The sequence below is a fragment of the Pantoea sp. R13S299 genome, assembly GCF_048515925.1.
Taxonomy (GTDB): Bacteria; Pseudomonadota; Gammaproteobacteria; order Enterobacterales; family Enterobacteriaceae; genus Pantoea.
The window spans coordinates 2230831-2288081 of the sequence record NZ_JBLYEF010000001.1; the positions used below are offsets into that span (position 1 = coordinate 2230831).

General features: G+C 53.8%; 50 protein-coding genes, 1 other RNA gene and 3 pseudogenes (1 of these 54 running past the window's edge). 39 read left to right on the forward strand and 15 right to left on the reverse strand.

All coding sequences use genetic code 11. From position 1 onward, the window contains the following. The first annotated feature begins 392 nt into the window (after window positions 1-392). Window positions 393-2012, forward strand: a complete 1620-nt coding sequence (nadB, locus tag ACN1CO_RS10685) for an L-aspartate oxidase (protein ID WP_419139016.1) — start codon at window positions 393-395, stop codon at window positions 2010-2012. On the opposite strand, the gene trmN is transcribed toward nadB, so the two are convergent. Continuing rightward, window positions 1997-2746, reverse strand: a complete 750-nt coding sequence (gene trmN / locus ACN1CO_RS10690; protein WP_419138905.1) for a tRNA(1)(Val) (adenine(37)-N(6))-methyltransferase TrmN — start codon at window positions 2744-2746, stop codon at window positions 1997-1999. The genes nadB and trmN overlap by 16 nt on opposite strands. A gap of 165 nt (window positions 2747-2911) precedes the next feature. Here trmN and srmB point away from each other — a divergent pair, with 165 nt between their 5' ends. Next, complete coding sequence (gene srmB / locus ACN1CO_RS10695; RefSeq protein WP_419138906.1) at window positions 2912-4240, forward strand: ATP-dependent RNA helicase SrmB; 1329 nt, start codon at window positions 2912-2914, stop codon at window positions 4238-4240. Between the two features lie 217 nt (window positions 4241-4457). Here the strand turns inward: srmB and grcA are convergent, their stop codons facing one another. Then, entirely contained in the window at window positions 4458-4841 is a 384-nt protein-coding gene (grcA, locus tag ACN1CO_RS10700) for an autonomous glycyl radical cofactor GrcA (protein WP_010672180.1), read from the reverse strand. 243 nt (window positions 4842-5084) lie between these two features. Between grcA and ung the strand changes: the two genes are divergently transcribed. Beyond that, the gene (gene ung / locus ACN1CO_RS10705; protein ID WP_090958557.1) at window positions 5085-5765 is read left to right on the forward strand and encodes a uracil-DNA glycosylase; all 681 of its coding nucleotides are present in this window, start codon (window positions 5085-5087) and stop codon (window positions 5763-5765) included. Between the two features lie 59 nt (window positions 5766-5824). On the opposite strand, the gene grpE is transcribed toward ung, so the two are convergent. Beyond that, the gene (gene grpE / locus ACN1CO_RS10710; protein WP_010257683.1) at window positions 5825-6406 is read right to left on the reverse strand and encodes a nucleotide exchange factor GrpE; all 582 of its coding nucleotides are present in this window, start codon (window positions 6404-6406) and stop codon (window positions 5825-5827) included. Between the two features lie 122 nt (window positions 6407-6528). Between grpE and nadK the strand changes: the two genes are divergently transcribed. From nadK to bamE, 3 genes are all read left to right on the forward strand, one after another. After that, window positions 6529-7407, forward strand: coding sequence for an NAD(+) kinase (gene nadK, locus ACN1CO_RS10715; protein WP_003848582.1), 879 nt, complete (start codon window positions 6529-6531; stop codon window positions 7405-7407). 84 nt (window positions 7408-7491) lie between these two features. Continuing rightward, a complete protein-coding gene (gene recN / locus ACN1CO_RS10720) occupies window positions 7492-9153 on the forward strand; it encodes a DNA repair protein RecN (RefSeq protein ID WP_419138907.1) in 1662 nt (553 codons plus the stop codon). Window positions 9154-9339: 186 nt separating this feature from the next. After that, window positions 9340-9687 carry an outer membrane protein assembly factor BamE gene (gene bamE / locus ACN1CO_RS10725; protein WP_090958551.1) on the forward strand — a complete coding sequence of 116 codons (348 nt, stop codon included), beginning with the start codon at window positions 9340-9342 and terminating at the stop codon, window positions 9685-9687. Window positions 9688-9783: 96 nt separating this feature from the next. Here the strand turns inward: bamE and ACN1CO_RS10730 are convergent, their stop codons facing one another. Beyond that, complete coding sequence (locus ACN1CO_RS10730) at window positions 9784-10077, reverse strand: RnfH family protein (protein WP_419138908.1); 294 nt, start codon at window positions 10075-10077, stop codon at window positions 9784-9786. After that, window positions 10070-10504: a type II toxin-antitoxin system RatA family toxin gene (locus tag ACN1CO_RS10735; RefSeq protein WP_419138909.1), complete on the reverse strand. Its 435-nt coding sequence runs from the start codon at window positions 10502-10504 to the stop codon at window positions 10070-10072. Before ACN1CO_RS10735 ends, ACN1CO_RS10730 begins: the two co-directional genes overlap by 8 nt. A gap of 158 nt (window positions 10505-10662) precedes the next feature. Between ACN1CO_RS10735 and smpB the strand changes: the two genes are divergently transcribed. The 4 genes and pseudogenes from smpB (at window position 10663) to ACN1CO_RS10755 (ending at window position 14936) form a co-directional block, all read left to right on the forward strand. Then, window positions 10663-11145, forward strand: coding sequence for an SsrA-binding protein SmpB (gene smpB / locus ACN1CO_RS10740; protein WP_010257694.1), 483 nt, complete (start codon window positions 10663-10665; stop codon window positions 11143-11145). A gap of 43 nt (window positions 11146-11188) precedes the next feature. Beyond that, window positions 11189-11550, forward strand: a transfer-messenger RNA (tmRNA) gene (gene ssrA, locus ACN1CO_RS10745). 179 nt (window positions 11551-11729) lie between these two features. Further along, window positions 11730-12922, forward strand: a pseudogene (locus ACN1CO_RS10750) (integrase domain-containing protein). Window positions 12923-12971: 49 nt separating this feature from the next. Then, window positions 12972-14936 carry an ATP-dependent nuclease gene (locus tag ACN1CO_RS10755; RefSeq protein ID WP_419138910.1) on the forward strand — a complete coding sequence of 655 codons (1965 nt, stop codon included), beginning with the start codon at window positions 12972-12974 and terminating at the stop codon, window positions 14934-14936. A gap of 643 nt (window positions 14937-15579) precedes the next feature. On the opposite strand, the gene ACN1CO_RS10760 is transcribed toward ACN1CO_RS10755, so the two are convergent. Further along, on the reverse strand, window positions 15580-15948 hold the full coding sequence (locus ACN1CO_RS10760; protein WP_419138911.1) for a hypothetical protein: 369 nt from the start codon (window positions 15946-15948) through the stop codon (window positions 15580-15582). 43 nt (window positions 15949-15991) lie between these two features. Here ACN1CO_RS10760 and ACN1CO_RS10765 point away from each other — a divergent pair. The 8 genes and pseudogenes from ACN1CO_RS10765 to ACN1CO_RS10800 form a co-directional block, all read left to right on the forward strand. Beyond that, a pseudogene (locus ACN1CO_RS10765) lies at window positions 15992-16213 on the forward strand (host cell division inhibitor Icd-like protein); the annotation flags it as partial. Beyond that, window positions 16210-16434: a hypothetical protein gene (locus tag ACN1CO_RS10770; RefSeq protein ID WP_419138912.1), complete on the forward strand. Its 225-nt coding sequence runs from the start codon at window positions 16210-16212 to the stop codon at window positions 16432-16434. The pseudogene ACN1CO_RS10765 and the gene ACN1CO_RS10770, both read left to right, overlap by 4 nt. Then, window positions 16431-16754 carry a DUF5375 domain-containing protein gene (locus ACN1CO_RS10775; RefSeq protein ID WP_419138913.1) on the forward strand — a complete coding sequence of 108 codons (324 nt, stop codon included), beginning with the start codon at window positions 16431-16433 and terminating at the stop codon, window positions 16752-16754. The genes ACN1CO_RS10770 and ACN1CO_RS10775 overlap by 4 nt, the downstream gene beginning before the upstream one ends. Window positions 16755-16768: 14 nt before the next feature. Beyond that, window positions 16769-19099 (forward strand): phage/plasmid primase, P4 family, encoded by a 2331-nt coding sequence (locus ACN1CO_RS10780; RefSeq protein ID WP_419138914.1) that lies wholly within the window; start codon window positions 16769-16771, stop codon window positions 19097-19099. Between the two features lie 421 nt (window positions 19100-19520). Then, window positions 19521-20939 carry a hypothetical protein gene (locus ACN1CO_RS10785; RefSeq protein ID WP_419138915.1) on the forward strand — a complete coding sequence of 473 codons (1419 nt, stop codon included), beginning with the start codon at window positions 19521-19523 and terminating at the stop codon, window positions 20937-20939. Between the two features lie 1057 nt (window positions 20940-21996). Beyond that, window positions 21997-22470 carry a hypothetical protein gene (locus tag ACN1CO_RS10790; RefSeq protein WP_419138916.1) on the forward strand — a complete coding sequence of 158 codons (474 nt, stop codon included), beginning with the start codon at window positions 21997-21999 and terminating at the stop codon, window positions 22468-22470. A 487-nt stretch (window positions 22471-22957) separates the two neighbouring features. Continuing rightward, on the forward strand, window positions 22958-23779 hold the full coding sequence (locus ACN1CO_RS10795) for an RNase A-like domain-containing protein (RefSeq protein WP_419138917.1): 822 nt from the start codon (window positions 22958-22960) through the stop codon (window positions 23777-23779). A 7-nt stretch (window positions 23780-23786) separates the two neighbouring features. After that, a complete protein-coding gene (locus ACN1CO_RS10800) occupies window positions 23787-24083 on the forward strand; it encodes a contact-dependent growth inhibition system immunity protein (protein ID WP_419138918.1) in 297 nt (98 codons plus the stop codon). Window positions 24084-24244: 161 nt separating this feature from the next. Here the strand turns inward: ACN1CO_RS10800 and cirA are convergent, their stop codons facing one another. Together cirA and ACN1CO_RS10810 are read right to left on the reverse strand one after the other, a co-directional pair. Then, window positions 24245-26218: a catecholate siderophore receptor CirA gene (gene cirA, locus ACN1CO_RS10805; RefSeq protein ID WP_419138919.1), complete on the reverse strand. Its 1974-nt coding sequence runs from the start codon at window positions 26216-26218 to the stop codon at window positions 24245-24247. Window positions 26219-26268: 50 nt separating this feature from the next. Continuing rightward, on the reverse strand, window positions 26269-27411 hold the full coding sequence (locus tag ACN1CO_RS10810; protein ID WP_419138920.1) for an ABC transporter substrate-binding protein: 1143 nt from the start codon (window positions 27409-27411) through the stop codon (window positions 26269-26271). Window positions 27412-27664: 253 nt separating this feature from the next. Here ACN1CO_RS10810 and ACN1CO_RS10815 point away from each other — a divergent pair, with 253 nt between their 5' ends. The 6 genes from ACN1CO_RS10815 to ACN1CO_RS10840 all read left to right on the forward strand — a co-directional run bounded on the left by ACN1CO_RS10815 (window position 27665) and on the right by ACN1CO_RS10840 (window position 32583). Then, window positions 27665-29101 (forward strand): circularly permuted type 2 ATP-grasp protein, encoded by a 1437-nt coding sequence (locus ACN1CO_RS10815; protein WP_419139018.1) that lies wholly within the window; start codon window positions 27665-27667, stop codon window positions 29099-29101. Continuing rightward, window positions 29095-30021 carry an alpha-E domain-containing protein gene (locus ACN1CO_RS10820; protein WP_419138921.1) on the forward strand — a complete coding sequence of 309 codons (927 nt, stop codon included), beginning with the start codon at window positions 29095-29097 and terminating at the stop codon, window positions 30019-30021. The genes ACN1CO_RS10815 and ACN1CO_RS10820 overlap by 7 nt, the downstream gene beginning before the upstream one ends. Further along, window positions 30018-30800 (forward strand): transglutaminase family protein, encoded by a 783-nt coding sequence (locus ACN1CO_RS10825; protein WP_419138922.1) that lies wholly within the window; start codon window positions 30018-30020, stop codon window positions 30798-30800. Before ACN1CO_RS10820 ends, ACN1CO_RS10825 begins: the two co-directional genes overlap by 4 nt. 81 nt (window positions 30801-30881) lie before the next feature. Further along, a complete protein-coding gene (locus ACN1CO_RS10830; RefSeq protein WP_419138923.1) occupies window positions 30882-31610 on the forward strand; it encodes a peptidase in 729 nt (242 codons plus the stop codon). Between the two features lie 121 nt (window positions 31611-31731). Further along, window positions 31732-31977, forward strand: a complete 246-nt coding sequence (locus tag ACN1CO_RS10835) for a DUF2543 family protein (RefSeq protein WP_419138924.1) — start codon at window positions 31732-31734, stop codon at window positions 31975-31977. Window positions 31978-32094: 117 nt separating this feature from the next. Beyond that, a complete protein-coding gene (locus ACN1CO_RS10840) occupies window positions 32095-32583 on the forward strand; it encodes a cold-shock protein (RefSeq protein ID WP_135907825.1) in 489 nt (162 codons plus the stop codon). Between the two features lie 304 nt (window positions 32584-32887). Here ACN1CO_RS10840 and ACN1CO_RS10845 read toward each other — a convergent pair. Continuing rightward, a pseudogene (locus ACN1CO_RS10845) lies at window positions 32888-36664 on the reverse strand (beta strand repeat-containing protein). A gap of 529 nt (window positions 36665-37193) precedes the next feature. Here ACN1CO_RS10845 and ACN1CO_RS10850 point away from each other — a divergent pair. Next, a complete protein-coding gene (locus ACN1CO_RS10850) occupies window positions 37194-38048 on the forward strand; it encodes a PA4780 family RIO1-like protein kinase (protein ID WP_283547256.1) in 855 nt (284 codons plus the stop codon). 58 nt (window positions 38049-38106) lie between these two features. On the opposite strand, the gene mgtU is transcribed toward ACN1CO_RS10850, so the two are convergent. Together mgtU and mgtA are read right to left on the reverse strand one after the other, a co-directional pair. Beyond that, a complete protein-coding gene (gene mgtU / locus ACN1CO_RS10855) occupies window positions 38107-38193 on the reverse strand; it encodes a magnesium transporter protection protein MgtU (protein WP_369690077.1) in 87 nt (28 codons plus the stop codon). Window positions 38194-38203: 10 nt separating this feature from the next. Beyond that, on the reverse strand, window positions 38204-40906 hold the full coding sequence (gene mgtA / locus ACN1CO_RS10860) for a magnesium-translocating P-type ATPase (protein WP_419138925.1): 2703 nt from the start codon (window positions 40904-40906) through the stop codon (window positions 38204-38206). Window positions 40907-41564: 658 nt separating this feature from the next. Between mgtA and ACN1CO_RS10865 the strand changes: the two genes are divergently transcribed. The 6 genes from ACN1CO_RS10865 to speG all read left to right on the forward strand — a co-directional run bounded on the left by ACN1CO_RS10865 (window position 41565) and on the right by speG (window position 47286). Further along, complete coding sequence (locus ACN1CO_RS10865) at window positions 41565-43133, forward strand: ABC transporter substrate-binding protein (RefSeq protein ID WP_419138926.1); 1569 nt, start codon at window positions 41565-41567, stop codon at window positions 43131-43133. After that, complete coding sequence (locus ACN1CO_RS10870) at window positions 43133-44185, forward strand: ABC transporter permease (RefSeq protein ID WP_283547253.1); 1053 nt, start codon at window positions 43133-43135, stop codon at window positions 44183-44185. Before ACN1CO_RS10865 ends, ACN1CO_RS10870 begins: the two co-directional genes overlap by 1 nt. After that, window positions 44182-45039 carry an ABC transporter permease gene (locus ACN1CO_RS10875; protein WP_010257750.1) on the forward strand — a complete coding sequence of 286 codons (858 nt, stop codon included), beginning with the start codon at window positions 44182-44184 and terminating at the stop codon, window positions 45037-45039. The genes ACN1CO_RS10870 and ACN1CO_RS10875 overlap by 4 nt, the downstream gene beginning before the upstream one ends. Continuing rightward, window positions 45029-45859, forward strand: coding sequence for an ABC transporter ATP-binding protein (locus tag ACN1CO_RS10880; RefSeq protein WP_419138927.1), 831 nt, complete (start codon window positions 45029-45031; stop codon window positions 45857-45859). The genes ACN1CO_RS10875 and ACN1CO_RS10880 overlap by 11 nt, the downstream gene beginning before the upstream one ends. Beyond that, complete coding sequence (locus ACN1CO_RS10885) at window positions 45852-46529, forward strand: ABC transporter ATP-binding protein (protein WP_419138928.1); 678 nt, start codon at window positions 45852-45854, stop codon at window positions 46527-46529. The genes ACN1CO_RS10880 and ACN1CO_RS10885 overlap by 8 nt, the downstream gene beginning before the upstream one ends. A gap of 211 nt (window positions 46530-46740) precedes the next feature. Next, entirely contained in the window at window positions 46741-47286 is a 546-nt protein-coding gene (gene speG, locus ACN1CO_RS10890; RefSeq protein WP_419138929.1) for a spermidine N1-acetyltransferase, read from the forward strand. Here the strand turns inward: speG and ACN1CO_RS10895 are convergent, their stop codons facing one another. The 4 genes from ACN1CO_RS10895 to ACN1CO_RS10910 all read right to left on the reverse strand — a co-directional run bounded on the left by ACN1CO_RS10895 (window position 47287) and on the right by ACN1CO_RS10910 (window position 50597). Further along, window positions 47287-47706: a hypothetical protein gene (locus ACN1CO_RS10895; protein WP_003850357.1), complete on the reverse strand. Its 420-nt coding sequence runs from the start codon at window positions 47704-47706 to the stop codon at window positions 47287-47289. An 85-nt stretch (window positions 47707-47791) separates the two neighbouring features. Continuing rightward, window positions 47792-48727 (reverse strand): homocysteine S-methyltransferase, encoded by a 936-nt coding sequence (mmuM, locus tag ACN1CO_RS10900; RefSeq protein ID WP_419139019.1) that lies wholly within the window; start codon window positions 48725-48727, stop codon window positions 47792-47794. Continuing rightward, entirely contained in the window at window positions 48717-50126 is a 1410-nt protein-coding gene (gene mmuP / locus ACN1CO_RS10905) for an S-methylmethionine permease (RefSeq protein ID WP_419138930.1), read from the reverse strand. Before mmuP ends, mmuM begins: the two co-directional genes overlap by 11 nt. Before the next feature lie 135 nt (window positions 50127-50261). Further along, a complete protein-coding gene (locus ACN1CO_RS10910; RefSeq protein WP_003850360.1) occupies window positions 50262-50597 on the reverse strand; it encodes a DUF2002 family protein in 336 nt (111 codons plus the stop codon). Window positions 50598-50750: 153 nt separating this feature from the next. On the opposite strand from ACN1CO_RS10910, the gene ACN1CO_RS10915 reads away from it, so the two are divergent. From ACN1CO_RS10915 to ACN1CO_RS10950, 8 genes are all read left to right on the forward strand, one after another. Then, window positions 50751-51068: a DUF883 family protein gene (locus ACN1CO_RS10915; RefSeq protein ID WP_136197493.1), complete on the forward strand. Its 318-nt coding sequence runs from the start codon at window positions 50751-50753 to the stop codon at window positions 51066-51068. A gap of 251 nt (window positions 51069-51319) precedes the next feature. Further along, complete coding sequence (locus tag ACN1CO_RS10920; protein WP_419138931.1) at window positions 51320-51709, forward strand: type II toxin-antitoxin system RelE/ParE family toxin; 390 nt, start codon at window positions 51320-51322, stop codon at window positions 51707-51709. Next, window positions 51702-52019, forward strand: a complete 318-nt coding sequence (locus ACN1CO_RS10925) for a helix-turn-helix domain-containing protein (RefSeq protein ID WP_419138932.1) — start codon at window positions 51702-51704, stop codon at window positions 52017-52019. Before ACN1CO_RS10920 ends, ACN1CO_RS10925 begins: the two co-directional genes overlap by 8 nt. A gap of 296 nt (window positions 52020-52315) precedes the next feature. Continuing rightward, window positions 52316-52558 (forward strand): glutaredoxin-like protein NrdH, encoded by a 243-nt coding sequence (nrdH, locus tag ACN1CO_RS10930; RefSeq protein WP_419138933.1) that lies wholly within the window; start codon window positions 52316-52318, stop codon window positions 52556-52558. Between the two features lie 4 nt (window positions 52559-52562). After that, window positions 52563-52976: a class Ib ribonucleoside-diphosphate reductase assembly flavoprotein NrdI gene (gene nrdI, locus ACN1CO_RS10935; protein ID WP_419138934.1), complete on the forward strand. Its 414-nt coding sequence runs from the start codon at window positions 52563-52565 to the stop codon at window positions 52974-52976. Continuing rightward, window positions 52946-55084: a class 1b ribonucleoside-diphosphate reductase subunit alpha gene (gene nrdE, locus ACN1CO_RS10940; RefSeq protein ID WP_419138935.1), complete on the forward strand. Its 2139-nt coding sequence runs from the start codon at window positions 52946-52948 to the stop codon at window positions 55082-55084. The genes nrdI and nrdE overlap by 31 nt, the downstream gene beginning before the upstream one ends. 8 nt (window positions 55085-55092) lie before the next feature. Next, window positions 55093-56052, forward strand: a complete 960-nt coding sequence (gene nrdF / locus ACN1CO_RS10945; RefSeq protein WP_419139020.1) for a class 1b ribonucleoside-diphosphate reductase subunit beta — start codon at window positions 55093-55095, stop codon at window positions 56050-56052. 362 nt (window positions 56053-56414) lie between these two features. Continuing rightward, on the forward strand, window positions 56415-57251 hold the 5' portion of the coding sequence (locus tag ACN1CO_RS10950; RefSeq protein WP_419138936.1) for an MFS transporter. The gene runs 351 nt beyond the window's last position; the window shows 837 of its 1188 coding nt (coding positions 1-837); it begins with the start codon at window positions 56415-56417; the stop codon falls past the right edge of the window.

Below are 57251 nucleotides of genomic sequence, written 5' to 3' on the forward strand. Positions count from 1 at the left end.
ATTTTTCATATGCAAAAGTAACTGCCAGCACATCTCATGTTCTGAGCAAGCATGCGCTTAGAGTTGTGATGTGGTGCGAAGTTCACTTCTCGCCCTGATATTTACCGCTCCGATGGACATTACACAGGTTGTTCGTTTTCGTTCAGTGTAAGGAGCGTAAATCGCAGGCAGAGTAACCTATGACAACAGCTTTTTCATCATTAAATCCTTTAGGTTTAATAAGTTTGCTATAAAAAACCACACCTAAAGCAGGCGGATTTTAACTCACTGATTATAGGTAACTTTGAGAAATTACCTGACGAATAGTGGCGGCTGGTGTTTAAAATACTTCACAGAACCCCCCATTGCGCTTATGCTCAGACCCATTCTTGTTTAGTAAATTAAACATTATGATGAATGTGACCCCGGATTATGAGTGTGATGTCTTAATCGTTGGCAGCGGTGCCGCCGGTCTGTCGCTGGCGTTACGGCTGGCAAAACAGTATCAGGTGACCGTTCTCAGTAAAGCGCAGGTCAATGAGGGTTCAACCCTGTATGCGCAGGGCGGTATTGCAGCGGTTTTTGATGAGACGGACAGCATTGAGTCGCACATCGAAGATACGCTGATTGCCGGGGCAGGATTATGCGACCGTGAAGCGGTCTCGTTTATTGCCAGCAATGCCCGGCATTGCGTGCAGTGGCTGATCGACAACGGCGTCGCCTTTGATCTCGATCCGCAGGCGTCAGGCGATATGCGCTACCACCTGACCCGCGAAGGCGGTCACAGTCATCGTCGTATCCTGCACAGCGCTGACGCTACCGGCCACGCGGTGGAAACCACGCTGGTGAGTCAGGCATTGAGTCATCCCAACATCCGGATTCTGGAACGCACCAACGCGGTCGATCTGATTCTTTCAGATAAAATCGGCCTGCCTGGCGCTCGCCGGGTGGTGGGTGCGTGGATCTGGAACCGTAATCGCGAGCAGGTTGAAACCTGCCGGGCACGGGCCGTAGTGGTCGCAACGGGCGGTGCCGCTAAAGTCTATCAATATACTACCAACCCTGATATCGCCTCCGGTGACGGCATCGCGATGGCGTGGCGCGCGGGCTGCCGGGTCGCCAATCTCGAATTTAATCAGTTCCATCCGACCTGCCTGTTTCATCCGCAGGCGCAGAATTTCCTGTTAACCGAAGCGTTACGCGGAGAAGGTGCCTGGCTGTTGCGTCCTGATGGCAGCCGTTTCATGCCCGATTTCGATGAGCGCGCCGAACTGGCCCCGCGCGATATCGTCGCCCGGGCCATCGATCATGAGATGAAGCGGCTGGGTGTGGACTGTATGTATCTGGATATCAGCCACCAGCCTGAAGTGTTTGTTCGCGCGCACTTCCCGATGATCTATGAGAAGTTGCTGACCTTTGGCTTTGACCTCACTAAAGAGCCGATTCCGATTGTGCCTGCTGCGCATTACACCTGTGGTGGCGTGGTGGTCGATCAGCATGGACAGACCGACGTCAGTGGCCTCTATGCCATTGGTGAGGTGAGTTACACCGGTCTGCACGGCGCTAACCGCATGGCATCCAACTCGCTGCTGGAGTGTCTGGTCTATGGCTGGTCAGCAGCAGAAGAGCTGATCCGCACCCTGCCCGCCATCGAAGCTGTCACTGCGTTGCCTGCATGGGATGAAAGTCAGGTCGATGACGCCGATGAGCGCGTGGTGATCCAGCATAACTGGCACGAGCTGCGGTTATTCATGTGGGATTACATGGGAATCGTGCGCACCACCCGGCGGCTGGAAAGAGCGTTGCGCCGCATCAACCTGCTTCAGCAGGAGATCGATGAGTATTATCACCACTTCCGCCTCTCCAATAATCTGCTGGAGCTGCGAAATCTGGTGCAGGTCGCTGACCTGATGGTGCGCTGTGCGCTGGAGCGGAAAGAGAGTCGCGGCCTGCACTATATCCGCGACTATCCGGATTTACTGCCAGAGGCGCTGCCGACCATTCTGACGCCGCCGGGCTACATGAAGAGGTAGAAATCTCGCGTCAGGCTACACCACTCATCGGAATAGCGGGTGTCCGGCGCGCGGATAGCGAGACGCTCAAGCAGCGTCTCACCGGCCTGCGGCGACAGGCCAAGCACGACGCGATGCGGCGGACGATGGGCATATTCTGCCACGTCCAGCCGGAAACGCAGATGCCAGCCATCCGCCTGCGCCAGCCCGATAAACTCCTGACAGGTGGCGGTGGGCAGCACCACACAGAACATCCCCTCTTCTTCGATCAGCAACGCGGCACTGCGTAACAGCGTCTGATGATCGAGCGAGGCCGTTGCGCGTGCGCTGTCCCGAGCCGCAGTAGAACAGGCCACGCCCGGCGCGAAATAAGGGGGATTACTGACAATCAGCGAGTAACGTTTATCGCACTGCTCAGCCCAGTCGGCGATATCCTGCTGATGAACCCGAATACGTTCAGGCCATGGCGACTGTTGTACATTCTCCTGCGCCTGCCCTGCGGCTTCCGGTTCTAACTCAACCGCATCGATTTCGACCGGCGACGGCGTGCGCTGCGCCAGCATCAGCGCGATCAGCCCGCTGCCACTGCCAATATCCAGAATGCGTCTTACCCCGGCAACCGGTGCAAAGGCCCCCAGCAGGATGGCATCGGTGCCGACTTTCATCGCACAGCGATCGTGCGCGACAAAAAATTGTTTAAAGGTAAATCCGTTCTTGTTTAACTGTGGCCGTTCACGCGGCTTATCCTGCATCATTCGTCACTACCATCGTTTTTTTCCTGCCGTACGGCAGCGCATGAGTGTAACGTGACGACAGAGGGAATTCACGCGGCAGACAACCCCAGGCGCAGCCGAAACGGATTAACAGATGAAGATTCAGTCTGATCTGTCTATAATCAGCGCCCCAAACTGAGGTAGACCATGACAGTAACCACATTTTCCGAACTCGAACTTGACGAAAGCCTGCTACAAGCGTTGCAGGAAAAAGGCTTTACGCGCCCAACAGTGATCCAGGCCGCTGCAATTCCGCCCGCGCTGGAGGGCCGTGACGTTCTGGGTTCGGCACCTACAGGGACCGGGAAAACCGCCGCGTATCTGTTACCGGCGTTGCAGCACCTGCTTGATTTTCCGCGCAAGAAATCCGGGCCACCGCGCATCCTGATTGTGACCCCAACCCGCGAACTGGCGATGCAGGTTGCCGACCATGCGCGTGAGCTGGCGAAACACACCCATCTGGATATCGCCACTATCACCGGCGGCGTGGCTTATATGAACCATGCCGAAGTGTTCAGCGAAAACCAGGACATCGTGGTCGCGACCACTGGCCGTCTGCTGCAGTACATCAAAGAAGAGAACTTTGACTGCCGCGCCGTAGAAACCCTGGTGCTGGATGAAGCGGACCGTATGCTCGATATGGGCTTTGCCCAGGATATCGAAACCATCGCGGCTGAAACGCGCTGGCGCAAGCAAACCATGCTGTTCTCCGCCACGCTGGAAGGCGACAACATCCGTGACTTCGCCGAGCGTCTGCTGAACGATCCGGTTGAGCTGGAAGCGGACCCAAGCCGTCGTGAGCGCAAAAAGATCCAGCAGTGGTACTACCGCGCTGATGATCTGCAGCACAAGACCAAATTACTGATCCATCTGCTGAAACAGCCGGATGTGACGCGCAGCATCGTCTTCGTGCGTAAGCGTGAACGTCTGCATGAGCTGGTGAGCTGGTTGCACGAAGCGGGGATTCGGAGCAGCTATCTTGAAGGCGAAATGGTGCAGGCCAAGCGTAACGAAGCGATTAAGCGTCTGAGTGAAGGCCGCGTTAACGTGCTGGTGGCGACAGATATCGCCGCGCGCGGCATCGATGTTGAGGATGTCAGTCATGTCTTCAACTATGACATGACACGCACCGCCGATACCTATCTGCACCGCATCGGTCGTACCGGTCGTGCGGGCCGTAAAGGCATCGCTATCTCATTGGTTGAAGCGCACGATTTCGTGCTGCTGGGCAAAATCACCCGCTACGTGAACGAGCCAATCAAAGCGCGTGTGATCGATGAGCTGCGTCCTGAGACGCGTGCGCCAAGTGCCAAAACCACGGGTAAACCGTCGAAAAAGGTTCTGGCGAAGCGTGCAGAGCAGAAAGCCAGCGAAACTGAAAAACCACGGGTGAAAAAACGCCATCGTGATGCCAAAAATGTCGGCAAACGCCGCAAGGCAAGCGGCAGTACGCCAGCTAACGAGAATGCGGAATAAATCATCGCAAGCATAAAAAAATCGCCTCACAGGAGGCGATTTTTTTTATCTGATAATCAGTAACAGCCCTTTCACAATATTTTTACTGCCAGAACGCTTTCTTCGCGACACTGACCTGTCAAAACAGGACTGTTAACTGCTTATCTCATTCATACTATTGATAAAAATTGCTGTGTGCGCTTTGCACTTATTTTCATCACCTGTTAACTCAGGCTGATTAAAGACTTTCTGTAAAGGTACGGGTGATGACGTCGCGCTGCTGCTCAGGCGTCAGTGAGTTAAAACGCACGGCATAGCCTGAAACGCGAATGGTCAGCTGCGGGTAGTTTTCTGGATGCTTAACCGCATCTTCCAGCGTTTCGCGACGCAGCACGTTGACGTTCAGATGCTGACCACCTTCGACACGCACCTGCGGTTTGATTTCAACCGGTACTTCACGGTAAGCGAATTCGCCCAGTTCGCTGATGGCGACAACCTGATCTTCTTCGTAGCCCGCTTTTGCACACAGGCAACGCGCTTCGGCTTTCTCTTCGTCCAGCAGCCAGAAGGAGTTCAGTAGTTGTGAATTGTTTGATTGAGTGATCTGGATACCAGTAATCATGATTTCGTCTCCCGGATAATACGTGAATAAATCAAATTTGAGGCCCCCGGTATACCACTCTTCCTTCCGGCCAGCTTTGACCTGTATCAATATTAATCAGGCGTTAAGGCGGCTTTTCCGCTAAGCCGTTGATCTCAAAACGCCCGTTAACTCAAATTAATTTGTATTATTCAAATTATTTTTGCCTTCAGGTCGGCGGCTGGAACGGCTAAGCTTACGGCACTAACGTTAAGGGAGTTAAACATGGCTGAAAAGCTGACCTGGCACGACGTGCTGGCCGAAGAGAAAGAGAAACCCTATTTTATTGAGACGCTGAAGCAGGTCGCCGATCGGCGCGCTGAGGGCGTTACGGTCTATCCGCCGCAGAAAGATGTGTTCAACGCTTTTCGCTTGACGGAGCTGGGTGACGTTAACGTTGTCATCCTGGGTCAGGATCCCTATCACGGGCCGAATCAGGCGCACGGACTGGCCTTCTCAGTGCTGCCCGGCGTTCAGGTGCCGCCCTCATTGCAGAATATCTACAAAGAGCTGGTGCAGGATATTCCGGGCTTTCAGAAGCCTGACCACGGCTTTCTTGAGAGCTGGGCGAAACAGGGCGTGATGTTGCTGAACACGGTGTTGACAGTTGAAGCGGGCAAAGCCCATTCCCATGCGCGATTTGGCTGGGAGACCTTTACGGATAATGTGATTGCGGCGATTAACCAGCACTGTGAAGGGGTGATTTTTCTGCTGTGGGGTTCACATGCGCAGAAGAAAGGCAGCATTATCGATCGTCAGCGCCATCATGTGTTGCAGGCGCCGCATCCCTCGCCGCTTTCCGCGCACCGCGGCTTTTTCGGCAGCAAACACTTTTCAACGACCAATGAACTGCTGAGCGCGGCCGGTAAAAAGCCGGTGGACTGGACGCCGGTGTTACCGGCTTAACGCCAGAAAGCACACGGCCGCGTCAGTGCGCGGCCGTGTAACGGGAGTCAGGCGTTGGATCAGCTTTTAGCTTTAGACACCGCAACCATCGCCGGGCGCAGCAGGCGTCCATTCAGCGTATAGCCACGCTGCATCACCAGCATGACATGGTTAGGTTCAAACTCTTCAGACTCCATCATCGACATCGCCTGATGCACTTCCGGGTTAAATGGCACGCCGGTTTCGCCGACCACTTCAACACCGAATTTACGCACAGCGCCCAGCAGGCCTTTCAGGGTCAGTTCAATCCCTTCAATCATAGATGCCAGCTGTGGATCTTCTTTGTTCGCCACTTCCAGCGCACGTTCCAGGCTATCGATCACCGGCAGCAGTTCGTTGGCAAACTTTTCCAGCGCAAACTTGTGCGCCTTCTCAACGTCCATCTCGGCACGACGACGAATGTTCTCAATCTCTGCCTGAGCACGCAGCTGTGCATCGCGCACGCCGGTCTGCGACTGCGCTAATTCAGCTTCGAGCTGAGCGATACGCTCATCACGCGGATCCACCTCTGCCGCTGTCTCCGCTTCCTGAGGTTGCTGCTGATCCTGCTGAATTTCGTCTGAGACTTGCTCGTTTGGGGTGTTCTGTTCTTTACTACTCATGAATTTCTCCGCGTTTTGCACATTCATTTCGCTGGTTGGCTTATTATGGGGATTGGTATGACGGATTCAAGGGAACCTATCACATTGCCTTGCCGTTTTGGCTTATAAGGAACACCGACCAGATGAATAAACACTTTAACTGCATTGGTATTGTGGGTCATCCGCGCCATCCCACCGCGTTAACCACGCATGAGATGCTCTGGCGCTGGCTGACTGCCAAAGGTTATCAAGTGATCGTTGAGAAGCAGATTGCGCAGGAGCTGTCGCTTCACGACGTACAGACAGGCACGCTGGCGGAGATTGGTCAGCAGGCTGATTTAGCGGTCGTGGTGGGCGGTGACGGCAATATGCTGGGCGCAGCGCGGGTGCTGGCCCGTTATGACATCAAAGTGATTGGCATTAACCGCGGAAATCTCGGTTTTCTCACCGACCTCGATCCGGACAATGCGCAGCAACAGCTGGATGAGGTGCTGCAGGGTAACTATTTCGTCGAGAGCCGCTTTTTGCTGGAAGCGCAGGTGTGCAAATCTGACTGCTCGCCGCGTATTGGCTCCGCCATCAACGAAGTGGTGCTGCATCCCGGCAAAGTCGCCCACATGATCGAATTCGAAGTCTACATCGATGAAGTGTTCGCCTTTTCCCAGCGCTCTGATGGGCTGATTATCTCGACGCCCACCGGCTCTACCGCCTACTCACTCTCTGCAGGCGGCCCGATTCTGACGCCATCACTCGAAGCAATCGTGCTGGTGCCGATGTTCCCGCATACGCTGTCGGCACGACCACTGGTGATCAACAGCAGCAGTACCATCCGGCTGCGGTTTTCTTCACGTCGCAGCGACCTGGAAATCAGCTGTGACAGCCAGATTGCGCTGCCCATCCAGGAAGGCGAGGATGTGCTGATTCGACGCAGTGCCGGTCATCTTGATTTGATCCATCCTAAAAACTATAGCTATTTCAATACGCTGAGTTCCAAACTGGGCTGGTCAAAAAAATTGTTCTGAAAACCCGCCGCGCCTCTTTACTGGATAAAAAACCAGTTTATACTGTATGAAAAACCATATGTGTTTATTCATACAGGTGAACCTATGCTGGCCCAACTGACCATCAGTAATTTCGCTATCGTTCGTGAGCTCGACATTGATTTCCAACGCGGCATGACAGCAATCACTGGTGAGACCGGTGCCGGCAAGTCTATCGCAATTGATGCGCTGGGATTATGTCTGGGCGGTCGTGCTGATGCTGACATGGTGCGTCAGGGTGCCAGCCGGGCAGACCTCTGCGCCCGCTTCCAGCTTAAGTCCTCCCCTTCTGCCCAGCGCTGGCTGACGGATAATCATCTGGATGATGGCAACGAATGTCTGCTGCGCCGGGTGATCAGCGCTGATGGTCGTTCACGCGGCTTTATCAATGGCACAGCAGTGCCGCTCTCTCAGCTGCGCGATCTTGGCCAGTTGCTGATTCAGATCCACGGTCAGCATGCCCATCAGCTTCTGCTCAAACCCGACCACCAGAAGCATCTGCTGGATGCCTATGCCGGTCACGACGACCTGCTGCAGCAAATGCGCGCCAGCTATCAGACCTGGCATCAGAGCTGCCGCACCCTGGCGCTGCACCAGCAGCAGGCGCAGGAGCGCGAATCCCGCCGCGAGCTGTTGCAGTATCAGCTCAAAGAGCTTAACGACTTCGCACCGCAGCAGGGCGAATATGAGCAGATCGACGAAGAGTACAAGCGTCTGGCTAACAGCGGACAGCTGCTGTCGACCAGTCAGCAGGCGTTGCAGCTGTTAGCAGACAGTGATGACAATAATCTCAACAGCCTGCTCTATACCGCGCGTGAGATGATTTCTGAACTGACCTCGCTGGATGAAAAGCTGAACGGCGTTCACAACCTGCTGGAAGAGGCGGCGATTCAACTGACTGAAGCCAGCGACGAGCTGCGCCATTACTGCGACAGCCTCGATATGGATCCGAACCGCCTGTATGAACTGGAAAAGCGCATTTCACGCCAGATTGCTCTGGCGCGTAAGCATCACGTCACGCCAGAAGCACTGCCTGAGCTGCATCAGCAACTGCTGGCGGAATCGGAGCTGCTGTCCCAGCATGAGAGCGATCAGGAGAGCCTGCAATCACTGGTGGGTGAACACTATCAGGCCGCGCTTAAAAGCGCTGAGCAGCTGCATCAGCAGCGCAGCCACTTCGCTGATGAGCTGCAGCAGCTGATTACCCAGAGTATGCATCTGCTCTCCATGCCGCACGGCCAGTTTAAAATCGCGCTGACCTTTAATCCGGATCAGCTGACGGCAGACGGCGCGAGTCGCGTCGATTTCCAGGTAACAACCAACCCAGGTCAGCCACTGCAGCCGCTGGGCAAAGTCGCTTCGGGCGGTGAACTGTCACGTATCGCGCTGGCGATTCAGGTGATCACCGCGAAGAAAATGGAAACGCCGGCGATGATTTTCGATGAAGTGGATGTCGGAATCAGCGGCCCGACCGCCGCTGTTGTCGGTAAACTGCTGCGTCAGCTGGGCGAATCGACTCAGGTGATGTGCGTCACCCACCTGCCGCAGGTTGCCGGTTGCGGTCATCAGCACTTCTATGTCAGCAAAGAGACCGATGGCGCGATGACTGAAACCCACATGCAGCCGCTGGACAAGCGGGCGCGTCTGCAGGAACTGGCCCGACTGCTGGGCGGCAGCGAGGTCACACGCAACACACTGGCCAACGCAAAAGAACTTTTAGCCGCATAGCAGCGCACTTTTTTAACCCACCGTGGTCATATGCTTGCTCTGTAGAGGTTTCCAACAGCGAAAAGGTTTATTATCATCGGCACTTATGTCGCCAGAGTAATAAAGCCTGCCGCAGGCAGAGTTCAGATTTTGATGGCAAGAAAGCCGCCTGTAAAAGGCGTTTGGCCCCGGAAAAGGAATGTATAGATGCGCTGTAAAACGCTGACTGCCGCGGCAGTAGTAATGTTGATGATGACCGCCGGATGTTCCACCTTAGAGCGCGTGGTCTATCGTCCTGATATCAACCAGGGTAACTATCTGGTTGCCAACGATGTGGCCAAGATCCATACCGGTATGACACAGCAGCAGGTGGCTTACACCCTCGGTACGCCGATGATGAAAGACCCGTTTGGCAGCAACGTCTGGTATTACGTTTTCCGTCAGGAGCCAGGTCATGAGCGCGTGAAGCAGCAGACGCTGACGCTGAACTTCGATGGCAACGGTGTTCTGACTAACATCGACAACAAGCAGAATCTGTCACCGAACAACGACTGATTGAACGACAGACCGTTTGAAACGGCAGACAGCAAAAAGGCGCACTGAGCGCCTTTTTTTATGCCTGCTATCCGCTGAATCTGGCGGGATAACGACTTATTTTTTGCTTTCTGCCGCCCGCTCTGCGCGTTGACGACGCAGCTCTTTCGGATCGGCAATCAGCGGACGATAGATCTCAATACGATCGCCCTCATGAACCTCATCATCCAGTTTCACTGGCCGACTGTAGATGCCGACCTTGTTGCTGGCGAGGTCAATCTCCCGACGCAGTTCCAGCAATCCTGATTTCAGGATGGCCATTTCAACCGTGCTGCCCTGCTCCACTTTCACGTAAAGCTGATACTGCTTTTCAGGCAAGGCGTAGACCACCTCGACGGAGATATCAGGCACGGTAGACCTCTTTGGCGCGCTGAGTGAAGGCCTGTACCATGCTGTTGGCCAGCTCTTTGAAGATACGTCCAAAGGCCATCTCTACCAGCATGTTGGTGAATTCGAACTCCAGGCTTAACTCAACCTTGCAGGCGTCGTCACCCAGCGAGACGAACGTCCAGCCGCCGGTCAGCTTACGGAACGGTCCATCTACCAGTTGCATATGAATGCTCTGGTTATCCGTGAGGGTGTTGCGGGTGGTAAACGTTTTGCTGATGCCCGCTTTCGATACATCCACCGACGCCGTCATCTGATTATCAGATGCATCCAGCACGCGGCTTCCGGTGCAACCCGGCAGGAATTGCGGATAGGCATCCACATCATTTACAAGTGTGTACATCTGCCCGGCACTAAACGGGACCAGCGCCGAACGACTAATCTGAGCCATAATGGTTCCTGTTCATCACAAAACCGCTGAATAATAGCATTTTCAGCGATTAAACAAAAATGTCCCCGTGTGAGGGTGTGCTAGAATATCCCGTTTCCTGCCGCCCCGCTGGACTGGGGATGCGATAACCGACTAAGTGATGTAAAATACGCCGCACTATGACAAAGAAAAAAGCACACAAACCCGGTTCTGCCACTGTTGCCATGAACAAACGCGCCCGCCACGAGTACTTCATCGAAGAGGAGTATGAAGCGGGATTGTCGTTACAAGGATGGGAAGTTAAGTCACTTCGTGCCGGTAAAGCCAACATCAGCGACAGCTATATTCTGCTGCGCGATGGCGAAGCCTTTCTGTTCGGTTCAACCTTTCAACCCTTAGCCGTTGCCTCCAGTCACGTGGTCTGTGACCCGACGCGCAGCCGTAAGCTGCTGCTGAAGCAACGTGAACTCGACTCCCTGTATGGCCGCGTTAACCGCGAAGGTTACACCATCGTGGCACTGTCGCTGTACTGGAAGAATGCCTGGTGCAAACTGAAGATTGGTGTTGCACGCGGTAAGAAAGAGCACGACAAGCGCGACGATATCAAAGACCGCGAATGGCAGTTAGACAAAGCACGTATCATGAAGAATTCAAAGCGTTAAGCACTGGATTTTTATTTGTTTTGTTGCTAGTATTTGAAGTTCTGGGGCTGATTCTGGACTCGACGGGATTGTGAAGCCTTAGGAGCATGCCGAGGGGCGGTTTGCCTCGTAAAAAGCCGCAAAAAAATAGTCGCAAACGACGAAAACTACGCACTAGCAGCTTAATAACCTGCTTAGAGCCTTCTCTCCCTAGCTTCCGCTCTTAAGACGGGGATCAAGAGAAGTCAAACCCAAAAGAGATCGCGTGAATACCCTGCCTGGGGTTGAAGCGTTAAATCCAATCAGGCTAGTCTGTTAGTGGCGTGTCTGTTCGCAGCTAACCGGCGAATGTAAAAACTGACTAAGCATGTAGTGCCGACGGTGTAGTAATTTCGGACGCGGGTTCAACTCCCGCCAGCTCCACCAAATTCTTGGTTGATGGTTACCAGAACCATCATCGAAGTCCTGAGAGCCCGCAAGGTGAAAACCTTGCGGGCTTTTTTGTGTCTGTAATCTTCCGAGACGATCCGCCTGAATCCAGAGATAATTGGTACACGCAATAATCTGGGCCAGAAACGTGTACCAATTATGGACGGAAATCAGTCATGGCGCGGATTACACGCCCCCTCACCAATAACGAAGTCCTCAAAGCTAAGCCTCAAGAGAAAGACTTTACGCTGCATGATGGCGATGGGCTTTTCCTGCTCATCAAAACGTCCGGTAATAAGCTGTGGCGTTTTCGCTACCAAAGGCCAGCGACAAAGCAGCGCACAATGATGGGCCTCGGTGGCTTCCCTGCCCTATCGCTGGCAGATGCCAGACGCCTGCGCGCTGATTACCTCTCCTTACTCGCTAACGCATTGACCCACAGATGCAGGCCTAGCAGGTCACAGAACTGCAGCAGACAGCGTTGGACAGTATTTTCTCAACCGTGGCAGCTAATTGGTTTGCTTTGAAACAAGCCAGCGTTACGCCGGATTACGCTAAGGATATCTGGCGTTCTCTCGAGAAAGATGTTTTTCCTGCCATTGACGAAATTCCAGTGCAGGAAATCAAAGCGCGTAAGCTTGTAGAAGCACTTGAGCCAATCAAGGCCCGAGGTGCTCTTGAAACAGTGCGCCGCTTGATACAGCGTATTAACGAGATTATGATTTATGCTGTTAACACGGGTTTGATTGATGCTAATCCTGCTTCTGGAATCGGTATGGCTTTTGAAAAGCCCAAAAAGCAAAATATACCAACACTGCGACCGGAACAATTACCGAAGCTTATGCGTTCTTTGGTAATGTCTAACCTATCTGTATCAACTCGTTGCTTAATTGAATGGCAACTTCTAACACTTGTGCGTCCTTTTGAAGCTTCTGGTACACGATGGGCAGAGATAGATTTTGATGAAAAACTTTGGATAATTCCAGCCGAACGGATGAAAGCTAAGCGCGAACATGTTGTTCCATTATCACCGCAAGCGCTAGAAATATTGGAGGTGATGAAGCCCATCCGTGCTCAGCGCGAACACGTATTTCCAAGCAGAAATGATCCTAAGCAAGCGATGAATAGCCAGACGGCTAATGCAGCATTAAAGCGCATAGGATATGGTGGTAAATTGGTGGCTCATGGTTTACGTTCAATCGCGAGCACAGCAATGAATGAGAAGGGTTTTAATTCCGACGTGATCGAATCAGCCTTGGCTCATTCAGATAGGAATGAAGTAAGACGCGCGTATAACCGCACTACATACATTGAACAACGAAAGTTAATAATGGATTGGTGGGGACAATATGCTCAGAACAAAGAATAATTACGGCATTTTTTCATTAGTTAACTAATTATCAGCATAAGGAATCACTATGATTTTAACTAAAGTTGAACTAGGTCCATTTCGTTCTATAAACACGTCACAGGCTTGTAGTATTGATGCACGTACAACGGTTCTTGTTGGTATGAACGAAGCCGGGAAAACTGTTTTCCTGCAAGGTATACATAAAGCTAGTGATGCTTTGGGATTAGAACAGTTTAATGTAATAGAAGATTATCCGAGAAAAGATCTTACTCGTTACAATAAAATTCATCAGACCAACCCTGAAAATGCCATCAAGCTTACATACAAACCTGAAGATGATGAAATAAACAGAATTAATAGAATGTATGGTACAAATCTTGAATTCGGTTTTACCTACTCTATATCTACAAATTATAACAATAAAAGAAGCATAGAAATTTCTGTAGATGAAGGCCCTGTAATATCTAAAATTATAAAAACTGGTAACTTTACGTCTGATACAATAATTGCCATTAAAGAGAGTAAGAGCATCAGACAAATCGTTGAAAAGCTTGAATCATTAGATTTAAATGAAAGCGAACAGAAAACACTACAATTACTTGAAGCTAGAATAAAAAAATCTAATTGGGATAGTGTCGTTCAGTATGAGGTATTTAAAGACCTTGATGACTCTATACCTAAAACATTATATTTCAGTGAATACGATATCCTTCCAGGAAAGTTAAACATAAAAGACTTATTGCGTAGGCATAAACTTTCAGAAACTGACCCGGCACAATTAACTCCTAAACATAAATCTATGTTAGCCCTACTGAGGATGGCTGATGTCAATATTGAAGATCTTTCTGACATTGATGGTTATGAGTCTCTTAAAGCCAAAATAGAAGGTGTTTCCAATAGCTTAACAGATCAGATAATGACCTTCTGGAAACAAAATGAAAATATTGAAGTCGTCGTTGACATTCAGAGCGATTCTAGAGATGAGGCCCCCTATAATGATGGTGCTAATATCTATCTTAGGATAAAAAATAGCAGACATAGGGTTACAACACCTTTTGATAAAAGAAGTCGTGGATTTATATGGTTTTTTAGTTTCTTAGTTTGGTTTGATAGTGTTCAGTATCAGGTCGATGCAGAAGAGGAAGACAGAAAGTTAATCTTACTCCTCGATGAACCGGCCTTAGCTCTACATGCTTTAGCTCAATCTGACTTTTTGAAATATATTGACCATTTATCAGAAAACCATCAGGTACTTTATACTACTCATTCTCCGTTTATGGTTCATTCTGATCGGCTTAATCAAGTTCGCATGGTCGAAGATAAGGATAAGATCGGAACAATAATAACTGATAATCTTTCTAGCTCAGACCCTAAAACTATATTCCCTCTTCAGGCTGCACTAGGATGGGATATTGCACAAAATCTATTCATATCAAAAAGAAATCTTTTAGTTGAAGGCCCATCCGAACTTATCTATTTAAAACACATGTCTGCCATACTCGAAGAAAAAGGTAGAGTAAGCCTCGATGAAAGTATCACTATAGTACCAACCGGAGGACTGGACAAAATAATCACTTTTATTGCATTACTTGGAGCAAATGATCTTAGCCTTGCCGTTCTCCATGATTATGAGGGAAAAACTAATCAGAAGTTGGATGAGCTGATAAGAAATAAAATTATTCATCCCAAGGCAATAAAGCATACATCAATGTATATTGAAAAAAACGATCAGCCAAGTGACATTGAAGATTTAATATCAACGAAATTATATATTGATTATTTCAATAAAACATTTGAAAAGCATTTGCAAGGTAAAATAAAAATAACTGATTTACCCGCCGGTTCAAGGATAGTTGAGAGGTTAAATAAATATTTAAAAGATAATGATATTCTGTTGCGTCCTTCAGGTGGATTTAATCATTATCTTGTAGCATCTACTTTTGGAGCAAACCCGCCTAAAACTATCGATGAGAAGACCATAATCCATTTTGAGAATCTTTTCAAAGACATTAATGGAGTGTTGATAATTTAGCGGTTATATAAACATGTGGGGGTTCGTCCCCCACTTTCCATTTGGTATTAGGTAAGACTACTTGATTAAGAATTTTTAGAAGTAGATGTAAGGCTTTTCATCCCGCAAAAACAATACTATTAACTAACCTCAGCGATCATCTGATGATTTTTTGCGATAAAACCATCCCATTACCTCTTTTTCCATTGATAGCAAATTCTCCCCCATGCGCGCGCTCGTGGCCCCGCCACGCCTGCCCGCTTTATGCAGCGGTTTTCGTGCACCTGCATGATTAGGCCTGAGCCGCGCCGCTGCTGGCCTTGTCTGCCGTTCCGGGGTGCCGGAAACTCATGCGTTTTCATGCAGCATAGACATGCACTCACGCAGCGGACGTAAAAAAGCCCGGCACTAGCCAGGCTTCAGTTGGTTCCTGAGCCTACGGCTCAGAAAAGTTTACGCTTGCTGCGGTCGGTTCTAGCTCCCCGGAAAGAATGTGCACCGCTCACGCTCAGCACGTCATCCCGGAACATCAGCGGCTGGTTTACGCTCGCCCATCGCTTAATGAGCTTCTGGACATATAAGCGGTATAGCGTGTCGGCATCGTTCGCGCCTTCGATAACCCCCGGTGCATGCGTTGAGCCATTCCGTTCAAACTGGCTGTACTTCATCCTGAGCAGGCTGCCCAGCTCGGTGCCATGAATGATAAAGAAGTCATCACATCCGTTATGCCCTCATGACAGAACACGTAAGCATTAGCCTTGCGCCCGGTCACGTCGGCCACCACCGGCAGCTGCTTTTCCTTTTCGGCAATCAGCCCGGCAAGGTCTGATGCCGTTTCCTGCTGCTCCAGATACTCCGCGCGCAGCGTCTTCATCTCCGGCGTGACGTTGCCGCCATTCTGTCCCAGTAGTTCACGGAAGCGTGCCCGGTTATCGCGGCTTGTCTGCTCCATTTCGGCCTTACGCTGGCGCAGCCCGCTGAGATTTTCAGTGGCGGCCTTTTCAGTCTGTCGTGCCTCCAGCCAGGCCAGCATCTTTGTGTTGAGGTCTTCGATATGCAGCCGCCATTCAGAGGATAACCGCTACTCAATGGAGACTGCCATCATGGCTACGGTCCTTAATTCCCCATACCCTCAGTTTGTTTTCGTCTTTGCCGCCGTGCGCCGTACCGAGCGCCAGCAGCGTATCCAAATGCTCCGCACCGTTGCCGCTGATGAACGCGCCGCCCGCCTGACGCTGGCCCGCGATTACGTACTGTCACTTGCAGCCCGCATGCCGGTCCGGGAGGTGCGCGCATGACTCACGCCACCATTTCCCACGCCGACCTGTTACGCCTTGAGCACCTGCGTAACGCCGGGCGCTTTATCAGTGACATGACCCTGCTTCAGGAGTGCCACGAACAACCACCGGCCACACAGCAGGCGCAGCTGAACTCGCTTATTTTCATCATCACCGAACAGTTGGACGGAGTGGTTAACCGCTGTCAGGACGGCTGGATGAACGGGGAGGTTGAGCCATGAGCACACGTACCCTTTCCCCCGAACTGCGGTCCGCGCTTTCACGCCGCGCGGTGGCCTGCGCCTGGCTGACCGTCTGCAGCGAGCAGAAGCGCTATCCCGGCCTGACGCTGGCGCGTCTTGAGCGCGCCATTGAAACCGAGCTGGAAAGCTTCTATCTGCGCCAGCACGGACGCCTGCGCGGTCAGGAAATTGCCTGCGCGCTGCTCGACGACCTGCTGGCCGCCGGGCCGCTGAAGTCGGCACCGTGCCTGAGCTTTCTGGGACAGGTGGTGATGGATGAGCTCTGCGGGCGTCTCAAAAATGCGCCGGTGCTGCACTGAGTGAGAACAGAATAATGAAAATGACCGTATCAGACGCGGCAAAAGCCGCGCGGGGCCAGTGGCCCCGCATCCTGCCCGCGCTGGGCGTGAAGGTGGTTAAGAACCGCCATACCTCCTGCCCGGTATGCGGCGGAACCGACCGCTTCCGCTTTGACGACCAGGAGGGACGCGGCACGTGGATTTGTAATCAGTGCGGTGCCGGTGACGGCATGGACCTGGTGAAAAAGGCCCTCTCACTGAGCCTGACCGAAGCCGCTGCGCGGGTAAACGGCCTGACCGGCTGCCTGCCACCGGTAGACAACACATCTGCCGCCAGCGGAGACGAAAATAACGAAGCCGCCCGTGCCGCCGCCGTGCAGCAAGCACAGCAGCTGGTCAGCAGCGCGCAGCAGACAACCGGCAACGCCTACCTGTCCCGCAAAGGCTGGCCGGAGCAGTCCTGCCTGACGCTGGCAAAGCCGCTGAAAGTCGCGCTCACTGTCTATCGTGCCGGTGATGTTGTCGTTCCCCTGCACGATATGGGCGGCCAACTGGTGAACGTGCAGCTGATTAACGCAGCGGGCGAGAAGCGCACGCTGAAGGGCGGCCAGGTAAAAGGCGCATGTCACGTTCTCAGCAACGGCAAGCCGGCAGCGCGCATCTGGCTGACGGAGGGCTATGCCACCGGCCTGACGGTGCACAACCTCACCGGTGACGAGGTGTGGATAGCCCTGTCGTCCGTTAACCTCCTTTCTCTGGCTGGCCTTACTCGTGAAAAGCACGCCACGCTGCCGCTGCTGATTGCCGCTGACCGCGACCTGAATGGCGACGGTCAGGTGAAGGCGAAGCAGGCCGCCGAAGCCAGCCGCGCAGCCGTGGCCCTGCCGCCGGTGTTCGGTGACTGGAATGATGCCTTTATGCAGCACGGTGAGGAAACCACCCGACGGGCGCTGGCCGAAGCCGCCACGCCGCCCGCTGCCAGTCCGTTCGACGTGATGAGCGAGGCGGAATTTTCGGCCATGAGCGCCAGTGAGAAGGCAGAGCGCGTGGCAGAGCACTACCGCAGCGCGCTGGCCGTGGACGCCAGCGGGGAAATTCTGTCCCGTTACCGCTCCGGCGCGTGGAAGGTGATTTCCGGGAAGCAGTTTGAGCGCGACGTGGCGAAGCTGTTTCAGCGCCTGCGCGCGCCGTTTTCGGCGGGCAAGATTTCGGGCGTGGTGGACACGCTGAAGCTGATGCTGCCGCAGCAGGCCGACCCTGCGCGCCGCCTGATTGGCTTCCGTAACGGCGTGCTGGACACCCGCACCGGCGGCTTCAGCCCGCACAGTAAAGACTTCTGGCTGCGCACGGTCAGCGAGGTGGACTATACAAAACCCGTTCAGGGCGAAACGCTGGCAGACCACGCACCGCACTTCTGGCAGTGGCTCGACCGCGCTGCCGGACGTGACCCGGCCAAACGCGACATCATTCTGGCCGCGCTGTTTATGGTGCTGGCGAACCGCTACGACTGGCAGTTGTTTCTGGAGGTCACCGGTCCCGGCGGCAGCGGCAAGAGCATCATGGCGGAAATCGCCACCATGCTGGCCGGAACGGATAACACCACCTCCGCCACCATTGAAACGCTGGAATCTTCTCGCGAACGCGCGGCGGTGATCGGCTACTCGCTGATTATCCTTCCCGACCAGGAAAAGTGGAGCGGCGACGGCGCGGGCATCAAGGCGATTACCGGCGGCGATGCGGTTTCCGTGGACCCGAAGTACAGGGACGCCTACTCAACGCACATTCCGGCGGTGATTCTGGCGGTGAACAACAACCCGATGCGCTTTACCGACCGCAGCGGGGGCGTGTCGCGCCGCCGGGTGATACTCCACTTTCCCGAGATCATCCCGGCAGACGAGCGCGACCCGCAGCTGAAGGAAAAAATCAGCGGTGAGCTGGCCGTTATCGTGCGCCAGCTGATGCAGCAGTTCAGCCAGCCGCAGCAGGCCCGGTCGCTGCTTCAGTCACAGCAGAACTCCGACGAGGCGATGCGCATCAAGCGCGATGCGGACCCGATGGTGGATTTCTGCGGCTACCTGTTCACGACACCGGAGCCAAACGCGCTTTACATGGGGAATGCCAGCATCAGGCCGCTTCAGCCCAGGCGTTACCTCTACCATGCTTATCTGGCCTATATGGAGGCCAACGGCTACAAGAATCCGCTCAGCATGAAGATGTTTGGCCTGTCGCTGGAAAGCATCATGCGGGAATACGGACAGCACTACATGAAGCGGCGTACAAAGCTGGGTGTGCAGACCAATCTGGACCTGACGGAAGAAAGCAGTACCGACTGGCTGCCTAAGTGCGATGCCCCTCCAGCAGCATGACTATTGAAACCGGCGAAAGCCGGTTTTTTATGCCTGAACTTCAGCGGTGATGATTGATATCCTTCACCCTACACCTATCATTCATCACTTAATTGTCTGATATATATAAATAAAAAGGGAAGGTGAACAGTGTGAACAATTTTTTATAAAATCTTTCTAAAACCATTACTGCTATTCGCTTTGCATTTGTTAAAGATCCTGCTTCAAATCATAACTTGCTTTTTTCCATACTTGAGCTGATAGTGCGCAGCCAAATCAATAAAATTATTTTAAAACAACAACTTACAACTAAAGGCAACCTTAGGCTTCTATTTTTTATAAGTTAAACATCATTTATTAAATTGTTTAGGCATAAAATTGTTGCCTTCTATCATTCCGCATGGTAAATGAGAATAGTCTTATTTATAATTAAGGATTGTTTATGAAATATTTTTCAACTGGATTTTATATCTCTGACGGTATTTCTTTTTCGAAAATAATTAATGAGTGCTTTTCTTGGATAAACGAATCACCACACACAACTTTTATAACTGCACAACTAACATACAACTATGAAGGTGGTGATTTTTTTGTTGAATCTAAAAATGAAAGAATAGAAATAATAAGTCATGAGGGTGCGGATATTCACCTGGGATGTTTCAGATACTCGAAGATTTCTGAGCCGCACAAGTGGATTACAGATGTATCGGTAAGTAAAAACCTAACAAGTAATTCAACCTGGATTCAGGTTGAATCCAGTGTTGTTAGTCAGGAAGCAGTATATCTTGCGCCTTTACCAAAAAAACCGTTAATAGTGATGAGATTAATTGAGAAGTTTTCAGGAGGAGTAGATGACATTTTTAAAATATCTATAGAACCTCATAATCTAATTGATGATCCTGAAGACCTGAACATTGCAGCGAAAGTTATAAATGGAAAAACTGAGAATAGGCTACCAATAATATATATTAGTTCAAAGTATCACTATAATGAACATCCTCACAATATAATCCCAGAAAGACTTGCACGGAAGGTGTGTGGTTTAGCTCATGTCCTAATTGAGCCGGGCGATAAACTTTTCTCAATAAAATTAAAAAGCGAGACTTCTTCAAAAAATGCTTACGCTGGTGCTGCTGGCATATATTGGCCTCGAGGACAAAATATCAGTTATTATCAACGCGGGGATAAAACAGCAAAAGAATTTGAAGATTGTCTGTTTGATGATGTAGTAAAAGCCACCACTACAATGGCTCCAATATCTGATGTTGGTTGGAACGAAATACAAAAAAGAATTACTAAGGACTCAATTGAAGCGCTCAAGACTCAAGGGGAAGATACTAGCGGACTTTTAGAACTTTATGAATCTGACAACGTATCCAAAGATAACGAAATCCTAGACCTCAAAACAAGAATTGTTTCTTTAGAGCATCGTGTTCGCACACTTCAATCGCAAACTTCAGCGCAAGGAAATATCACATTAAATGCAGGTGAAGAAACTGACTTTTTCGATGGAGAGATAAAAAACGTTATTTTAGAAGCGCTTAAAATGGCTATTGTTAACACCAAGGAAAATAGTCGCGGAAATCACATACTCTCTTCCTTACTCGAAAATAATCAAAAAACCACTGAGACAGAACAGAGGCAACAAAGCTTGCGAAGAGCACTCAATGATTACAGACGCATGGATAAATCCACTTCAAGGCAGCTTATGGAATTAGGCTTTGAGCTTACAGAGGAGGGTAAACATTGGAAGATAACATATAATGGAGACTCGAGATATACTTATATCCTCGCTAAAACTGGAAGTGATTATCGGGGTTCTTTGAATGCAATCTCAGATATCAGCAATATAATTTTCTGATTTTCAAAGCAACTCAATTATTAACCAAATAATGCTTTAAGGCTTTGATTAGAAGATGTGTTAAAAAGTGAGATACTTAAACTTCAAAACTGGAGGTAACTACTATCACAGTGTGTTCTTTCAATGAAAATTTTAGCTAATTTACAGTAAGTTACTTATCGTTATTACTTAAAATTATTGGTCAATAAATGCACATTCTGAAGATTAATATGACTAGATCCTATCCTATTTCTCCAGTCAGTGTGGCTTGAAGATTAGTAGTAAAACGAGTCTGCAAAGAGAGATTTAAGAACCATTTTTACTTACTTGAAAATCTTCTGATAAACTCGATTGGTATACCGTTAGGTATACCAATCTTTTATTAAATTAAATTTAATCAATTTTTTCATGCAGATAGCCAACTATTTCAGACTCCGCCAGCCCAAATTCTTGGTTGATGATTATCAGAACCATCATCGAAGTCCTAAGAGCCGGCAAGATCAAAGCCTTGCGGGCTTTTTTGTGTTTGTAATACCCTGAAGTTATCCTAACCAATTCGGTCATTATGGGGCGGTGACTGTGCCCGCATCAATGCCATAACCGGCAACATATCTCGCCGCAGGGTGATCCTGCACATGTCGGAGCCAAATGAACTCTAATGGGGAATGTCAGTATCAGTCCGCCTCGAGTCAGGCATTACCTCTACTACGACAGACTGCCTGAATGGAGGCCAACGGCCACAAGAATCCGTTCAGTATGAAAATTCGGCGGATAGCATAGCGAGGCTATTTTTAATTTCATTAGCACATTTGTTATATTCGTGGAGTTGCTTATCTAACAGGGAGTGAAAATGGATACGGCCTTACTTAGTGCGCTGGACTCAGACGGCAAAGCGCGTTGAACGCACTACAAGGCGATGGCAGGTTGCTATTAACGGAGCAGGTATTGCGGGCGGTTGGGCTGGCGGTGCCGTTGCTGGTTTAATGTGTGGACCTGGCGCACCCGTATGCGTGCTATTAGGCGGATTTGTCGGCGGTGCTTTAGCGGCGTGGGAAATGGGCAACTGGTGGAAATAGAAATGGAAGAAGTCACTACACTATCCCTGTCAGAAGTTAATGAGGCAACAGATATCGCCCAGGCTCGTTCCGAAGTTTTGATTGGCGGCATCTCAACGGGAATTATCATCCCTGGAAAAGTGCTTGAAGGTGCGATAAGAATTGATGAACGCCGCTATCTTTTATTCATAACAGATGACGTTCTTTTTGAAGAGATGCTGACGCTCCTGCTGTTAGATCTCTCTCAGGGAATTTTAGAGGAACTGACGATTGGGGGTAGTTATACTTCAGGTCATTTCGAGGCTTTGAAAGTTTCACCCCATTCTGCAAGCTTCCACTTCATCGGTGATACCACGTGGACAGTAAAAGTATCAGCATCTCCAACGTTTAAATTCCCCTTTTCCGATCCTCCCGGAGTAAGGCGCCCAATGGGATTCAGAAAATACATTGATATCAACGCTAACCCTGCGTCAGCCAAAGCAGATGGTAGTCGATAGGGCAACCTTAAGACCCTTTTCCCTATCAGTAGATCAGGCAATAAGGCAGCGGACAAAACGGCATAGGTATACGCTTAGGAATATCAGTTAGGAGTGCGACTGCTGCCCGCGTTATTGCTTAGCCAGTTAATCTCGCTACGTGCTTAACCCGGTCAAGGACAACACTGTCAAACGTCGGAGAAAGCTCTTCACGACAGATACGCAACTTAATGACACATAGCATCGACGGGCTCACGTTTAGCAGGGCTGACTGCCAATTAGGATCTGCAAATCCGGTAAACGCCGCACCGTGTGATCCAATTTACTTTTTGCCGCTGCCACATCATTTCAGCATTGTCTCCTATTTATCCAGCACCAGTTCCTTTCAACAATCAGTGAGAATGTAAAAGTTTTCTACTAACGTAATTTATGGCACTGAAATGGTTGGCCGTACCTGAAAAAAGCATACAATCGTGCTGTTTGTCTTTTAAACGCATGAGGTCACATTATGGATGATGGCATAAAGATCGCGATGTCCCCTGTTCAACTTGCTGCCGCGCTTTCTGATAAGACAGTGACAGAGGCGGAAACAATGAGTAACCGCCTGTTCGGGGGTTTGGGGCTTGTCATGGGTTCACTCGAACTGGCTGGTGCAACTGCTCTGTGTATTGCACCTGAACCTACCGGATTAACAAAAGCAGGATGTGTTGTCGTCGGCGCGCATAGTCTCGATAGCATTAATGCTGCTGCAAATCAGCTCATTGTGGGCAGAGACACTCGCACAGCAACATACGAGGCAGCAACAGCAATTGCCAAATCCTTTGGAGCAGATGACGATACTGCGATGAAAATCGGCCTTACTGTCGATATCGCTGTTCCACTAGGATTTGCACTTGGTATCGGCGCAAGCCGGGTAGCAGCAGTAAGGGCTGGCCGCATCAAACTTACTGAGCATGAGTCAGTCACGGGTTTGAAACCCGGCGGGCATACGCTTTCCACACATGTTGGCAAAAGCGATGCAGAGCTATTATCCCGCTTTGAAGCCAATAAGCGTTTGCAGTATTCCACCACCTTTACCAACGTGAAGGTAGCCGAAGAAGCCATATCGAGAGCGATTTTTGCTAATCGGGACGTTATAAAATCGGCCCTTAGCGGAGGCAGGCAGGGAGCCAGGCTAACTATACGCAATGCATCTGGCAAAGCGATTGGCTACGGTTTCCGGCGCGGGAGTAACCAGCGAATAGTCATGACAAATGTGAGAGTTGTTATAGAGTTTCAGCAATATAACGGCAAACTCTATTACATTCTCACTGCATTCCCGGATCTATAGGTACAAAATGCAGAAATTCCACTTTCTTGACCAACTGATTTTCAGTTATTTCAACCAGGACGCAGACATCATTAATGATGGCGAGGATACGGTCGAAGGCATAGTACGGCTATTCAAAAAGTCAGTACCAGACTGGATGCTTAAAGATCTCGTCGAAGAAGTTGATGATTTTATCTCAGCCTATGGTGACGGTGCTGAAGAGGAGTTCAGGAAACGATATGGGTTTGATTTTGCCCCTGAACTTTGGGAAACCACGGCTTATGAATTCCTGATGACTGTTCGTCAGATCTCGTCAGAGAAATGAGGCTTTTAGGAATCTATTTTTTAGTTGATGGTGAAAATAACCCTCATTGAATTACTGAGAGCCCGCAAGGTGAAAGCCTGGCGGGCTTTTTTGTATCTTCAATTTGACCAGCGAAATCTTAAAGCAGCCGGGACCCCAACCGTCCCGGCCACGATTCAACGCTAAAAACTATAATCCACAGCCGCAAAATACCTTCTGCCATCTTCGTTATAGCTGTAGTCGTCGCGGTTGAGATCTTTATCAGTCAGGTTCAGAACCCCTGCACGGATCTTGAACGCTTTATTCACCTTATACGACCCGCCGGTATTCCAGATGGTGTATCCGCCCGGCGTAGCGTTGCCGTCGGTTACGGTGCGGCTTTTGCCTTTGTAATTCGCGGAAAGATAGAAACTCCAGTCCTCCAGCGGTTTCCAGTCGAGTGTCGCATTACTGGTGTGGAACGGCAGTTCGGATAACGGTTTGTTGCCGCCGTTACTCCGGTCGCGGGCGTCGTTGTAGGTGTAATTCAGTTTGAGGTTCAGCTTGTCGGTGACCGGCAGACCGAGTTCAGTTTCCAGCCCACGGATGCGTGCTTTATTCACGTTGTAATAACGGAAAATCGGATTGCCGCTGGCATCAAATCCGGCGAAGTTCTGATAGGTCTGCGCCAGGTTGCGGTTAGGGATGCGGATAACCGTAATCATGTCGTCGATGTCGTTCTGGAACACCGTCGCACTGGCGGTCACATCTTCGAGCAGGCCTTCCTCACCGGCATAATACAAACCGAATTCCACGCTTTCGCTGGTTTCCGCTTTCAGGTCTTTACTGCCGACAACACTACAACTGCCGCGGCAGGAGGAACTTAGCCAGTCGGGGCTGAGCTGCAGCAGAGAAGGCGCTTTGAAAGCGGATGCCCAGCCGCCTTTCATCGTGATGGTATCAGTCGCGTTGTAGACCAGATAAGCACGCGGGCTCCAGTTGACGCCGTAGTTTTCGTGGTCATCCATACGCACGCCGCCGGTCAGCGCCAGGTTTTCGAAGATGTGCCATTCATCTTCAAGGAACAGCGCGTACTGGTTCGCCTGCGTGCTGCCGCCGTTTTTCATATTTACCGCGTCTTCCAGTTTATCGTTACGGTATTCGCCGCCGAACGTCAGGAATTGGGCGTAATCACCCAGCGGGATCACGACTTTGCCGTCAAGGGAATTGTTTTTCGAGGTGATGGTTTCGGCGTTTTTATTTTCGATTTTTTCACCGTAGAAACGCAGTTCAGTGTTCGCCACTCCCCAGCGGCCATTGTGGCCGAGCGAGTAGTTTTCACGCTCGATACGGTTTTTATCCAGCGTGTCAGAATCACGATCCTGACGATCCATCCCGTAACCAAACGTGATGTCCTGATCTTTGTCCGGCGTCAGTGAGAATTCGACGTTGGCGTTGCGCGATGTGTAGCCTTCGATACGCGGCTGACCGGTGCTGCCGCTGGCAGAACTGGCTTGATCTTTCTCACGTTTACCCAGCGCACCGTAAACTTTCACGCCCAGTAAATCGTCGACCAGCGGGCCGCTGGAAAAAAAGTTACCGTTGCCGCTGTCGCCGCGATCACGGTGTTCCTGAACGGTGGTATCGGCGCTCAGCGTGCCGTGCCATTGCGTACCGACTTTACGGGTAATGATGTTGACCACGCCGCCCAGCGCGTCGGAGCCGTACAGGGACGACATCGGCCCGCGCACCACTTCAATACGTTCAATCGATTCCGCCGGGATCCAGCTCAGATCGAAATCGTTATGGCGGAAAACGGCGTTGCGGGAATTAACACGTTTGCCGTCGACCAGGATCAGCGTATAGCCGCTGCCCAGTCCGCGAATGCTGACGCCCTGACGGTTGTCGCTCTCATTAGTGATCTGTACGCCGGGAACCTCTTTCAGCACGTCTTTCAGGTTTTGTACCGGTTTCTTCTGCAGATCTTCGCGGGTGATGACGCTGATACTGGCAGGCGCATCTTTAAGGTTCTGTACAATCGAAGAAGCAGTAACCACCATCTGCTCTTCATTTTCTTTCACTTCGCTGGCGTCTTCCGCCATCGCCGGCATCGCTGCAGCAATCAGTTGTGCGAGCAGCCCGGCTTTAACGGCCGGTGTAAATTTAATCTTAACCATCTCTTCTCTCCGTGAGATAAATGGCCCCGGCAGCCGGGGCAAAGTCCCTTTTACTCGGTCCAGTAAGTGCCGGTCGGTTCGACGGCAAGGAACTGTTTATAGAGTTGTTTTTGCGTTTGCTGCGGATCGAGATCGGCAAACTTCTGCGGATAAAATGCTTTGGCGAAGAACTGCACGGCCAGCACGTTATAGGGGGAGTTGTAGTAGTTATGCCAGATGCCAAAACTGCGGCCATCTTCGACAGCTTTCAGCGTGCTAATGCCTTTACGGGCCAGCAGCGGCTTCAGGCTGGCGCTCGCCTGTTCGGGTGTAGTCTGCGCGCCCAGCACTAAACCGGCGGGGAGTGGATCGCCCGCTTTCGGCGGCTTCGCTCCTCCGCTGACCAGATAGACATCCGGCTGCGCGGCGATGACTTTCTCCAGATTCACCTGACCAAGCGCGCCAGGCAGCAAGGGTTTAGCGATATTCACGCCGCCCGCCAGATCGATAAAATCACCCATGTTGCCGTTACCGGCTGAGCGGCAACATTCATCCGCTGTCGAGGCGCGCAGTTCGATAAAGACTTTCGGCTTACCCTGCTGAGGAATATTGCTGGTCACATCGATGACGCGTTTGATGTTGTCCTGATAAAAGCGGATATAGTCCTGCGCCTGCTTCTCACGGTTCAGGACTTTGCCCAGCAACTCCATACTTGGCAGGGTGTTTTTAAGCGGAGAAGTGCGGAAATCGACAAACACCACGGGCACACCGGCGCTTTGCAGCTGTTTCACCAGCTCACTGCCTTTGCCCGGCCCATGACCTGACAAACCGAAGATCGCCAGCTGCGGATTCAGCGTCAGCACTTTTTCCGGGCTGATGGTGTCGGCACTTGTCGTGCCAATTAGCGGGATATTGTCGATTTGCGGAAATTTCGCCCGATAAGTAGCGTAAGTTTGCGGGTCAAGCTTACGGAAATCGCCCTGCCAGCCGACGATACGGCCAAAAGGTTTCTGGCCTTCGAGCAGTGAAAGAGCGAAGAACAACCGGCCCTCTCCGAGTACGACACGCTGAACATCATCCGGCACCGTGACCGTGCGCCCCGCCACGTCTGTAACGGTGACCGCCTGTGCTGTGAGACTGATTAAACCAAAGGTGAGACCGGCAGCCATCTTTTTGCCGGAAAGCGCTTTAAATATTCTCTGCTGATAATTCATCTTCTTCCGATTCCTTTTCGTTTCCCTGAAGAAGACAAAACAATAATGAAAACGATAACGGTTATCAATTCGATTTACATACAAAACAGACTACGCCGTTAAGCGCCATATTAAGACACTCCCGCACAGAGCCTGCACCAAAACGGGGCTTTTAACGCTGCAACATCACGACTTTGCACCGTTCCGCTTCTTCTTATGCTGGCACAGTTTATGCTTGGATAGATTCACAGCCTTTAACGTCTGCGAGGTGACGATGCTGAATATCAATCTCTCCGCTTCACCCTTTTTTGATGAGATGCTTCTGGCTGAAGGCGAACACCGTGACCACTACGCCGCCTACTGGCAATGGCTGCAACAGGCTGATCACCTGGCTATACAGCGCAAGCGGGAAGAAGCCGCCCTCCTGTTTCACCGGGTAGGGATTACGTTCAATGTCTACGATGATGATAATGGTGCTGAACGGTTGATCCCGTTCGACAGCGTGCCACGTATTATCCCGGCCGCCGAGTGGGCCATGCTCGATGCCGGCATCCGCCAGCGTGTGCAGGCGCTCAATGCCTTCCTCTACGATATCTACCATGAGCAACATATTCTGAAGGCGGGAATCATTCCGGCAGAACAGGTTCTGGCTAACGAACAGTATCAACCCTGTATGCAAGGCGTTGATCTCCACCGTGATATCTATGCACATATTGTCGGCGTGGATATGGTGCGCAACAGTGATGGCGAATATTACGTCCTGGAAGATAACCTGCGTACCCCCTCCGGCGTCTCTTATATGCTGGAGAACCGCAAAATGATGATGCGGCTCTATCCGGAACTGTTTGCGCAGCAACGCATTGCTCCCGTAGAACGCTATCCGTCGCATCTGCTACAAACGCTTCGCGAAAGCTCACCCATTAACGATCCTACCGTGGTGGTATTGACCCCAGGCCGCTTTAACAGCGCTTACTTCGAACACAGCTTCCTGGCCCAGCAAATGGGCGTTGAACTGGTTGAAAGCGCCGATCTGTTCGTTAAGGATGGCATGCTGTTCATGCGCACGACTGCCGGGCCATGCAGAATACATGTGATCTATCGTCGGGTTGACGACGCCTTCCTCGATCCACTGGCGTTCCGCCCGGACTCCATGCTCGGCGTACCGGGCCTGCTGTCAGTTTACCGGGCGGGCAATGTCGTCCTGGCCAACGCTATCGGCACTGGCGTGGCTGATGACAAGTCTATCTACCCCTACGTACCGGATATGGTGCGCTTTTATCTGCACGAAGAACCGATCCTCAACAACGTGCCAACCTGGCAGTGCAGGCATAAAAATGAGCTGTCGTATGTGCTGGCCAACCTCGAAAAAATGGTCGTGAAAGAGGTTCACGGCGCTGGCGGTTACGGCATGTTGATTGGCCCCGCCGCGAGCAAAGCTGAGCTTGCCCACTTCCGTGACCTGTTGCTGGCGCGTCCGCAGAATTACATCGCGCAAAACACGCTGGCGTTGTCCACCTGTCCCACTTTTGTCAACGACGGCCTGGCACCCCGTCATATCGATCTCCGACCCTTTGCGCTCAGTGGCGCGGAGATCCGACTGGTGCCCGGCGGGCTTACCCGCGTCGCCTTGATGGAAGGATCGCTGGTTGTCAATTCGTCACAGGGCGGCGGAACCAAGGACACCTGGGTACTGGAGGATGATCTATGCTGAGCCGGACAGCGAGTGAACTCTATTGGATGGCCCGCTATCTGGAGCGGGCGGAAAATATCGCCCGGGTGCTGGACGTCACCAACAAGCTGTCGATGATGCCCATCCGCAACGGGGGTAATCATGATCTGCTGGTACCGCTCAACCTGACCAGCACCACCGAGTTGTATGCTGAGACCTGGCCGACACTGACGATGCCCAATCTGGTCAATTTTTTCGCCCTGGATAGCCGGAACTACAGCAGTATTTTCAGTTGTCTGCAGATGGGCTGGAACAACGCGCATGCCGTACGTGGCAGCCTGTCATCCGAAGTCTGGGAATGTATCAATGCCACCTGGATCGCGATGAAATCGATACGCCGTCAGGGTATCGGCTCAGACGGTGCAGACGCCTTCTTTGACTGGGTGAAAGAGCGATCTCATCTGTTCCGGGGTGCCATGTTCGGTACCCTGCTCCGCAGCGACGCGATGCACTTTATCCGTCTCGGGACGTTGCTGGAACGGGCTGATGGCACCGCGCGTCTGCTGGAGGTGAAAAACAGACTGATGGATATTGATGACGATCCAGTGCGCGAATATTACCGCATGGACACATTGCTGCAGGCGGTAAGCGCGCGCGAAGCCTACCATAGTATTTATAAGCAGCCCCTGAGCCGGGATACCATCACCGAACTGATGATCCTGCGCAACGAGCTGCCACGTTCATTGCTGGCGTGTATCAACGATATGGTTCAGCAACTGGAGCTGATTGGTGGCCGTGCAAACCAGCCACGCCGCCTCGCGCACATCCTGCACGCCGAGCTGCGCTTCAGTTCCATGAAAGACCTGAACAGAATCGGGCTGAACAACTGGCTGGAAACCTTTCTCGTCCAGTTAGACGATATCGCCGAAAGTATTCATCACACGTATCTGGAGGCGCAATGAAACTTAGCATTGAGCACAACACGCACTACCGCTACGACCAGGCGGTGCAACGGAGTATCCAGTACCTGCGACTGACGCCTCAGGAATCACCTCATCAACGCATACTTTCCTGGGAACTGACCTTGCCGGAAAAGGCGGTTTGCACTACGGATGCCTTCGGCAACATCATGCATGTGCTGACACTCGATGAACCGCATGAGTCCATCACCATTCAGGCACACGGCGTGGTGGAGATTGAACACGGCATTGAAGATCAGGCTCAGGGGCATCTGTCGCCGCTGGTCTTCCTGCGCCACAGTCCGCTGACCCAGCCCGATGCAGAGATTCGGGATTTTGCCCTGCGCTACTATCAGCCCCAGGCGATTCTGGCCGCCCTGGAGAACCTGATGGGAGACCTGCTGCTCAGGATGCCTTACACGCCCGGTTCTACCCTGGTAACCGACAGTGCCGCTGAGGCTTTCGCCGCCCGTACCGGCGTGTGCCAGGATCATACGCATGCCTTTCTGAGCTGCTGTCGTAGCCTGAATATACCGGCGCGCTACGTTAGCGGTTACCTGCACAGTAAAGATTCTACCCATGTCGCGACTCATGCCTGGGCCGAAGTCTGGGTGGAAGATCGCTGGCACTGCTTTGACATCACCAACAATACCCGTATGCCTGATCAACACCTTAAGCTTGCCGTCGGCATTGATTACCTGGATGCCTGTCCGGTGCGCGGTTTACGGATTGGCGGGGGATACGAAGATATGTGCGCGATTGCCGCCGTACAAATGATGTAAATTGACCTGTAGCGACTTGCTGATGGTGAAAACTTCATGCACGCTTATGGCGTGCAAATCTTTTTTTGAAGGAAGTGTGGTATGACCTATTGTGTGGCCATGCGCCTGTCATCCGGGCTGGTCTTTGCATCCGATTCACGGACTAATGCTGGCGTGGATCATATTTCCACCTTCCGTAAACTACATGTGTTTCATCAGGACGGCGATCGTACGCTGGTGCTTCAGACTGCCGGTAATCTGGCGACCACTCAAAGTATTATCAGTCTGCTGCGACACCGCAGCAGGAATGCCGACTGTGCCAATCTGCTGAACGCCTCCAGCCTTTACGAGGCCGCGTCGCTGATAGGCGAGACGGTTCGTGAGGTGATCCAGCGAGACAGTGAAGCACAGCAGAATGGCAGTACGACAGACTTCAGCTGCAACCTGCTGCTCGGCGGGCAAATTAACGGGGATGATATTGGCCTGTTCCATATTTACCCACAGGGTAATTTCATCGAAGCCACCCGCGATACGCCCTATTTCCAGATTGGTGAGAGCAAGTACGGTAAACCGATTATTGACCGGGTGCTGCACTACGACATGTCTCTGGAGCAGGCGATGCAATGCGCGCTGATTTCACTGGATTCGACCCTGCGCAGCAATCTGTCCGTTGGCCTGCCGCTCGACGTTATGATCTACCCCTGCGATAGCTTCAGCGATGCCCGGCAATACCGCATTACCGAAGATCACCCGTACTTCACGACGATCCGTAAAGGCTGGGGAGAAGGCTTAGTCAGCACCTTCAAACAGCTTCCGCCGCTGGTTCTCTAGTCAGAATCGGGCATCCTGTTCCCCTTTACAGCCCCAACCCAAACACGAAATAATACCCCTCACGAACCGGGCGACAACGCCTGGTCACTCTTTAATCCGACCTGAACCCTGCGGACAACCTATGAATAACGAAATTTCTCTCAAATATTATGATGTCGCAGATGAGTACGCGACGGAGTCCGCTAAGCCCGTGAGCGAGACAGAACGTACCCCGCTGGCGCATTACTTCCAGTTGCTGATCACCCGTTTAATGAACAACGAAGAGATCAGTGAAGAGTCGCAGCAGGATATGGCGCGAGAAGCGGGTATCAGCGAAGAGCGTATCGATGAGATTGCCGAGTTCCTGAACCGCTGGGGCAACGAGTAACAGCCACTGACTCCCTCTGGCGCAGACGAAAATTATCATCCAGACTTATATAGTCTGCGCAGGCATTGTGATTTACACTGCGCGCTGTAAAAAACTGAGTAGATTGAGCAGGCAAAAATGGCGATGAACGGAACGATCACAACCTGGTTTGAAGATAAAGGTTTTGGCTTTATCAAAGATGAAAACGGCGATAACCGCTATTTTCATGTGATTAAGGTCGCCAATCCTGATCTGATAAAGAAAGATGCGGCGGTGACGTTTGAACCCACCACCAACAACAAAGGCTTATCCGCCTATGCGGTGAAGGTCGCGCCGACCAGCAAATACATCTATATCGCAGGCGAGCGTCTTAAGATTACTTCGATTAAGTCTTATCTGGTCTACAACGAAGAAGTCCCGGTCGATGCCGGTGTCGATAAAGAGAACGCGGTGCTGTCAGTGGGTCTGTTGCTGAATAACATCCGTCCGAAGTCTGACCCGAACGCCAGTGAGATGCGCTCACTGAAAAAGCTGGCGGTGACCACTTTCCAGGGCACGACGCTGATCTTCTCCGAAGATGAGATCGATATTGAAAGCACGGTTAAAGTGCTTAAAGGCCTGAAGTAATTCCGCAGGCGGGCCGAAATTCTGTTTGCAGGGTTTTGGCCAGCTCGCTCGTCATGTGATTCTGACTCATCCCCCTGACACGAAATCCCCCGCCTGATTGAACAGGCCAGACGACGCTGCTATAAAACCGGCCTGGATGCTTTCAGAAAATCCGAAAGGTAAATTAAACGTGTACTGTCGCTGCCCCAGAAGCAGCAGGTATACGGCGTAATAAGAGGTATTGATAAAATTTAATTTTTAAATATATGGCTGACTTTCATCCCTTTTAAAAATTATTTCCGTCATAAATTTCTTACCGGAATACTCAATCCTCCGGTTTATAAATAATATTATTCTCTTCGTCTGTCTGGTAAGGCGTATCAGCTTCTATCCCCCCTTTACCTGTCTTCGCAACGACGTTTTTATAGCGCTTCCCGTCCCAGCATCGGAAAACCAGCGTGGAGTTTTCACCTGCAGTCAGTGTTGAGCCGTTGCTCCCGATAAGTTTACTGTTGCATCCTGCCGTCAGGGAGCTGTTGGTACCTGCTGTAAGTTTGCTGCCGTCGCCCGCCATAAGTATGCAGTTGTTGCCTGCGGTGAGTTTGCTTCGGTCACCTGCGGTGAGAAAGCTGTTATTTCCCGCCAGAAGCTTGCTTCTGTCACCCGCGGTCTGATTACTGTCAGCGCCAGCGATGAGTTTGCTGCGCTCTCCGGCCATCTGTACGCTGCACATTCCTGAGATTAAGGTACTGCGATACCCCGCCGTCTGTGAGCTGCCTTTACCGGCAATCAGCATACTTCTGTTGCCTGTTATTTGCGTACTGTCAGGGCCTGCAATCAGCGAGCTCCGGTGACTGGCAGTCTGGTTGCTGCCGTATCCTGCAGTGAGGCTGCTGTACATCCCGGAAATCAGGCTGCTCCCGTATCCCGCGGTCAGAACACTTCTCAGTCCGCTTATCAAGGTACTGCCATAACCCGCGGTGAGAAAACTGCGGATACCGCTGGTCAGGCTGCTGCCATAGCCTGCGATGAGTGAGCTGTCTGCGCCCGCGGTTGAGGTGCTGCCATAACCTGCAGTAAGCGTGCTGCTGTGCTCTGCCGTCTGGGTACTGCCGTAGCCCGCGGTAAGCGTACTTTTATAGCCCGCCGTCTGGGTGCTGCCGTATCCGGCGATCAGTGAGCTTTCGAAGCCCGCCATGGAAGTGCTGCCGTATCCGGCTGTGAGCGAACTCTGCTCACGGGATGTCTGAGAACTTCCATAGCCAGCCACCAGGACACTTTTGTATCCGGCTGTCTGGGCACTGCCATATCCGGCGATCAGCGAACTGTCATAGCCTGCTGTTGAGGTACTGCCGTAACCGGTGGTCAGATCGCTGCGCTCCTGCGCCGTCTGCGTGCTGCCGTAACCCGCCGTAAGCGTACTTTGATAGCCCGCTGTCTGGGTGCTTCCATATCCGGCAATCAGTGAGCTTTCGTAGCCTGCCGTTGAAGTACTGCCGTAGCCGGTAGTGAGATCGCTGCGCTCCTGCGCCGTCTGCGTACTGCCATAGCCCGCCGTCAGAATACTCCCGTAGCCCGCTGTCTGGGTGCTTCCATAGCCAGCGATCAGCGAGCTGTCGTAGCCTGCCGTTGAGGTGCTGCCGTAACCGGTGGTGAGATCGCTGCGCTCCTGCGCCGTCTGAGTACTGCCATAACCCGCCGTAAGTGTACTTTTATATCCTGCTGTCTGGGTGCTTCCATATCCGGCGATCAGCGAGCTGTCGTAGCCTGCCGTAGAGGTGCTGCCGTACCCGGTCGTCAGATCGCTGCCCCCGCGCGCGGTCTGGGTACTGCCGTAGCCGCTGGTGAGCGAACTGTTCTCTCCGGCAGTCTGGGTGCTGCCATAGCCAGCGATGAGCGTGCTGTCTGCGCCCGCCGTGCCGGTGCTGCCGTAGCCGGTGGTGAGATCGCTGCCTCCGCGTGCGGTCTGGGTGCTGCCGTAGCCGCTGGTGAGCGAACTGTCCTCCCCGGCGGTCTGAGTACTGCCATAGCCAGCGATGAGCGTACTGTCCGCACCCGCCGTGCCGGTGCTGCCATAGCCGGTGGTGAGGTCGCTGCCTCCGCGCGCGGTCTGCGTACTGCCGTAACCGCTGGTAAGCGAGCTGTCCTCCCCGGCGGTCTGAGTACTGCCATAGCCAGCGATGAGCGTACTGTCCGCACCCGCCGTGCCGGTGCTGCCGTACCCGGTGGTCAGATCGCTGCCCCCGCGCGCGGTCTGCGTACTGCCGTAACCGCTGGTAAGCGAGCTGTCCTCCCCGGCGGTCTGGGTACTGCCATAACCAGCGATGAGTGTACTGTCCGCGCCCGCCGTACCCGTGCTGCCGTAGCCGGTCGTCAGATCGCTGCCTCCGCGTGCAGTCTGGGTACTGCCGTAACCGCTGGTGAGCGAACTGTCCTCCCCGGCTGTCTGGGTGCTGCCGTACCCGGCGATAATCGAGCTGTCCGCACCCGCCGTACCCGTGCTGCCGTAGCCGGTCGTCAGATCGCTGCCCCCGCGCGCAGTCTGCGTGCTGCCGTAGCCGCTGGTGAGCGAGCTGTCCTCCCCGGCCGTCTGGGTACTGCCGTACCCGGCGACAATCGAGCTATCCGCGCCCGCGGTGCCGGTGCTGCCGTAGCCGGTCGTCAGATCGCTGCCCCCGCGCGCAGTCTGCGTGCTGCCGTAACCGCTGGTGAGTGAGCTGTCCTCCCCGGCGGTCTGGGTGCTGCCATAACCGGCGACAATCGAGCTGTCCGCGCCCGCCGTACCCGTGCTGCCGTAGCCGGTCGTCAGATCGCTGCCCCCGCGCGCAGTCTGCGTGCTGCCCTAGCCGCTGGTGAGTGAGCTGTCCTCCCCGGCGGTCTGGGTGCTGCCATAACCGGCGACAATCGAGCTGTCCGCGCCCGCCGTACCCGTGCTGCCGTAGCCCGTGGTCAGATCGCTGCCTCCGCGTGCCGTCTGCGTGCTGCCGTAACCGCTGATGAGTGAGCTGTCCTCCCCGGCGGTCTGGGTGCTGCCATAGCCAGCGATAATCGAGCTGTCCGCACCCGCGGTGCCGGTGCTGCCGTAGCCGGTCGTCAGATCGCTGCCCCCGCGCGCGGTCTGGGTACTGCCGTAGCCGCTGGTGAGCGAGCTGTCCTCCCCGGCGGTCTGGGTGCTGCCGTACCCGGCGACAATCGAGCTGTCCGCGCCCGCCGTGCCGGTGCTGCCGTAACCGGTCGTCAGATCGCTGCCTCCGCGTGCAGTCTGAGTACTGCCATAACCGCTGGTGAGTGAGCTGTCCTCCCCGGCGGTCTGGGTGCTGCCATAACCGGCGACAATCGAGCTGTCCGCGCCCGCCGTACCCGTGCTGCCGTAGCCCGTGGTCAGATCGCTGCCTCCTCGTGCCGTCTGCGTGCTGCCGTAACCGCTGATGAGTGAGCTGTCCTCCCCGGCGGTCTGGGTGCTGCCATAGCCTGCGATAATCGAGCTGTCCGCGCCGGACGTACCCGTGCTGCCATAGCCAGCGATAAGCGTACTTTCATCTCCTGCAGTTTCAGTGCTGCCATATCCTGCAATCAACTTGCTATTATTTTCGCCGGTAAGTGTGCTGCCATATCCACCGGTTTCAACAGACTGCACTGTCTTTATTTGCCCATATATCTTTGTCGCATCAATAGTGTTTCCAGCCGGTAAATTAATCCCGCTTCCATTTCTCTCATAATTTACTTCAGGCACAGGAACATCTTTTTCTGCTGCGGAATGGATATTAAAATCCGCATAATGTTCCGATATATATTGCATGGCATTGTTTTTGGCCCCGGCAAAAAGGACGCTGGCCTCAGGGAACTTTATCCATCCATTTTCATCTAAGGCTATGTATTTACTGACTGAAACTTCGGCGACTATCCATATGGCATCGGCATGTAAACTGAGAGGAGCATCGGATCCCTTTCCCCAGAGAAGTCCTGTAAGGCCATTCTCAAACCCTTTTACGGGCTTCCAGTATTTACATTCAACAAAGCCTGTAACTGGCCATATCACACCACCATGGTCAGCCATATTATTTGCACAGGTACGTAAAATCAGTACTTTATCTTCATTCATTTTTACACCCTTTTTTCATCAGTTAAAAACCGTTTTTTTATAACGGTAAGAAAAAAGAGAGATCAATAAGCGCTATTTAAATAAAGATAAAAGTCTCGTTTTTTTATTTACTGACCAGCAATTTTACTGAATATGAAAGCTTTTAAAGCGATATAACAGGTATGCAGAAGCAGACGTAATGATGCATAACTTTACGCCATCGGATGTTGCCCGACGCAACCTCCAGGATGAAGTCACACCCTGAGCAAACAGCCATCCCCTGTGGCAGATTATTGCACCTGTTTCTGGCATTGATAACACGCTGTCAGGATAGAGATGAACACTCGCTGGTGAAAAAAAAGCCAACAGCCACACCTCCCCCCTAATCCCTTGTTTATGATAAAACAAAGGTCAAAAGCGCAGGTCATCAAGGTTCATCCCCACAAAGCGACTTTCCAGGGTAGAATCGGATACTTTGTTCAGTCATTGCCAATGTTTTCCATCATCGCAAAGTGATACGAAAAGCGGGTGAAATAAGGTATAAAGCCGCATGAAAATCCCAAACAGAATCCAGCCCCTGGTCGATGACGGCCTGATTGACGATGTCCTGCAGCGGCTGAAAAGCGGCAAAGAAGCAGACGTCTATACCGTGCTATGCGGCGGCAAGGTGCAGTGCGCCAAAGTCTATAAAGAAGCGACCCAGCGTAGCTTCAAGCAGGCGGTGCAGTATCAGGAAGGACGTAAAACCCGTAACAGCCGTAACGCGCGCGCTATGCAGAAAGGCACGAAGTTTGGCCGTAAGCAGCAGGAAGAGTCCTGGCAGACCGCCGAAGTGGATGCCCTGTTCCGCCTGGCGAACGCTGGTGTGCGGGTGCCCCAGCCTTATCTCTGCATCGACGGTGTGTTGCTGATGGAGCTGGTGACCGACGCCAATGGCTCGGTTGCGCCGCGCCTCAGCGATGTCACGCTCTCCGAAGAGCAGGCGGTCACCGATTTCCACACCATGATCCGCAATATCGTGCGCATGCTCTGTGCTGGTATCGTGCATGGCGACCTGTCCGAGTTCAACGTGCTGCTGGATGAACAGGGACCGGTGATTATCGACCTGCCACAGGCGGTTGATGCGGCGGCCAATAACCATGCCGAGTCGATGTTCGAACGTGACGTAGACAACATCACATCCTACTATGGCCAGTTCGCTCCGCAGTTGCTGAAGACTCGCTATGCCAAAGAGATCTGGCTGCTGTATGAAGATGGCAAGCTGACTCCGGAAACGCCGCTTACCGGCGAGTTCGTGGAAGAGGAGCGCGTGGTGGATATGGATTCTCTGATGGATGAGATCATCACCGCAGAAGATGAATATTACGAGCGTCAGCGCGCCAGCCGCGAGCGCGACGAAGAGTAAATAAAAAAGGCAGCGAGTCGCCTCGCTGCCTCTAAACTACCGCACTATCACAACGCCCTCACCGCACGATGACCGTCAGCGCAATCAGAGTGATGCCGATGATCATCACGCCGACAAATACTTTATCGAGCCTGCTTTTTTTCATCTTCGCCTCCTCAGAACCACTGACCAAAACGACGGATGTAGAAACGTTTCATGCCCTGCGCCACCAGGCAGTAGCTGAACAGCGTCAGCACCAGCCACGGGAAGTATTGCCATGGCAGTGGCACCAGACCGACCATTGCACCCAGCGGTGAGAACGGAATCAGGATACCCAGCGCCATCACCGCCAGCGTGGTCAGCATTACCGGTAAGGTGGCGCGGCTCTGGATAAACGGAATCTTCCGGGTACGCAGCATATGCACCACCAGTGTCTGAGACAGCAGTCCTTCGATAAACCAGCCGGACTGGAACAGCGACTGCACGCCCGCATGGTTAGCGCCGAAAACGAACCACATCAGCGCGAACGTCGTGACATCAAAAATTGACGACGTCGGACCCATCCACAGCATGAAGCGTTTGATGTTGCCGGCATCCCATTTGCGCGGCTTATTCAGAAACTCACGGTCCACCTTGTCCCACGGCAGCGCCAGCTGGGAGATGTCATACATCAGGTTCTGAATCAGCAGATGAATCGACAGCATCGGCAGAAACGGAATAAAGGCACTGGCCACCAGCAGCGAGAAAACATTGCCGAAGTTCGAGCTGGCGGTCATGTTGAGATACTTGATGATGTTGCCAAAGGTCTCACGTCCTTTGAGGACCCCTTCATTCAGCACCTGCAGATCTTTCTCCAGCAGGATGATGTCGGATGAGGCTTTCGCCACATCTGCCGCGCTATCCACGGAAATCCCGGTGTCGGCCGCCCGCAGTGCTGGCGCGTCATTAATACCATCCCCAAGGAACCCGACAGTGTGACCGTTCTGCTGCATCAGGCGCACCAGCCGTGATTTCTGCAGCGGCGTTAGCTGGGCAAACAGGGTGCAGCGCTCTGCTTCCTGCGCCAGTTCATCATCGTTCATCGCCTCAATCTGATCGCTGGTCAGCATCGCCGGATCGGTCAGCCCGACATCGGCACAGACCCGCAGCGTTACCAGCGGATTGTCGCCGGTCAGCACTTTCACCGTTACGCCGCTGTCGCGCAGGGCTTTAATCGCCTTACCTGCGCTGGCTTTCGGTGGATCGCGGAAGGTCAGCATGCCCTGGATAACCAGATCGCGTTCGTCGCTGTCGCTGAGCGGCGCGCGCAGTTCGCCATCACGGGTCGCCACCAGCAGCACCCGATAACCCTGCTGATTAAAGTGTTCGGTCTGCGCCAGCAGCGCCACACGCTGCGCCGCATCCAGTGCGACCACCGCATCGCCCTTCCGCACGGCAGCGCTTACCGCCAGCATCTCTTCCACGGAGCCTTTGCAGATCAGCTGTGAACGATGCTGAGCCAGATCTTCCACCAGCACCGACACCCGGCGGCGGTTAAAATCGAACGGCAGCTCATCGACCAGCTGAAACTGGCTGCGCTGAGACGGTGAAATGATTCTGTCGCCCACGCTGAGCACGGCGCGGTCCATCAGGTTTTTCGCGCCACTCTGGCTGCCGCTGTTAAGCCAGGCCAGTAACAGCACACCCGCATCTTCGTTGCCCTGCGCATCCAGATGATGCGCCAGCAGGATGGTGTCCTGAGTCAGCGTGCCGGTTTTATCGGTGCAGAGCACATCCATCGCGCCGAGGTTCTGAATGGCGTTGAGCTTTTTAACGATGACTTTGCGACGTGACATCGCAATCGCGCCTTTCGCCAGGTTGGCGCTGACGATCATCGGCAGCATTTCCGGGGTCAGCCCGACCGCGACAGCCAGAGCAAACAGCGTGGCATCCATCCAGTCGCCTTTAGTGAAGCCGTTAATCAGCAGCACCACCGGCACCATCACCAGCATAAAGCGGATCAGCAGCTTACTGACGCTGTTCACCCCACGGTCAAACGCGGTCTGCGGACGGCTGCCGGTCAGCGATGAGGCCAGCGAGCCAAACCAGGTTTCGCCACCGGTCGCTACTACCACTGCGCTGGCTGTTCCGCTGGCGACGCTGGTGCCCATCAGGCAAATATTCGGTGATGCCAGCAGCTCTTTAGCGGTCTGACCTTCGGCATCGATACCCGCATCGCTGCTGTGTTTCTCCACCGGCAGCGACTCGCCGGTCAGCACCGCTTCACTGATAAACAGGTTACGTGAACTCAGCAGGCGCACATCGGCCGGCACCTGATCGCCGGTGCTGAGCAGAATGATATCGCCCGGCACCAGCTCACTCATATCCACATCCTGACGCTGCGCGCTTTCGTTGTCCGCCTCACGCCGCAGTACGGTTACCTGGCTGCGAACCAGTGACTTCAGCGCCTGCGCCGCACGGTTAGTGCGAAACTCCTGCCAGAAGCGCAGCAGCCCGCTCAGCATCACCATGGTGCAGATGATAATGACACCGGAGAGATCGGTCTCCTGACCGGCGCGCAGCGGCAGCCAGTAATCCGTCACAAAACTCACCAGCGCCAGGACCAGTAATACATAGATAAACGGGTTGTTAAACGCCATCAGCAGCTGAATCAGCGCTGGTGGTGCTTTCTCATGGGCCACTTCATTGCGGCCATACAAAGCGAGTCGTTTCGCGGCTTCAGCCTGAGTCAGTCCCTGACGATGGCTGCGCAGGTTGTTCAGCGTCATCTCAATGTGCTGGTCTGCCTGCTGCGCCACGGCAAACATTTTTTTACTTTTTTTATCAACGCGGTTGCCGCTGGACGTGTTCGCAACCTGTTCCAGTTTCATGTCGCTCATTTCGACATCTCCCTGATTTAAAGCAATAGTCGTCCTGCACGCAAAATAAGGTGCATGGATAAAACCTGGCGTGGCCGGGTTATTTAATTGGGTGACCTTCAGGAATAATCACGTTATTCCGCCTGCGCAGAAAATAATGACGCGCACAGGGATAGCCGACGTGAGTTAAACGCAGCGTTTTGAAAGTCTGAGATCGGCGATCGGGCGTAGCCTGGGCTACGCCAGTCGGGGTGGAGGAAAAAGAGCGAATATAAACAGCAGCATAACGCGCACTCCTGTGGGTGACAGGATTGAAAACAAGGAGCGCGATCGTTAATTAAAGCGGAGATCGCTGCTCGCCGGTTGGCAAGCAGCATAGGAAATTCAGCTTGCCAGAATTAAAGTTAATCGAGTATCACTGTCCAACTGAATTCTCCTGAAATTATCTGCCACCATTATAAAGAGAGGCTCGCTTCGGTAAAGCAATAATGCTCTGAATAACGGTTTCGTTGAGGATTTGTTTCTGCTCAGATTGCCGCTTCGTTAACAGCATGGCGATCTTCTTATAACCTCTCGCTTACCCTTATAACCTTTTGGCATATGGTTAGCCTATATTCGACTATTCTTCGCATCGGCCCTTTCGTAAACTCGCGTAACTTTTTAGAGGCAAGGAAATTTCATGAAAACTATAATTCCATCACTGCTGGCGCTGACGCTGGCTGCCGCCTTCACAGCACAGGCCGCAACACCGAAAGATACGCTGGTGATTGCACAATCTACTGACGACGCCGACAGTTTCGACCCGGCTAAAGGGTTTGAACTGACCAGCGTTCAGGCTTTCACTAACATCTATCAGCGTCTGGTGCAGTCTGACCCGCAGAATCCGGTGGATCTGAAGCCCACACTGGCGACCTCATGGCAGCCCGGCAGCGACAACCGCAGCCTGACCTTTGAACTGCGCAAAGATGCGAAATTCTCCACCGGCAACCCGCTGCGCCCGGAAGATGTGATCTTCTCGCTGGGCCGCGTGGTGAAGCTGAACCTCGATCCCTCTTTCATCCTGACTCAGCTTGGCTGGACCAAAGATAACGTCGACGGCTTCCTGAAGAAGGTCGACGACAATCATGTCCAGATCAGCTGGACCGCCAACGTCAGCCCGACTTACGTGCTGAGCCTGCTCTCTGCCCCGGTTTCTTCGATCGTCGATGAAAAAACCGCCATGGCGAACGCGAAGAACGGCGATTTCGGTAACGCCTGGCTGGCAACCCACTCAGCGGGCAGCGGTCCGTACCAGATCCGTAAAGTGGTGATGCATCAGGTAGTGCTGCTCAGCGCCAACCCGACTTCCCCAGCGGGTGCGCCAAAAATGAAGAACATCCTGATCAAAAACGTACCGGAACCGGCTGCGCGTCGTCTGCTGCTGGAACAGGGTGATGCCGATATCGCCCGTAACCTGGGTGCCGATCAGATTGCTGCGCTGAACGGCAAGAAAGGCGTGAAGACGGAAGCGATTCCAATGGCGTCCCTCTACTATATCCAGTTCAACATCGGCGCGAACGAGACGATGAAGAATCCGGCCTTCTGGGAAGCGGCACGCTACCTGTGGGATTACAAAGGCATCGCCAACGAGCTGCTGAAAGGCCAGTTCGACGTGCATCAGAGCTTCCTGCCGAAGGGCTTCCTCGGCGCGATTAATGACACGCCATACAGCTACGATCCGGAAAAAGCCAAAGCGATTCTGAAGAAAGCGGGCCTGAGCAACGTGACCTTCAAGCTCTCCACCAGCAACCAGCCGCCTTATCTGGATATCGCGCAGGCGCTGCAGGGCAGCTTCGCCAAAGCGGGCGTGAAAGTGGAAGTGGTGCCGGGCTTAAGCTCAGAAGTCTCGACCAACGTGAAAGCGCATAAATATGAAGCGACGCTGAACGCCTGGGGCTCCGACTATTTTGATCCGAACACCAACGCCGCCTCGTTTGCATACAACCCGGAAGATGGCAGCAAAACCATCGCCTTCCGCTCAGACTGGCACATTCCTGAGCTGAACAAGCAGGTGATTGCGGCGACGGCGGAAAGCGATCCGAAGAAGCGCGTGGCGCTATATGAAGCAATGCAGCGTGAAGTCATGAAGAACTCACCTTATGTGATTGGGATGCAGGCGAAGAACCTGATCGCCCTGCGCGACAACCTGAAAGGCTATGTGCAGGGCATCAACCCTGACATGGTGTATTACTCGCAGGTCACTAAGTAATGGCACAGTCTGTCCCTTCAGCCGGGTTCGCCCGGCTTTTTTGGCAGCGTGGCGGACGGCTGATCGGTAGCGTGTTATCACTGCTGGTCACGCTGCTCGGCCTGCTCGCCTTCACCTTTATGCTGTCGCATCTCTCGCCGATTGATCCGGTGCAGCAGATCGCTGGCGATCACGCCAGTGAAGCGACCTATGCGCAGGTGCGTCATGACCTGGGTCTGGACGAGCCGGTGCTGATGCAGTTCTGGCGCTACGTCGAACATCTGGCGCACGGTGATCTGGGTGTCTCCCGTCTGACCAATCAGTCGGTGAGCGGCGACCTGATGACCACCTTCCCTGCCACCATTGAGCTGGCGACCTGCGCGATGATCTTCGCAGTGGTGTTTGGTGTCTCGCTGGCGCTGCTGGCGGCCTGGAAACCGGGCAGCTGGATCGATAATCTCGCCCGCTTTATCTCGCTGCTTGGCTACTCGGTGCCGGTGTTCTGGCTCGGCCTGCTGGGCCTGCTGCTGTTTTATGCGGTGCTGCACTGGTCCGCCGGACCGGGACGGCTGGATGATATCTGGGTCTATACCCTGGAGCCGAAGACCGGCTTCGTGCTGATCGACAGCTGGCTGTCGGGTGAACCGGAGATGTTCCGCAACGCGATTGCGCACCTCTGGCTGCCGGTAGTGATCCTCGGCCTGCTGGCGATGGCAGGCATTACCCGCCTGCTGCGTGCTGCCCTGCTGGAAGAGAGCAGCAAAGAGTATGTGGTGCTGGCGCGTGCCAAAGGTGCGGGTCGGGTACGCATCCTGCTGCGCCATATCTTCCCCAATGTGCTGGGCACGCTGGTCACGGTCATCGCCCTCTCTTATGCCACGCTGCTGGAAGGCTCGGTACTGACCGAAACCGTCTTCGCCTGGCCGGGTGTGGGTCGCTACATGACCAATGCGCTGTTCTCCGGCGATGTGCCGGCGATTCTGGGCTCAACCCTGTTGATCGGCAGCTGCTTTATCCTGATTAACACCCTGGCGGATGTTTTAACCTGGTTAACCGATCCGAGAACCCGATGACGCAACAACTCTCTGAACTCGAAACGCTGCGGCCACGCCGTCGCCGTCAACGCGTGACCTCGTTAACCGTTGGGCTGACGCTGGTCGCGATTCTTATCCTGATGGCGCTGCTGGCACCGCTGATTGCGCCGTTCGACCCGAATGTGCAGACCATGTCGAGCCGCCTGCTGGCACCGTCAGCGCAGCACTGGTTTGGCACCGATGGCTTTGGCCGCGATCTGCTGTCGCGGGTGATTTACGGCGCACGTCCGACATTGCTGCTGGTATCGCTGATCCTGGTGCTGACCATTCCGGCCGGACTGCTGATCGGCATCACCGCCGGTTACGTTGGCGGCTGGACTGAACGCCTGCTGATGCGCATTACCGATATCTTCCTGTCGCTGCCGAACCTGGTCATCGCGCTCGCGCTGGTGGCGATTCTCGGCCCTGGCCTGATGAACGGCGCGCTGGCACTGGCGCTGACCAGCTGGCCGCCATTTGCCCGTCAGGCTCGCGCTGAAACGCTGGCGCTGCGCCGCAGCGACTACCTTGCCGCTGCGCGGATGCAGGGAATTACGGGCTTTCGCCTGATGTTCGGTCATATCCTGCCGCTCTGCATGCCGACTGCGGTAGTCCGCGCCGCGCTGAGTCTGGGCGGAATCATCCTGGCCGCGGCCGGACTCGGCTTCCTCGGCATGGGCGTTCAGCCGCCGACGGCAGAATGGGGTTCGATGGTCGCCGAAGGCAGTAAAGTGATCTTCGATCAGTGGTGGGTCGCTGCCGCTCCGGGCGCGGCTATTCTGTTTGCCAGCCTGGCCTTTAACCTGACAGGCGATGGCCTGCGCGATCGACTGGATACCCGTCATGCAAAATAATCTGCTCCATGCCGAAGCGCTGACCATTCGCAGCGATGAAGCGCTGCTGGTCGATAACATCAGCTTTTCCGTGGGCCGCGAGCGTGTGGCGCTGGTCGGTGAGTCCGGTTCCGGCAAGTCACTGACTGCCCGCAGCCTGATGGGCTTACTCTCGCCCGCGCTGCATCTGCAGGCCAGCCAGCTTCAGGTCGCCGGTGAAAATGCACTGACGCTGAGTGAGCGTCACTGGAACCAGCTGCGCGGTAACCGCGTGGCGATGGTGATGCAGGACCCGAAATATGCCCTTAACCCGACGCGCACCATTGGCTGGCAGGTGGAAGAGCCGCTGATTCTGCATCGCCGTCTGAACCGTGCCGAGCGTAAAGAGAAAGTGTGTGAAATGCTGGATGCAGTCGGCCTGCCCGACCCGCGTCGTCTGATGCAGCAGTATCCGCATCAGCTCTCTGGCGGTATGGGCCAGCGCGTGATGCTGGCGATTGCCCTGATTACCGATCCTGACTTCCTGATCGCCGATGAACCGACCTCCGCGCTGGATCATGCCATGCGCGATCAGGTGCTGGCGCTGATTCGCGGTCTGGTGGAAGCGCGCAATATGGGCCTGCTGCTGATCAGCCATGATTTGCAGCAGGTTTCAGAACATTGCGAGCGAGTCATGGTGATGTACAAAGGCCGGTTGCTGGATACGCTGCCTGCTGCCGATCTGCCGCACGCAACCCATCCTTATACCCGCACGCTGTGGGCCTGCCGTCCGGGTAAAGCGACGCACGGACAGACATTGCCGGTGCTGGATCGCGCTGCGCTGGAGGCGAATAATGATTGAGTTACACAATCTCAGCGTCGCCCACAAACAGGGTTATGACCTGCGCACCGTGGTGCACGAGGTTAATCTGGAAGTTAACGCTGGCGAATGTTTTGGTCTGGTGGGGCCATCGGGCTGCGGCAAGTCGTCGCTGCTGTGGGTGCTGGCCGGTCTGAACCCCCACTGGCAGGGCCAGATGAAGCTTGCCGGTCACGAGGTTCAGCCGGGCAAAGCTTTCACCGGCGCGCTGCGTCAGGAAGTGCAGATGGTGTTCCAGGACCCGTACGCCTCGCTGCATCCGCGTCACCGGCTGCGTCGCACCCTGTCGGAGCCGCTGAAGCTGCTGAAACGCGATAACATCAACGATCGCATCGATCAGGGTTTCCGTCACGTCGGACTCGATCCTGCGCTGGCAGATCGTTATCCGCATCAGCTCTCCGGCGGTCAGCGTCAGCGCGTCGCCATCGTGCGCGCCCTGCTGTTGCAACCGAAGATCCTGCTGCTGGATGAGCCGACGTCGGCGCTGGATATGTCGGTGCAGGCGGAGATCCTCAATCTGCTCAACGATCTGAAACAGCAGGATGGCCTGACTATGGTGCTGGTCAGCCACGATCCCGATGTTATCGATCATATGTGCGATCGCGCCGTGCGTATGGCGCAGGGCCGCATCATCGAGCAGATCTCTGCCTGAACCCAGGCCGGACGGCGCTAACCTGCCGTCCGGCGCTGCTGCTTTCTCCCGCCTGTCTTAACACGCCTCTATGCCCGCCATTAACCTCTCATCTCCCCTGCCAGAGCGGCGCGCTGTTCGCTGAAGCCAGCAAAGGTATGCGCCTGCGCAAAACGCAGCGCCAGGCTGATGCGGTATACTCGCGGCCATTATTTCATGAGAGGAAAAGACGATGACGGTAAAACTGCGTCCGCTGGAGCGGGAAGATCTGCACTTTGTCCATCAGCTGGATAACAATGCCAGCGTGATGCGCTACTGGTTCGAGGAGCCGTATGAGGCGTTTGTGGAGCTGTACGATCTCTACAACAAGCACATTCACGATCAGACCGAACGACGCTTTGTGGTGGAGCATGAGGGACAGAAAGCAGGATTAGTCGAACTGGTTGAGATTAACCATGTGCACCGCCGCGCCGAGTTTCAGATCATTATCGATCCGGCCCATCAGGGCAAAGGGCTGGCCACTCAGGCAGCAAAACTAGCGATGGATTACGGCTTCTCGGTGCTGAACCTCTACAAGCTCTACCTGATAGTCGATCAGGAGAACGAAAAAGCGATCCACATCTACACCAAGCTCGGCTTCGAGATCGAAGGCGTGCTTAAACATGAGTTTTTCATCAACGGGGAGTACCGCAACACCATCCGCATGTGCATTTTCCAGCATCAGTATCTGGAACGCCATAAAACGCCAGGCGGAATGGTGAAGCCGACCGCGCAGTAATCAGCCGCGCGCGCCAACCGGGTTCATGAAGGGACGCGGATGTTCCGGCTTGAGGTCGTACATGCCTCCATAGAAGGGATCGACCAGCAGCCAGCCGGGGAATCCACCCAGCGGAATGTTGCCCAGCAGATACCAGAGGTTAGCGCGTGCCTCAATCGGCACCGTAACCGGCACGTAGCCCGGACTTTCCAGCATCAGCAGGTAGTGCTTTTTGCCAAAGTAGCGGCCGGTAGATTTTGCCAGCTCAACGGTCTGCGGCGTGAAACCCTGCGCAACCGCATAGCCACGCTCATCCTGCACGGTAAAGCGCGCGCCCTGCGGCAGAGAGTCGATGCGCACCATTTGGGTTTCAGTGCCGACAATGGTGGCGCAGCCGCTAAGCAGCAGCGCGGCGGCCAGAGCCAGAATTCGCTGTTTCATGAAGGGGTCCACAGAGTGATCAGTGATCAGAGTGTAGACCGCCCTCTCAGACTCAATCGGGCTATCATCGCCCGATTCAGTCAGCTTATTGCGGTTGACAAGCGCGGGCGATAGCCGCGATGTCGTTGGGTGAGGTGCGACAGCAGCCGCCAATCAGCTTCGCGCCCGCCTGCTGCCACTCGTCCAGCTTGTCATGCAGCGTGCAGCCCGATGGCGCGGAGTGCCAGGTTTTGCTGCTGGCATCATACTGCTCGCCGGAATTGGGATAGACCACCAGCGGCTTGTCGGTCAGCCTCTGCAATTGCTGCAGCGCAGGCGTCACGCTCTCCAGTGCCACGCAGTTAATCCCAAGAGCTATCACCTGCGGCTGCTGATTCAGCCAGTCCACCACCTCTGACAGCGGCGTGCCGTCACTGATATGTCTGGCGTCACGCAGGGTAAAGGTAAACCACGCGCGGCCTTCCGGGAATTCAGCCAGCAGCTTCACCAGCGCCTGCGCTTCGGCAAACGACGGCAGCGTTTCGCAGGCCAGCAGATCGGCACCGGCCGCCAGCAAGGCCTGCACGCGCGGGCGGTGAAACGCCATCATCTCCGCTTCCGGCAACGCATAGTCCCCGCGATATTCCGAACCATCCGCCAGGAAAGCGCCGTACGGACCCACCGATCCCGCCACCAGCAGCGTTTTCGCATCCGGGCGCACCGCCAGATAGTCCTCACGGGCACGTCGCGCCAGCTCGACGCTCTGGGCGATCAACGCCAGTGACTGCGCCTCATCGAGACCGCGCGTGGCAAAGCCCTGCGGCGTCGCCTGATAGCTGGCGGTAATGGCACAGCGCGCTCCGGCGACAAAATAGTCGTAGTGAACCTGATAGATCAGCTCAGGATTTTCCATTAGCACCTTTGCTGACCATAACGCATCGGCCAGATGACAGCCGCGGGCTTCGAGTTCGGTGGCCAGCGCGCCATCCAGTATCAGCAAAGGCGACTCTGTTAAAGCCTGCGCGACAGGGTTATGCGACATCATTGGCCTCCTCAGGCTTCGGGGATGATTTGTGGGTCAGATAGTAAGCGGCGTAGCAGAACAGGACAAACGGGATGCCACACCACAGCGCGATGCGCTGGGTCGGATCAAATGCCAGACCGACGCAGGCCAGCAGGCAGAGCAGGAAGCCCAGAATCGGCGTCAGCGGATAGAACGGCGCACGGTAGCCCAGCTCGGCCAGCGATTTGCCCTGCTGAAGATGACGGCGACGGAATACGAAATGCGAGGCGCAGATGCTGAGCCAGACCGCGACTACCGCAAAACCGGAGATAGCCGACAGCGCCACAAATACCGTGTCTGGCGCGACCACGCTGGAGACCAGCGCCAGCAAGCCGCCCACCATGCTGACGGTGATCGCCAGCAGCGGTATGCCGCGCTTGTTCACCCGGGCAAAGGCGCGCGGCAGCGTATTCTCATTGGCCAGCGACCAGAGCATACGCCCGGAGGCATACAGCCCGGAGTTGGCCGCTGACAGGATAGCGGTCAGGATCACAAAGTTGATAATGTCAGCCGCATACGGGATACCGATCTTTTCGAATACCAGCACAAACGGGCTTTTCACGATGCCGGCCTGATCCATCGGAATCAGCGCCGCCAGCACAAACACGGTGCCGATGAAGAAGATGATCAGACGGGCCACGGTAGTGCGAATCGCCAGCGGCAGCACTTTCTCCGGCTGCTGGGTTTCTCCGGCCGCAATCCCAATCAGCTCGGTGCCGGAAAAGGCGAAGTTCACCGCTACCATGGTCATCAGAATCGGCAGTACGCCATTCGGCAGCCAGCCGTGCGCGGTGAGATTGCTCAGGCCTGGCGCGGGCGTGCCATCTTTCATCGGGATAAAGCCAAACATCGCCGCGCCGCCCAGCACGATAAAGGCGACGATCGTTACGACTTTAATCAGCGAGAACCAGAACTCCCCTTCGGCGAAGAAGCGGGTTGAGATGACGTTCAGCAGATAGATGGCGCAGCAGAAGACCAGGCACCAGATCCACACCGGGATCTGCGGGAACCAGTACTGCATGCAGAAGCCCGCCGCCGTCAGGCTGGAGCCGAGCGCCACTGTCCAGGTCAGCCAGTAGAGCCAGGCCACGGTGTAGCCGGTTGCGGGGCTGAGATAGCGTGCAGCGTAAACGTGGAATGCGCCGGTTTCGGGCATCGCCACGGAGAGTTCGCCCAGACAGACCATCACCAGCCAGACCACCAGCGCGCCGATCAGATAGGCCAGCAGCGTACCCGCCGCCCCGGTGGTTGAAATGATATAGCCGGTGTTAAAAAACAGGCCGGTGCCGATCACGCCGCCCAGCGATAACATCACCAGATGGCGCACTTTCATGGTGCGTTTAAATTGTTCCTGCGAGGGAGTTGGCTGTTCGCTCATCACTTATATCCGTATGGACGTCTAAACATCTATAGGGGACAATTTTATACGCGTCACAGCCGGTAATTGCAACGGCAGGGAATCAGGGAGGAAGGTCTGGCGGTTCAGTGCCCCGTCGCGGCGGGGCCTGATGCGTTAGCCGAAAACGCTTTGAATATAACGTTCCAGCGCCATGCGGGAACTGAATCCGTGCGGGATGCCGTAATGTTCCTGTGAATCACCCGCCAGGTAGAGAGGGAATTGGGTGTAGTGATCGCAGGTCTTCATTTCTGAAGCCGGTTCAGCGAACGGCTGGCTCTTCTCTTTCAGTGTCGGGTGAATCACTAAAGCCATGCGCCCCATGCGCGCTTCGCGATTCACATAAACGTAGTTCTCTCCACGGCGATAGCCATAGGCCCGTGGGGTAATTTCATCGACTTCGAAACCCGCTTTTTCCAGTACGCGCGCTACCTCATCCGGTCGTAAATACATGCTCGATCCTCTCCTCTTTCAAAAGCTTCGCAACCTTACATCAGCATGACAGAGTGGGCATTCGGAATTTTCCCTAAACAACACTCCCGCGTCTCGTTTATCAAAAGGTCGTCTACACTAGTATTACGTTTTTAAATCAAAGGGAGCTAAAAAATGTTTAATCGCACTGTAAAAAACGATGACATTGATATCAATCAGGATGTTAACGAACTGGCCGATTCGCTGGAAGCGCTGTTGAAATCTTACGGCAGTGACGCCAAAGACGAAGTGGATTCTGCCCGCAGTCAGGCTGAAAAGCTGCTGAAACAGACCCGCTCACGCCTGAATGGCGGCAGCAACCGTGTTTCACAGGTTGCGCGTGATGCTACCGCGCAGGTTGACACCTATGTTCATGATAAGCCATGGCACGGTGTAGGTATCGGTGCTGCATTCGGTATCGTCGTGGGTGTGCTGCTGGCTTCTCGCCGCTAAGCCCCGAACAGAAATCCCCCGAGCCCTGCCCCGTGCGGGGCTTTTTTTTGCGCGTAATTAAGCGCGATCCCCGTACATCCTCCCCCTGAAGCCCGAAGCATGATGCACTGATGCACTGATGCACTGATGCACTGATGTAAGCATATCGCCCACCAGGTCTGAACGATGCGCCAGACTGAAGTCGATGAATTGCAACGACCCGTAACCAGGACTATAGTAACGATTACAGGTATGAAAACGGACTTTATGCTATGGGAATTTATTTAACGCCTGATTTTGATGGTGATCGTAGAAAAGCGCGGATTACAAACGGGATGTTGTGTAAAACCGCCGGAGACATTTTCCGCGGTCTGCCAGGTGATCCACTGGGAAAGTTTACCTATAAAAAAAGGATGGGCTTGCCTGGAGTTAGTGCCCGTAATGGTGCGCGTACAATCGTTTTTTTTAACGATGGTGACAATATTTTTTTCTTTGATATGTACCTTAAAAGTGATCTTTCAAAGAAAAAAGGAAAGGAACTTGAGGATGATGAAATCGATGCTTACTGTAAAATCGCGTACGATTTCATAAGTATGAGTCAGGAGCTGATAGATGTCCTTCTGATCAAAAATGACTTGATAGAGGTAGTTTGTGATGACTGAAAGACTCAAGCGCATACAGGGTATGGCTAAGCGTTATAACGAACTGGGCGTGGTTAAAGATGAAACTCTTACAGCCATTAATGCTGCTGTTGCCGCCCGTAATATCCCTGCGATCAGGACAATGACTGGCAGTGAGATCAGAGAGGTTCGTGTACGCCATCATATGTCGCAGGCTGCCCTGGCTATAACTACGGGTATGTCAGTGGAGAGTGTTTCGAAGTGGGAACGGGGTGAGAGTAAGCCCAACAATGCTGCGATGCGCATCATTAATATCATTGATGCCAAAGGTCCCCAGGTCTTTATGACTTAGAGAGATGTGAAGTAAGAATCAGCCAGACTGATAAGTCCTTTTTTGCTCTTTTTCCGGCCCGAGACCTTTACAAAATAATTTTCCAGGCTGCAGGGCGCATCCCTGCTGGCTTTGCCACTGTTGCGCAAATACAAATCATAAAACCCTATATCTGGTGGGCTTGACCACCAAAACCACTACATCTAGTATTTACCTCATCAGCACGACACCCGATGTTCGTCACAATGAAGCCCGCAACCTGCCGCGTCTGCTTTGTTTTCGGGCATCAGAACCGCATACAGAGGGAAATACGAATCATGCGCATTATTATTTACACTAAAGATAACTGTGTCCAGTGCACAGCGACTAAAAATGCGATGGACCGTCAGGGTCTCGCCTATCAGCTGATCAATCTCGACAGTCAGCCGGAAGCGATCGACAACCTGAAATCACTGGGTTACCGCCAGGTGCCGGTGGTGATGGCAGATAACGATCACTGGAGCGGTTTCCGTCCGGACAAGATCGCCACTCTGCGCTCCCTCTCTGCCGTCGCGGGCTAAGCGCATGTTCCCGCTGGTCTATTTTTCCAGCCAGTCGGAAAACACCCACCGGTTTGTGACGCGCCTCGGCCTGCCCGCCCGGCGCATCCCGCTTGATGCCCGTGAGCAACTGCATATCGACCAGCCCTATATTCTGGTGGTGCCCAGCTATGGCGGTGGCAGCAGTCGCGGTGCCGTGCCCGGTCAGGTGATTCAGTTTCTTAATGATGAGGCGAACCGGCGCGGTATTCGCGGCGTGATCGCGGCGGGCAACCGTAACTTCGGTGCCGGTTACTGCCTGGCGGGCAGCATCATTGCAAAAAAATGTCAGGTTCCCTGTCTCTACCGCTTCGAGCTGATGGGAACGCCTGACGATATTGCGAAAGTTAAAGTGGGAGTAACCCAATTTTGGCAACAACAGATACCCTCAACGGCGTGACGCTCGATTATCACGCCCTCAATGCCATGCTGAACCTCTACGATGCTGACGGTCGCATCCAGTTCGAGAAGGATCGCGAAGCGACACGTCAGTTTTATCTGCAGCATGTGCAGCCTAATACCGTTCCCTTCTCCAGCAGCGCCGAGCGTTTACGCTATCTGGTGGCGGAGAGCTATTACGAAGCAGACATGCTGAATCAGTACGACTTTGACTTCCTGCTTGAGCTGCATGAGGTGGCGGAGAAGCGGGGATTTGAGTTCAAAACTTTTCTGGGGGCCTGGAAGTACTACACCAGCTACACCCTGAAGACCTTTGACGGCAAACGCTATCTGGAAACCTTCGAACAACGCGCCTGCATGGTGGCACTGACGCTGGCTCAGGGCGATGAAACGCTGGCGCGGGCGCTACTGGAAGAGATCCTCAGCGGCCGTTTCCAGCCCGCCACGCCGACTTTTCTGAACTGCGGCAAACAGCAGCGCGGTGAGCTGGTCTCCTGCTTCCTGCTGCGCATTGAAGACAATATGGAGTCGATTGGTCGCGCCGTGAACTCGGCACTGCAACTCTCTAAGCGCGGCGGCGGCGTCGCCTTTTTGCTGTCGAACCTGCGAGAGTCTGGTGCGCCGATCAAGCGTATTGAAAATCAGTCGTCGGGCGTGATCCCCGTTATGAAAATGCTGGAAGATGCGTTCTCTTATGCGAATCAGCTTGGCGCACGTCAGGGTGCTGGCGCGGTGTGGCTCAATGCGCACCATCCCGATATTTTCCGCTTTCTGGATACCAAGCGCGAAAACGCCGACGAGAAGATCCGCATCAAAACCTTGTCGCTGGGTGTCGTGATTCCTGATATCACCTTCCAGCTGGCGAAAGAGAACAGGCCGATGGCGCTGTTCTCGCCCTATGACGTTGAGCGGATCTACGGCCAGGCGTTTGGTGATATCAGCATCAGCGAGAAGTATGACGAGATGCTGGCGGACGATCGCATCCGTAAAACCTATATTCAGCCACGCGACTTCTTCCAGACGCTGGCCGAGATTCAGTTTGAGTCGGGCTATCCCTACATCATGTATGAGGACAGCGTGAACCGCAGTAACCCGATTGCCGGTCGCATCAATATGAGCAACCTCTGCTCTGAGATCCTGCAGGTGAACAGCGCCAGCGAATACAATGACGACCTGAGCTATCGCCGGGTCGGCAAAGATATCTCCTGTAATCTCGGCTCACTGAACATTGCGCACGCCATGGATTCGCGCGATCTGGCACGTACCGTGGATGTCGCGATCCGCGCGCTGACCTCGGTGTCGATGATGAGCGAAATCGGCTCGGTGCCTTCCGTCGCCGAAGGCAATCGCCGCTCGCACGCGATTGGCCTGGGTCAGATGAACCTGCATGGCTATCTGGCGCGTGAAGGCATCGCTTACGGTTCCCCGGAAGCGCTGGATTTCACCAATCTCTATTTCTATTGCATTACCTACTATGCGCTGCGCACCTCAAATCAGCTGGCGCAGGAGCATCAGCAGACCTTCGACGGCTTCGCGGATTCGCAGTATGCAAGCGGCGTCTACTTCGATAAGTATCTGCAGCGGGAATGGCTGCCGCGCACTGAACGTGTCGCGACGCTGTTTGCTGACGCGGGACTGACTCTGCCAACCCAGGCAGACTGGCAGGCGCTGCGTGAAGCGGTGATGCAGCACGGGCTGTTTAATCAGAACCTGCAGGCAATCCCGCCGACCGGTTCGATCTCTTACATCAATCATGCCACCTCCAGCATCCATCCGATTGTCTCTCCTATCGAGATCCGCAAAGAGGGCAAAACCGGTCGTGTCTACTATCCCGCGCCGTTTATGACCAATGAAAATCTCCATCTCTATCAGGATGCGTATCAGATTGGGCCGGAAGCGATTATTGATACCTACGCAGAAGCGACTCAGCACGTCGATCAGGGCCTGTCGCTGACGCTGTTCTTCCGCGATGACGTCACGACCCGTGACATCAATAAAGCGCAGATTTACGCGTGGAAAAAAGGCATCAAAACACTCTATTACATTCGCCTGCGTCAGATGGCGCTTCAGGGCACGGAGGTTCAGGGTTGCGTCTCATGCTCCCTGTGATGAAAATGATGAAACTCAAACAGATTCAGGCCATTAACTGGAACCGCATTCAGGATGACAAAGATCTTGAGGTGTGGAACCGTCTTACCAGCAACTTCTGGCTGCCGGAGAAGGTGCCGCTCTCCAACGATCTTCCTGGCTGGCAGACGCTGGATAAACAGCAGCAGCAACTGACCATCCGGGTTTTCACCGGCCTGACGCTGCTCGACACCATCCAGAACGTGATCGGCGCGCCGGGACTGATGAACGATGCCATTACCCCGCACGAAGAGGCGGTGCTGTCGAATATCAGCTTTATGGAAGCGGTGCATGCCCGCTCTTACAGTTCGATCTTCTCAACCCTGTGTAACACCCAGGATGTGGATGCCGCCTATCAGTGGAGCGAAGAGAATGCGCCGCTGCAGAATAAAGCGCGCATTATCCTGGAACATTACCGCGCCGATGATCCGCTGAAGAAGAAGATCGCCAGCGTCTTTCTGGAGTCGTTCCTGTTCTATTCCGGCTTCTGGCTGCCGATGTACTGGTCGAGCCGGGGCAAGCTGACCAACACCGCAGACCTGATTCGCCTGATTATTCGCGATGAGGCAGTGCACGGTTACTACATCGGCTACAAATATCAGCAGGCGCTGGCCTCGGCTGACGATCTGCGGCGTGAAGAGCTGCAGCAGTTTGCCTATGATCTGCTGCTGGCGCTGTACGAGAATGAAGTGGCTTACACCGAGGCGCTCTATGCCGATGTCGGCTGGGTGGAAGAGGTGAAAACTTTCCTGCACTACAACGCCAACAAAGCGCTGATGAATCTGGGCTACGAGGCGCTGTTCCCGGCAGAGCTGACGGCGGTGAATCCGGCGATTCTGTCGGCGCTGTCGCCCAACGCCGACGAGAACCACGACTTCTTCTCCGGTTCAGGCTCCTCCTATGTGATGGGCAAAGCGGTCGAAACTGAAGACGAAGACTGGAATTTCTGATAGTGGGCAGGTCATTCTGATTGTCAGGATGGCCTGCGACAGATGATAAAGATGCTGGCTCAGGGAGCATACGCCTTCCGCAAAGACGCAAAAGACGCCATCCCTGGCGGGCTCAGCGCAGGCCATCCCTGGCCCGCGATGCTTTGCTACAGGCGTATGCTCCCATCGCTTTAAACTTCTGAGTTGTCTGTGAGACGTTAAGCCCTGAGCCGTTAGTTGCCACAACCTTCTTAGGGCACACCTCCTCTACCGTGGTTTAAACCTCTTGTTATGACTGGTATGGCCTGTTAATAAACATGCGTGTGAAATAGTTTTTTGAGTTATTATTAACCTCAAATGATTATTAGCGACCGATGCTGTTTATGAATGCGACTCGCCAGGGTCTGACGCCTGCTTTAGTGGTCCTGATGTCGGTAGCAACCGGCCTCTGCGTAGCCAGTAACTATTACGTTCAGCCACTGCTTAATACCATCGCCCAACAGTTTGATCTCTCTGTTAGCCTCGCCGGGTTTATTGTCACCACGGCGCAACTCGGCTACGCCTGCGGTCTGCTGTTGCTGGTGCCGCTGGGCGATCGGTTTGAACGACGCAGCCTGATTGTGACAATGATCCTGCTGGCTGCGGCGGGCATGGTGATTATCGCCCTCTCGCACTCGTTCCTCTTTTTATTGCTGGGTACGGTCATGACGGGCCTGTTTTCTGTCGCCGCACAAATCCTGGTGCCGCTGGCCGCCACGCTGGCCGAGCCAGAGCGGCGCGGTAAAATCGTCGGGACGGTCATGAGCGGCTTGCTGCTGGGGATTTTGCTGGCACGCACCGTGGCAGGTGGCCTGGCGCAGCTTGGCGGCTGGCGCACCGTCTACTGGACCGCCAGTCTGCTGATGGTGGTTATGGCGCTGGCGCTGTGGCGATCGCTGCCACGCGTGAAACAGTCCGTGCCCATGAGCTATCTGCAACTGCTGGCCTCTATTTTTCGCCTGTATGCAGGCAACAGGGTGATTCGTACCCGCGCCTGGACCGGCTGTCTTTCCTTTGCCAATTTCAGCCTCCTGTGGACCTCAATGGCGTTTCTGCTGTCCGGCGCGCCCTATCACTTCTCAGAAGGCGAGATTGGCTTGCTGGGGCTGGTCGGTGCCGCAGGTGCGCTGGCCGCTCGTCAGGCGGGCTCGCTGGCAGACAAAGGCAAAGCGAAGCTGACG

What these genes read in the sequence shown, in the direction of transcription:
- ACN1CO_RS10775 (WP_419138913.1), top strand. Translation starts at nt 16,431, where the DNA reads ATGAGCACACGTACCCTTTCCCCCGAACTGCGGTCCGCGCTTTCACGC.
- ACN1CO_RS10825 (WP_419138922.1), top strand. Translation starts at nt 30,018, where the DNA reads ATGAAACTTAGCATTGAGCACAACACGCACTACCGCTACGACCAGGCG.
- ACN1CO_RS10895 (WP_003850357.1), bottom strand. Translation starts at nt 47,706, where the DNA reads ATGAAACAGCGAATTCTGGCTCTGGCCGCCGCGCTGCTGCTTAGCGGC.
- ACN1CO_RS10885 (WP_419138928.1), top strand. Translation starts at nt 45,852, where the DNA reads ATGATTGAGTTACACAATCTCAGCGTCGCCCACAAACAGGGTTATGAC.
- bamE (WP_090958551.1), top strand. Translation starts at nt 9,340, where the DNA reads ATGCGCTGTAAAACGCTGACTGCCGCGGCAGTAGTAATGTTGATGATG.
- ACN1CO_RS10815 (WP_419139018.1), top strand. Translation starts at nt 27,665, where the DNA reads ATGCTGAATATCAATCTCTCCGCTTCACCCTTTTTTGATGAGATGCTT.
- mmuM (WP_419139019.1), bottom strand. Translation starts at nt 48,727, where the DNA reads ATGTCGCATAACCCTGTCGCGCAGGCTTTAACAGAGTCGCCTTTGCTG.
- speG (WP_419138929.1), top strand. Translation starts at nt 46,741, where the DNA reads ATGACGGTAAAACTGCGTCCGCTGGAGCGGGAAGATCTGCACTTTGTC.
- ACN1CO_RS10795 (WP_419138917.1), top strand. Translation starts at nt 22,958, where the DNA reads ATGGATGATGGCATAAAGATCGCGATGTCCCCTGTTCAACTTGCTGCC.
- mmuP (WP_419138930.1), bottom strand. Translation starts at nt 50,126, where the DNA reads ATGAGCGAACAGCCAACTCCCTCGCAGGAACAATTTAAACGCACCATG.
- mgtU (WP_369690077.1), bottom strand. Translation starts at nt 38,193, where the DNA reads ATGAAAAAAAGCAGGCTCGATAAAGTATTTGTCGGCGTGATGATCATC.
- ACN1CO_RS10870 (WP_283547253.1), top strand. Translation starts at nt 43,133, where the DNA reads ATGGCACAGTCTGTCCCTTCAGCCGGGTTCGCCCGGCTTTTTTGGCAG.
- ACN1CO_RS10810 (WP_419138920.1), bottom strand. Translation starts at nt 27,411, where the DNA reads ATGAATTATCAGCAGAGAATATTTAAAGCGCTTTCCGGCAAAAAGATG.
- ACN1CO_RS10880 (WP_419138927.1), top strand. Translation starts at nt 45,029, where the DNA reads ATGCAAAATAATCTGCTCCATGCCGAAGCGCTGACCATTCGCAGCGAT.
- nadK (WP_003848582.1), top strand. Translation starts at nt 6,529, where the DNA reads ATGAATAAACACTTTAACTGCATTGGTATTGTGGGTCATCCGCGCCAT.
- ACN1CO_RS10830 (WP_419138923.1), top strand. Translation starts at nt 30,882, where the DNA reads ATGACCTATTGTGTGGCCATGCGCCTGTCATCCGGGCTGGTCTTTGCA.
- srmB (WP_419138906.1), top strand. Translation starts at nt 2,912, where the DNA reads ATGACAGTAACCACATTTTCCGAACTCGAACTTGACGAAAGCCTGCTA.
- ACN1CO_RS10785 (WP_419138915.1), top strand. Translation starts at nt 19,521, where the DNA reads ATGAAATATTTTTCAACTGGATTTTATATCTCTGACGGTATTTCTTTT.
- ACN1CO_RS10755 (WP_419138910.1), top strand. Translation starts at nt 12,972, where the DNA reads ATGATTTTAACTAAAGTTGAACTAGGTCCATTTCGTTCTATAAACACG.
- ACN1CO_RS10925 (WP_419138932.1), top strand. Translation starts at nt 51,702, where the DNA reads ATGACTGAAAGACTCAAGCGCATACAGGGTATGGCTAAGCGTTATAAC.
- nadB (WP_419139016.1), top strand. Translation starts at nt 393, where the DNA reads ATGAATGTGACCCCGGATTATGAGTGTGATGTCTTAATCGTTGGCAGC.
- ACN1CO_RS10800 (WP_419138918.1), top strand. Translation starts at nt 23,787, where the DNA reads ATGCAGAAATTCCACTTTCTTGACCAACTGATTTTCAGTTATTTCAAC.
- ACN1CO_RS10820 (WP_419138921.1), top strand. Translation starts at nt 29,095, where the DNA reads ATGCTGAGCCGGACAGCGAGTGAACTCTATTGGATGGCCCGCTATCTG.
- nrdH (WP_419138933.1), top strand. Translation starts at nt 52,316, where the DNA reads ATGCGCATTATTATTTACACTAAAGATAACTGTGTCCAGTGCACAGCG.
- ACN1CO_RS10760 (WP_419138911.1), bottom strand. Translation starts at nt 15,948, where the DNA reads ATGCTGGCCTGGCTGGAGGCACGACAGACTGAAAAGGCCGCCACTGAA.
- ACN1CO_RS10835 (WP_419138924.1), top strand. Translation starts at nt 31,732, where the DNA reads ATGAATAACGAAATTTCTCTCAAATATTATGATGTCGCAGATGAGTAC.
- ACN1CO_RS10790 (WP_419138916.1), top strand. Translation starts at nt 21,997, where the DNA reads ATGGAAGAAGTCACTACACTATCCCTGTCAGAAGTTAATGAGGCAACA.
- ACN1CO_RS10735 (WP_419138909.1), bottom strand. Translation starts at nt 10,504, where the DNA reads ATGGCTCAGATTAGTCGTTCGGCGCTGGTCCCGTTTAGTGCCGGGCAG.
- cirA (WP_419138919.1), bottom strand. Translation starts at nt 26,218, where the DNA reads ATGGTTAAGATTAAATTTACACCGGCCGTTAAAGCCGGGCTGCTCGCA.
- ACN1CO_RS10840 (WP_135907825.1), top strand. Translation starts at nt 32,095, where the DNA reads ATGGCGATGAACGGAACGATCACAACCTGGTTTGAAGATAAAGGTTTT.
- ung (WP_090958557.1), top strand. Translation starts at nt 5,085, where the DNA reads ATGGCTGAAAAGCTGACCTGGCACGACGTGCTGGCCGAAGAGAAAGAG.
- ACN1CO_RS10920 (WP_419138931.1), top strand. Translation starts at nt 51,320, where the DNA reads ATGGGAATTTATTTAACGCCTGATTTTGATGGTGATCGTAGAAAAGCG.
- trmN (WP_419138905.1), bottom strand. Translation starts at nt 2,746, where the DNA reads ATGATGCAGGATAAGCCGCGTGAACGGCCACAGTTAAACAAGAACGGA.
- ACN1CO_RS10875 (WP_010257750.1), top strand. Translation starts at nt 44,182, where the DNA reads ATGACGCAACAACTCTCTGAACTCGAAACGCTGCGGCCACGCCGTCGC.
- smpB (WP_010257694.1), top strand. Translation starts at nt 10,663, where the DNA reads ATGACAAAGAAAAAAGCACACAAACCCGGTTCTGCCACTGTTGCCATG.
- recN (WP_419138907.1), top strand. Translation starts at nt 7,492, where the DNA reads ATGCTGGCCCAACTGACCATCAGTAATTTCGCTATCGTTCGTGAGCTC.
- nrdF (WP_419139020.1), top strand. Translation starts at nt 55,093, where the DNA reads ATGAAACTCAAACAGATTCAGGCCATTAACTGGAACCGCATTCAGGAT.
- ACN1CO_RS10865 (WP_419138926.1), top strand. Translation starts at nt 41,565, where the DNA reads ATGAAAACTATAATTCCATCACTGCTGGCGCTGACGCTGGCTGCCGCC.
- mgtA (WP_419138925.1), bottom strand. Translation starts at nt 40,906, where the DNA reads ATGAGCGACATGAAACTGGAACAGGTTGCGAACACGTCCAGCGGCAAC.
- grpE (WP_010257683.1), bottom strand. Translation starts at nt 6,406, where the DNA reads ATGAGTAGTAAAGAACAGAACACCCCAAACGAGCAAGTCTCAGACGAA.
- ACN1CO_RS10915 (WP_136197493.1), top strand. Translation starts at nt 50,751, where the DNA reads ATGTTTAATCGCACTGTAAAAAACGATGACATTGATATCAATCAGGAT.
- ACN1CO_RS10770 (WP_419138912.1), top strand. Translation starts at nt 16,210, where the DNA reads ATGACTCACGCCACCATTTCCCACGCCGACCTGTTACGCCTTGAGCAC.
- grcA (WP_010672180.1), bottom strand. Translation starts at nt 4,841, where the DNA reads ATGATTACTGGTATCCAGATCACTCAATCAAACAATTCACAACTACTG.
- nrdI (WP_419138934.1), top strand. Translation starts at nt 52,563, where the DNA reads ATGTTCCCGCTGGTCTATTTTTCCAGCCAGTCGGAAAACACCCACCGG.
- ACN1CO_RS10910 (WP_003850360.1), bottom strand. Translation starts at nt 50,597, where the DNA reads ATGTATTTACGACCGGATGAGGTAGCGCGCGTACTGGAAAAAGCGGGT.
- ACN1CO_RS10780 (WP_419138914.1), top strand. Translation starts at nt 16,769, where the DNA reads ATGAAAATGACCGTATCAGACGCGGCAAAAGCCGCGCGGGGCCAGTGG.
- ACN1CO_RS10850 (WP_283547256.1), top strand. Translation starts at nt 37,194, where the DNA reads ATGAAAATCCCAAACAGAATCCAGCCCCTGGTCGATGACGGCCTGATT.